Annotated in this window: 60 protein-coding genes, 1 tRNA gene and 1 pseudogene (1 of these 62 running past the window's edge); 28 read left to right on the top strand and 34 right to left on the bottom strand. The window is 35.8% G+C overall.

Annotation, left to right across the window (positions count from 1 at the left end; translation table 11 throughout):
• On the bottom strand, window positions 1–637 hold the 5' portion of the coding sequence (hemL, locus tag T368_RS0101475) for a glutamate-1-semialdehyde 2,1-aminomutase (RefSeq protein WP_004088871.1). 656 nt of this gene lie to the left of the window's left edge; 637 of the gene's 1,293 nt are visible here — the first part of the coding sequence; it begins with the start codon at window positions 635–637; its stop codon lies off the left edge, out of view.
• Window positions 638–918: 281 nt separating this feature from the next.
• On the opposite strand from hemL, the gene T368_RS0101470 reads away from it, so the two are divergent.
• Both T368_RS0101470 and T368_RS0101465 read left to right on the top strand, forming a co-directional pair.
• Window positions 919–1,923: a DMT family transporter gene (locus tag T368_RS0101470; protein WP_004088869.1), complete on the top strand. Its 1,005-nt coding sequence runs from the start codon at window positions 919–921 to the stop codon at window positions 1,921–1,923.
• Between the two features lie 99 nt (window positions 1,924–2,022).
• Window positions 2,023–2,658 (top strand): superoxide dismutase, encoded by a 636-nt coding sequence (locus T368_RS0101465; RefSeq protein WP_004088865.1) that lies wholly within the window; start codon window positions 2,023–2,025, stop codon window positions 2,656–2,658.
• 153 nt (window positions 2,659–2,811) lie between these two features.
• Here the strand turns inward: T368_RS0101465 and T368_RS16275 are convergent, their stop codons facing one another.
• Entirely contained in the window at window positions 2,812–4,494 is a 1,683-nt protein-coding gene (locus T368_RS16275; RefSeq protein ID WP_004088862.1) for a UDP-glucose dehydrogenase family protein, read from the bottom strand.
• 186 nt (window positions 4,495–4,680) lie between these two features.
• Between T368_RS16275 and T368_RS0101455 the strand changes: the two genes are divergently transcribed.
• Window positions 4,681–6,075, top strand: coding sequence for a PhoH family protein (locus tag T368_RS0101455; RefSeq protein WP_004088859.1), 1,395 nt, complete (start codon window positions 4,681–4,683; stop codon window positions 6,073–6,075).
• 111 nt (window positions 6,076–6,186) lie between these two features.
• On the opposite strand, the gene T368_RS0101450 is transcribed toward T368_RS0101455, so the two are convergent.
• On the bottom strand, window positions 6,187–7,191 hold the full coding sequence (locus tag T368_RS0101450; protein ID WP_004088856.1) for a hypothetical protein: 1,005 nt from the start codon (window positions 7,189–7,191) through the stop codon (window positions 6,187–6,189).
• Window positions 7,192–7,201: 10 nt separating this feature from the next.
• Complete coding sequence (locus tag T368_RS0101445; protein ID WP_027338250.1) at window positions 7,202–8,164, bottom strand: tRNA dihydrouridine synthase; 963 nt, start codon at window positions 8,162–8,164, stop codon at window positions 7,202–7,204.
• Window positions 8,165–8,435: 271 nt separating this feature from the next.
• Here T368_RS0101445 and T368_RS0101440 point away from each other — a divergent pair, with 271 nt between their 5' ends.
• The 4 genes from T368_RS0101440 to gatC all read left to right on the top strand — a co-directional run bounded on the left by T368_RS0101440 (window position 8,436) and on the right by gatC (window position 11,008).
• On the top strand, window positions 8,436–9,359 hold the full coding sequence (locus T368_RS0101440) for a class II fructose-bisphosphate aldolase (RefSeq protein ID WP_004088849.1): 924 nt from the start codon (window positions 8,436–8,438) through the stop codon (window positions 9,357–9,359).
• A 32-nt stretch (window positions 9,360–9,391) separates the two neighbouring features.
• Window positions 9,392–9,589 carry a hypothetical protein gene (locus T368_RS0101435; RefSeq protein WP_027338249.1) on the top strand — a complete coding sequence of 66 codons (198 nt, stop codon included), beginning with the start codon at window positions 9,392–9,394 and terminating at the stop codon, window positions 9,587–9,589.
• A gap of 113 nt (window positions 9,590–9,702) precedes the next feature.
• Entirely contained in the window at window positions 9,703–10,659 is a 957-nt protein-coding gene (locus tag T368_RS14395) for a glycosyltransferase (protein WP_027338248.1), read from the top strand.
• Between the two features lie 70 nt (window positions 10,660–10,729).
• Window positions 10,730–11,008 (top strand): Asp-tRNA(Asn)/Glu-tRNA(Gln) amidotransferase subunit GatC, encoded by a 279-nt coding sequence (gene gatC, locus T368_RS0101425; protein ID WP_004088843.1) that lies wholly within the window; start codon window positions 10,730–10,732, stop codon window positions 11,006–11,008.
• Between the two features lie 713 nt (window positions 11,009–11,721).
• Here the strand turns inward: gatC and T368_RS0101420 are convergent.
• From T368_RS0101420 to leuB, 10 genes are all read right to left on the bottom strand, one after another.
• Window positions 11,722–13,146 (bottom strand): anaerobic C4-dicarboxylate transporter, encoded by a 1,425-nt coding sequence (locus T368_RS0101420; protein WP_004088841.1) that lies wholly within the window; start codon window positions 13,144–13,146, stop codon window positions 11,722–11,724.
• A 199-nt stretch (window positions 13,147–13,345) separates the two neighbouring features.
• Window positions 13,346–14,260, bottom strand: a complete 915-nt coding sequence (locus T368_RS15240; RefSeq protein ID WP_004088838.1) for a VWA domain-containing protein — start codon at window positions 14,258–14,260, stop codon at window positions 13,346–13,348.
• A gap of 166 nt (window positions 14,261–14,426) precedes the next feature.
• On the bottom strand, window positions 14,427–14,651 hold the full coding sequence (locus tag T368_RS15235; protein ID WP_027338246.1) for a hypothetical protein: 225 nt from the start codon (window positions 14,649–14,651) through the stop codon (window positions 14,427–14,429).
• Window positions 14,636–14,791, bottom strand: coding sequence for a hypothetical protein (locus T368_RS15230; protein WP_004088835.1), 156 nt, complete (start codon window positions 14,789–14,791; stop codon window positions 14,636–14,638). Before T368_RS15230 ends, T368_RS15235 begins: the two co-directional genes overlap by 16 nt.
• Before the next feature lie 8 nt (window positions 14,792–14,799).
• Complete coding sequence (locus T368_RS16270; RefSeq protein ID WP_201798962.1) at window positions 14,800–15,072, bottom strand: BspA family leucine-rich repeat surface protein; 273 nt, start codon at window positions 15,070–15,072, stop codon at window positions 14,800–14,802.
• On the bottom strand, window positions 15,057–16,490 hold the full coding sequence (locus T368_RS16265; RefSeq protein WP_201798961.1) for an AAA family ATPase: 1,434 nt from the start codon (window positions 16,488–16,490) through the stop codon (window positions 15,057–15,059). The genes T368_RS16270 and T368_RS16265 overlap by 16 nt, the downstream gene beginning before the upstream one ends.
• A complete protein-coding gene (locus tag T368_RS16470) occupies window positions 16,399–17,214 on the bottom strand; it encodes a hypothetical protein (protein ID WP_004088825.1) in 816 nt (271 codons plus the stop codon). Before T368_RS16470 ends, T368_RS16265 begins: the two co-directional genes overlap by 92 nt.
• A 225-nt stretch (window positions 17,215–17,439) precedes the next feature.
• The gene (locus tag T368_RS12950) at window positions 17,440–17,808 is read right to left on the bottom strand and encodes a BspA family leucine-rich repeat surface protein (RefSeq protein WP_004088819.1); all 369 of its coding nucleotides are present in this window, start codon (window positions 17,806–17,808) and stop codon (window positions 17,440–17,442) included.
• 149 nt (window positions 17,809–17,957) lie between these two features.
• Window positions 17,958–18,086, bottom strand: a complete 129-nt coding sequence (locus T368_RS17025; RefSeq protein ID WP_268902594.1) for a hypothetical protein — start codon at window positions 18,084–18,086, stop codon at window positions 17,958–17,960.
• 7 nt (window positions 18,087–18,093) lie between these two features.
• Window positions 18,094–19,167 (bottom strand): 3-isopropylmalate dehydrogenase, encoded by a 1,074-nt coding sequence (gene leuB / locus T368_RS0101375; protein WP_004088815.1) that lies wholly within the window; start codon window positions 19,165–19,167, stop codon window positions 18,094–18,096.
• Window positions 19,168–19,658: 491 nt separating this feature from the next.
• Between leuB and T368_RS0101365 the strand changes: the two genes are divergently transcribed.
• Entirely contained in the window at window positions 19,659–20,951 is a 1,293-nt protein-coding gene (locus T368_RS0101365; protein WP_004088812.1) for a M16 family metallopeptidase, read from the top strand.
• 343 nt (window positions 20,952–21,294) lie between these two features.
• On the opposite strand, the gene T368_RS0101360 is transcribed toward T368_RS0101365, so the two are convergent.
• The gene (locus T368_RS0101360; RefSeq protein WP_004088810.1) at window positions 21,295–22,983 is read right to left on the bottom strand and encodes a 2-isopropylmalate synthase; all 1,689 of its coding nucleotides are present in this window, start codon (window positions 22,981–22,983) and stop codon (window positions 21,295–21,297) included.
• A gap of 517 nt (window positions 22,984–23,500) precedes the next feature.
• On the opposite strand from T368_RS0101360, the gene T368_RS0101350 reads away from it, so the two are divergent.
• Window positions 23,501–24,208 carry an outer membrane beta-barrel protein gene (locus T368_RS0101350; RefSeq protein ID WP_004088808.1) on the top strand — a complete coding sequence of 236 codons (708 nt, stop codon included), beginning with the start codon at window positions 23,501–23,503 and terminating at the stop codon, window positions 24,206–24,208.
• Between the two features lie 521 nt (window positions 24,209–24,729).
• Here the strand turns inward: T368_RS0101350 and flhB are convergent.
• The 4 genes from flhB to era all read right to left on the bottom strand — a co-directional run bounded on the left by flhB (window position 24,730) and on the right by era (window position 28,689).
• Window positions 24,730–25,848 (bottom strand): flagellar biosynthesis protein FlhB, encoded by a 1,119-nt coding sequence (flhB, locus tag T368_RS0101345; protein WP_004088806.1) that lies wholly within the window; start codon window positions 25,846–25,848, stop codon window positions 24,730–24,732.
• A 68-nt stretch (window positions 25,849–25,916) separates the two neighbouring features.
• Window positions 25,917–26,762, bottom strand: coding sequence for a hypothetical protein (locus T368_RS0101340; protein WP_004088800.1), 846 nt, complete (start codon window positions 26,760–26,762; stop codon window positions 25,917–25,919).
• A 274-nt stretch (window positions 26,763–27,036) separates the two neighbouring features.
• Entirely contained in the window at window positions 27,037–27,693 is a 657-nt protein-coding gene (locus T368_RS0101335; protein ID WP_004088798.1) for a tetratricopeptide repeat protein, read from the bottom strand.
• A gap of 78 nt (window positions 27,694–27,771) precedes the next feature.
• Window positions 27,772–28,689 (bottom strand): GTPase Era, encoded by a 918-nt coding sequence (gene era, locus T368_RS0101330; protein ID WP_004088796.1) that lies wholly within the window; start codon window positions 28,687–28,689, stop codon window positions 27,772–27,774.
• Window positions 28,690–28,825: 136 nt separating this feature from the next.
• Here era and T368_RS17020 point away from each other — a divergent pair, with 136 nt between their 5' ends.
• Complete coding sequence (locus T368_RS17020; RefSeq protein WP_004088793.1) at window positions 28,826–30,889, top strand: methyl-accepting chemotaxis protein; 2,064 nt, start codon at window positions 28,826–28,828, stop codon at window positions 30,887–30,889.
• A gap of 553 nt (window positions 30,890–31,442) precedes the next feature.
• On the opposite strand, the gene T368_RS0101315 is transcribed toward T368_RS17020, so the two are convergent.
• Entirely contained in the window at window positions 31,443–33,602 is a 2,160-nt protein-coding gene (locus T368_RS0101315) for a carbon starvation CstA family protein (RefSeq protein ID WP_027338243.1), read from the bottom strand.
• Window positions 33,603–33,926: 324 nt separating this feature from the next.
• Here T368_RS0101315 and T368_RS0101305 point away from each other — a divergent pair, with 324 nt between their 5' ends.
• From T368_RS0101305 to T368_RS16460, 4 genes are all read left to right on the top strand, one after another.
• Window positions 33,927–34,268 (top strand): Spx/MgsR family RNA polymerase-binding regulatory protein, encoded by a 342-nt coding sequence (locus T368_RS0101305; RefSeq protein WP_004088787.1) that lies wholly within the window; start codon window positions 33,927–33,929, stop codon window positions 34,266–34,268.
• Entirely contained in the window at window positions 34,265–35,755 is a 1,491-nt protein-coding gene (locus tag T368_RS0101300) for an SH3 domain-containing protein (protein ID WP_004088784.1), read from the top strand. The genes T368_RS0101305 and T368_RS0101300 overlap by 4 nt, the downstream gene beginning before the upstream one ends.
• Window positions 35,756–35,825: 70 nt before the next feature.
• Window positions 35,826–35,913, top strand: a tRNA-Ser gene (locus T368_RS0101295).
• Window positions 35,914–36,338: 425 nt separating this feature from the next.
• Window positions 36,339–36,749: a tyrosine-type recombinase/integrase gene (locus T368_RS16460; protein ID WP_230455675.1), complete on the top strand. Its 411-nt coding sequence runs from the start codon at window positions 36,339–36,341 to the stop codon at window positions 36,747–36,749.
• A 378-nt stretch (window positions 36,750–37,127) separates the two neighbouring features.
• On the opposite strand, the gene T368_RS0101275 is transcribed toward T368_RS16460, so the two are convergent.
• Complete coding sequence (locus tag T368_RS0101275) at window positions 37,128–37,796, bottom strand: helix-turn-helix domain-containing protein (RefSeq protein WP_004088773.1); 669 nt, start codon at window positions 37,794–37,796, stop codon at window positions 37,128–37,130.
• A gap of 129 nt (window positions 37,797–37,925) precedes the next feature.
• Here T368_RS0101275 and T368_RS15205 point away from each other — a divergent pair, with 129 nt between their 5' ends.
• The 9 genes from T368_RS15205 (at window position 37,926) to T368_RS0101235 (ending at window position 41,663) form a co-directional block, all read left to right on the top strand.
• Window positions 37,926–38,087, top strand: coding sequence for a hypothetical protein (locus tag T368_RS15205; RefSeq protein ID WP_004088770.1), 162 nt, complete (start codon window positions 37,926–37,928; stop codon window positions 38,085–38,087).
• A 53-nt stretch (window positions 38,088–38,140) separates the two neighbouring features.
• The gene (locus tag T368_RS0101265; RefSeq protein ID WP_004088766.1) at window positions 38,141–38,398 is read left to right on the top strand and encodes a hypothetical protein; all 258 of its coding nucleotides are present in this window, start codon (window positions 38,141–38,143) and stop codon (window positions 38,396–38,398) included.
• Window positions 38,379–39,113 carry a nucleotide-binding protein gene (locus tag T368_RS0101260; protein WP_004088762.1) on the top strand — a complete coding sequence of 245 codons (735 nt, stop codon included), beginning with the start codon at window positions 38,379–38,381 and terminating at the stop codon, window positions 39,111–39,113. Before T368_RS0101265 ends, T368_RS0101260 begins: the two co-directional genes overlap by 20 nt.
• Window positions 39,114–39,187: 74 nt before the next feature.
• Entirely contained in the window at window positions 39,188–39,481 is a 294-nt protein-coding gene (locus tag T368_RS0101255; RefSeq protein WP_004088760.1) for a hypothetical protein, read from the top strand.
• 84 nt (window positions 39,482–39,565) lie between these two features.
• Entirely contained in the window at window positions 39,566–39,904 is a 339-nt protein-coding gene (rhuM, locus tag T368_RS17015; RefSeq protein ID WP_004088759.1) for a RhuM family protein, read from the top strand.
• Between the two features lie 5 nt (window positions 39,905–39,909).
• The gene (rhuM, locus tag T368_RS17010; RefSeq protein WP_080628886.1) at window positions 39,910–40,269 is read left to right on the top strand and encodes a RhuM family protein; all 360 of its coding nucleotides are present in this window, start codon (window positions 39,910–39,912) and stop codon (window positions 40,267–40,269) included.
• Window positions 40,266–40,583 (top strand): virulence RhuM family protein, encoded by a 318-nt coding sequence (locus tag T368_RS16255; protein WP_004088755.1) that lies wholly within the window; start codon window positions 40,266–40,268, stop codon window positions 40,581–40,583. The genes rhuM (T368_RS17010) and T368_RS16255 overlap by 4 nt, the downstream gene beginning before the upstream one ends.
• Before the next feature lie 118 nt (window positions 40,584–40,701).
• On the top strand, window positions 40,702–41,211 hold the full coding sequence (locus T368_RS0101240) for an ImmA/IrrE family metallo-endopeptidase (RefSeq protein WP_004088752.1): 510 nt from the start codon (window positions 40,702–40,704) through the stop codon (window positions 41,209–41,211).
• Complete coding sequence (locus T368_RS0101235; RefSeq protein ID WP_004088749.1) at window positions 41,211–41,663, top strand: hypothetical protein; 453 nt, start codon at window positions 41,211–41,213, stop codon at window positions 41,661–41,663. The genes T368_RS0101240 and T368_RS0101235 overlap by 1 nt, the downstream gene beginning before the upstream one ends.
• A gap of 59 nt (window positions 41,664–41,722) precedes the next feature.
• Here T368_RS0101235 and T368_RS14385 read toward each other — a convergent pair whose 3' ends face one another.
• From T368_RS14385 to T368_RS15195, 4 genes are all read right to left on the bottom strand, one after another.
• Window positions 41,723–42,463, bottom strand: coding sequence for a hypothetical protein (locus tag T368_RS14385; RefSeq protein ID WP_004088746.1), 741 nt, complete (start codon window positions 42,461–42,463; stop codon window positions 41,723–41,725).
• 95 nt (window positions 42,464–42,558) lie between these two features.
• Entirely contained in the window at window positions 42,559–43,311 is a 753-nt protein-coding gene (locus tag T368_RS12935; protein ID WP_004088743.1) for a relaxase/mobilization nuclease domain-containing protein, read from the bottom strand.
• Window positions 43,308–43,547 carry a plasmid mobilization relaxosome protein MobC gene (mobC, locus tag T368_RS12930; protein WP_004088740.1) on the bottom strand — a complete coding sequence of 80 codons (240 nt, stop codon included), beginning with the start codon at window positions 43,545–43,547 and terminating at the stop codon, window positions 43,308–43,310. The genes T368_RS12935 and mobC overlap by 4 nt, the downstream gene beginning before the upstream one ends.
• A 131-nt stretch (window positions 43,548–43,678) precedes the next feature.
• The gene (locus tag T368_RS15195) at window positions 43,679–43,846 is read right to left on the bottom strand and encodes a hypothetical protein (protein ID WP_004088737.1); all 168 of its coding nucleotides are present in this window, start codon (window positions 43,844–43,846) and stop codon (window positions 43,679–43,681) included.
• Between the two features lie 404 nt (window positions 43,847–44,250).
• On the opposite strand from T368_RS15195, the gene T368_RS0101215 reads away from it, so the two are divergent.
• Entirely contained in the window at window positions 44,251–44,514 is a 264-nt protein-coding gene (locus tag T368_RS0101215) for a hypothetical protein (protein WP_004088735.1), read from the top strand.
• The gene (locus tag T368_RS0101210; protein WP_004088732.1) at window positions 44,511–45,245 is read left to right on the top strand and encodes a hypothetical protein; all 735 of its coding nucleotides are present in this window, start codon (window positions 44,511–44,513) and stop codon (window positions 45,243–45,245) included. The genes T368_RS0101215 and T368_RS0101210 overlap by 4 nt, the downstream gene beginning before the upstream one ends.
• Before the next feature lie 401 nt (window positions 45,246–45,646).
• On the opposite strand, the gene T368_RS14380 is transcribed toward T368_RS0101210, so the two are convergent.
• The gene (locus tag T368_RS14380; protein ID WP_004088730.1) at window positions 45,647–46,810 is read right to left on the bottom strand and encodes a restriction endonuclease subunit S; all 1,164 of its coding nucleotides are present in this window, start codon (window positions 46,808–46,810) and stop codon (window positions 45,647–45,649) included.
• Window positions 46,811–46,946: 136 nt separating this feature from the next.
• Window positions 46,947–47,186, bottom strand: coding sequence for a hypothetical protein (locus tag T368_RS0101195; RefSeq protein ID WP_004088728.1), 240 nt, complete (start codon window positions 47,184–47,186; stop codon window positions 46,947–46,949).
• A gap of 266 nt (window positions 47,187–47,452) precedes the next feature.
• Between T368_RS0101195 and T368_RS0101190 the strand changes: the two genes are divergently transcribed.
• Window positions 47,453–48,715, top strand: coding sequence for a glucose-6-phosphate isomerase (locus T368_RS0101190; RefSeq protein ID WP_004088727.1), 1,263 nt, complete (start codon window positions 47,453–47,455; stop codon window positions 48,713–48,715).
• A gap of 246 nt (window positions 48,716–48,961) precedes the next feature.
• On the opposite strand, the gene T368_RS0101185 is transcribed toward T368_RS0101190, so the two are convergent.
• From T368_RS0101185 to T368_RS0101160, 7 genes are all read right to left on the bottom strand, one after another.
• A complete protein-coding gene (locus T368_RS0101185; protein WP_004088725.1) occupies window positions 48,962–49,861 on the bottom strand; it encodes an NAD(+)/NADH kinase in 900 nt (299 codons plus the stop codon).
• Window positions 49,862–49,880: 19 nt separating this feature from the next.
• Window positions 49,881–50,660 (bottom strand): J domain-containing protein, encoded by a 780-nt coding sequence (locus tag T368_RS0101180; RefSeq protein ID WP_004088723.1) that lies wholly within the window; start codon window positions 50,658–50,660, stop codon window positions 49,881–49,883.
• Between the two features lie 249 nt (window positions 50,661–50,909).
• Window positions 50,910–51,056 carry a hypothetical protein gene (locus T368_RS15190; RefSeq protein WP_155116663.1) on the bottom strand — a complete coding sequence of 49 codons (147 nt, stop codon included), beginning with the start codon at window positions 51,054–51,056 and terminating at the stop codon, window positions 50,910–50,912.
• A complete protein-coding gene (locus T368_RS0101175; RefSeq protein WP_004088722.1) occupies window positions 51,025–52,203 on the bottom strand; it encodes a glycosyltransferase family 9 protein in 1,179 nt (392 codons plus the stop codon). The genes T368_RS15190 and T368_RS0101175 overlap by 32 nt, the downstream gene beginning before the upstream one ends.
• A gap of 198 nt (window positions 52,204–52,401) precedes the next feature.
• Window positions 52,402–53,529, bottom strand: a complete 1,128-nt coding sequence (locus T368_RS0101170; protein WP_004088721.1) for a cytochrome-c peroxidase — start codon at window positions 53,527–53,529, stop codon at window positions 52,402–52,404.
• 195 nt (window positions 53,530–53,724) lie between these two features.
• A complete protein-coding gene (lptE, locus tag T368_RS0101165; RefSeq protein WP_004088720.1) occupies window positions 53,725–54,228 on the bottom strand; it encodes an LPS assembly lipoprotein LptE in 504 nt (167 codons plus the stop codon).
• Between the two features lie 133 nt (window positions 54,229–54,361).
• On the bottom strand, window positions 54,362–55,393 hold the full coding sequence (locus T368_RS0101160; protein WP_004088719.1) for a hypothetical protein: 1,032 nt from the start codon (window positions 55,391–55,393) through the stop codon (window positions 54,362–54,364).
• Between the two features lie 156 nt (window positions 55,394–55,549).
• Between T368_RS0101160 and T368_RS0101155 the strand changes: the two genes are divergently transcribed.
• A complete protein-coding gene (locus tag T368_RS0101155) occupies window positions 55,550–56,512 on the top strand; it encodes an HTH domain-containing protein (protein ID WP_004088718.1) in 963 nt (320 codons plus the stop codon).
• A 219-nt stretch (window positions 56,513–56,731) separates the two neighbouring features.
• Window positions 56,732–57,207: pseudogene (gene msrA / locus T368_RS12920) on the top strand (peptide-methionine (S)-S-oxide reductase MsrA).
• Window positions 57,208–57,671 lie beyond the last annotated feature (464 nt).

Below are 57,671 nucleotides of genomic sequence, written 5' to 3'. Positions count from 1 at the left end.
CCATATTACCAGCAATAGGCTCTATAATAATACAGCCCACATTGCCACTTAGCTTTATGCACTCTTTTACAGAATCTAAATCATTATATTTTGCTACAAGCGTATGTTTTGCAATATCTTGTATAACGCCTTTTGAGCTAGTCTTACCAAAGGTTGCAAGCCCACTCCCACTTTTTACCAACAGACTATCACTATGCCCATGATAGCAGCCCTCAAACTTGATAATATCATCTCTCCCGCTAAATGCCCTAGCAAGTCGCAAGGCACTCATAGTAGCCTCTGTCCCGCTATTTACAAAGCGGATTTTCTCCACACCCTCACATACACTTATGATTTCTTTCGCTAGATTTGTCTCTAGCTCCGTTGGTGCGCCATAGCTTAAGCCCTTTGCTACCGCTTCTTGCACGGCTTTTACTACGAAACTATCACTATGTCCTAAGATAAGCGGTCCATAGCTTTGCACAAAGTCAATATAGCGGTTATTATCCTCGTCAATGATATATGCCCCTTTTCCTTCCTTAATAAATCGCGGTGTGCCACCCACACTGCCAAACGCACGCACAGGGGAATTCACCCCACCGGGTATAACCTGCTTTGCCTCATTAAACGCATTGATACTATGTAAAATCGTTTGCATATCTTTATCCTTATATTATCTTACCACTTGTGTGAATCTTGTTTATTGAGAACGCCCATCTTAAATCAGCCTTTAATCCAAACACATCACACATATAAAAGTGTGATTATAACAAAAATCTAATATTTTATAGAATCTTTCAAGCTATTTAGAGATTCTAACTTTTAACGCATTAAAGCTTAGATTCTAAAAAACTAAAACAACATAATTAAACATTTAAAGACTACATATCCTATATTTTTTCCTATAATTCTAGAATCTAAACCTCTAGGACTTCATCTATGACAAATAATCAAGTCTCTATTACAATAGATTCTAAAAAGCATACTAAAGATTCTATAAATAAAAGTCAAGTTTTAAATAATATAGAATCTAGCCCAATAGATTCTATCTCTAAAAAAAAGTTATTTAAACTCCCAAAGATTCCTAGAAATTCTAGCTTTTTTATTCTCCTTGCAATCCTTGCAGAAAGTTTCATAATCTATGCTAGTGTGCTTGTAAAGCTTACAGACATGTCGCCTATAAACTTAGGATTCTATCGCATAGTCTTGGCGTTGCCCATTTTCTGGCTTATGGCAAATACGCGTAGAAATGTCTTTAAAATTCCATTCAAAGATATTGCTTTTATGATGCTTGCGGGAATCTTTTTTGCCTTTGATTTATTGTTTTTTAATATCGCATTGCGGCATACAAGTGTGGCAAATGTGAATCTTTTTGGCTCTCTTGCATGTTTTATTCTCATTCCTATTGGCATTTTCTTCTTCAAGGAAAAGTTTAGAAAAAGCCTTTTAATCGGGGCAATTGTGGCATTTTGTGGCATTGTTGTCTTGATTGGTGGCAAGGGCGAATTAAGCGTGGCGACGCCCTTTGGAGACTTCATGGCGTTTTTAAGCGTGCTATGTTATAGCTCATTTTTAGCTGTGATTTACTCACTAAGAAAACGATATGGGACTTTAGAGATTATGTTTTTTGCTTGCATTGGCTCAAGTCTCACACTTTTAGTCCTTGCCTTAATTTTTGAGGGCCTTGAAGTCCCAAAAGACATGAAAGACTTTGGTATAATCGCCCTTATTTCTTTATGTGGACAGGTGATTGGGCAGGGTTTTTTTAACTATATCATGGGTAAAGTCAATACACAAACTTCATCTCTTGTGTTACTTTTTTCTCCTATAATTGCGGCGTTAATGGGCTTTTTTATACTTGGTGAGAAACTTGGTATATTTGAGATATGTGGCATTTGCATTATACTTATTGGTGTGTATTTTGCAAAGAAAGAAAGTTGTTAGGGTTTAGATAAGGCATTGTTATAATTTAACTTTCAACCACACAAATATTAAGCAAAGTATATTATAATATAGCTTCATTTTAATTTTTCAGGAGATAATATGTTTGAATTAAGAAAATTACCCTATGAGACTAATGCGTTTGGAGACTTCCTTACCCTTACGACTTTTGAATATCACTATGGTAAGCACCATCAAACTTATGTAACAAATCTAAACAACCTTATCAAAGGTGGTGAGTTTGAAAATGCGGAATTGTATGATATTATCAAAAAGTCAAATGGTGGTCTTTTTAATAATGCCGCTCAAGTATATAACCACGACTTCTACTGGGATTGCATCTCACCAAGTAAAACAGATATGAGTGCCGATTTGAGTGCAGCGATTAATGCAGAGTTTGGTTCGCTTGAAGGCTTTAAAGAGAAGTTTATACAAGCTGCGACAACTCTATTTGGTGCTGGTTGGTGCTGGCTTGTGTATAACTTGACCACAAAAAAGTTAGAAATCGTGCAAACAAGCAATGCAGCAACACCTATCACAGATGATAAAGTGCCTTTGCTTGTGGTTGATGTGTGGGAACATGCTTACTATATCGATCATAAAAACGCGCGTCCTGCGTATTTAGAGAAGTTTTTCTCACATATCCACTGGGCGTTTGTGTCAAGTGCGTATGAATGGGCAAAAAAGAATGGTGTAGAATCTATTAAATTCTATATTAATGGCATTCATAAAAAATAACTTGCAATGTTAAGCATATAGACATTAAATAGAGATTTTATAATCTCTATAAACCCAACAACCAAGCTTTTAAAAGTTTGGTTAACATATTCCGCAAAGATTCTCAATCTTTTTGTATTGAGATCCCAAATCTTAATATACTTAATTTAGTTTTTATGATTCTATATTTCCAACCCCTATTTGATAATACTTAAAGCCCTTAGATTCTAAGCCACAATGCTGGTAAATATTTCGCCCATCAAAGATAATAGGCTCTTTTAACAGCTTTGCTATTTCGCCAAAATCAGGACTTCTAAACTCCCGCCATTCAGTCAGCAGCACTAACGCTACACAGCCCTGCAACGCACTATATTTACTCTCCATAAATGTAATAGAATCTAGCCTATCTTTGAGATAGAATCTCGCTTGTTCGTATGCCTTTGGGTCATAGGCTTGTATCCTTGCCCCACGCTTAGTTAGCTCATTTATCAGCACCAAAGAGCTTGCCTCACGCATATCATCAGTCTCTGGCTTAAAGCTAAGCCCCCATACACAAAAGCTAAGCCCTTGCAGATTCTCCCCAAAATGCCTAACAATCTTTTCTACCAACAGCATTTTTTGCTTTTCATTAACTTCCTGCACTGCCTGCAAAATCTTTGCCGTGTAGCCCACATCTTTTGCACTTTTTTCCAATGCTCTTACATCTTTAGGGAAGCAGCTCCCCCCATACCCACAGCCCGGATAAATAAAGCTATATCCAATACGCGAGTCGCTGCCTATGCCCTGCCGCACATCATTGATATTTGCCCCCACACGCTCACAGATTTGGCTCATCTCATTGATAAAGCTAATCTTTGTAGCAAGCATCGCATTTGCCGCATATTTTGTCATCTCCGCAGATTCTATCCCCATAGCAATGAGCCTATCACTTTTCAATAAAAATGGCGCATACAAGGCTTTCATCACTTCTAATGCCCTTGTAGAATCTGTGCCGATAACCACTCTATCTGGACTCATAAAGTCTTTAATCGCAACGCCTTCCTTAAGAAACTCAGGGTTGCTTACGACATCAAAGGTTATGTGTTGGGTTGTATCTTTGTTATTTGGCAATTCAGCTTGTGGCGATAAATGTGGGAGCTGTGAAAAATCCCTGCGGTCATTACCGCTTAGGTAACTCCCTTGTGATTTTTCTGGCAACCCACATTTTTCACTCACAATCTTAGAATTGCTAGAATCTAAGTTGGCAGATTCTCCAAAATCCCGCAAAGATACTTCCGCATTAGAATCTGTGTCGCTAGAATCTTGGCATTCTAAGATTGTGGATGAATTTTTGGGGTTATGCAAGGCAAGCGAATGAGGCGTATTAGACATACGCCGCAATGAAGTGGGCGCAGCATTCCCTAAAAAGTCGCCACAAGCTGAATGCCTCCCCCTTTTTGCTAAAGCAGATTCTATAATCTTTCTCACCTCCCTAGCCGTCCCCACCGGCACCGTGCTTTTATCCACCACCACGACATATTCTCGCTCTATATGACTGCCAATGTCCTGCGCCACAGCTTTAACAAAGCTTAAATCCGCACTGCCATCTTCACCCATCGGTGTGCCAACAGCGATAAAAATCACTTCCGCATTTGAGATAGCCTCCTTTTTATCCGTGCTAAAACGCAAAGTTTTAAGCCTTGCATTCTCACGCACCATTTCTTCTAAGCCCGGCTCATAGATAGGGATTCTGCCTTGCTTTAAAGATTCTATCTTTTTAGAATCCACATCAAGGCAAATCACTTCATTTCCCATTTGGGCAAAACACGCCCCAGCCACAAGCCCTACATACCCACTGCCAATAATCGTAACCTGCATTTGTATCCTTTATATGCTATCAACTCGATATATTTTAATAAAAGTTAAATTATAACAAACCTTATACAATATCCTTTACATTTAGATTCCAAAACAATACGGCTAAAACTAAGTCTAATATTTATCTCATCTCTTTCACCGCATTTTATGCTAAAATTATCACTATATTTTAGCATAAGGGGCGTAATGCAGCAGGTATTGCTTGATACTTCAATTATCCTTGATAATACACAGAATCTCATTGATTTACACAACAAAAATATGGAACTTTTTATTACAGATATTGTCTTAGAAGAGCTTGATAGGAAAAAGGATCAGCAAAGTGAGAGTGGCTATTTTGCGCGTGAGTTTTTCCGCCGCATTCACAATGTTTCAAAAGAGAGTATGACAAGCATCACACCACAGCTTTCAACAGACTATATTACTTGTATTGTATTTCAGGCACAAGATATTTGTGTGCCACTTTTTGTGATTACACGCACAAAATATCGCACGGCACATAGCGATTATGGCTTTAATGATGCGCGCATTAGAGAGGTTGCAAAGGATTATAAGCTATTGTTGCTTACAAATGACATTGCTTTGCGTGTGCGATTCATGATAGAAAATATAGAATCTTCCTCACTTAATCAAGCTGCAATCACTAGTCCAAAAGAGATTAGTTTTATCCATAAGGTAGCACTATTGCGAGATGGTAGCGATACAGAAGAGTTTAGTCAAAGCGATACTTTTAAAAAGTTTAGTAATTGGCATATTTTTGAGATTGATGAAGTGGATATGACTGATAGTATGCGGTATGAAACGGGGAGAAAGCACTTTGGCATTAAGCAAAATGACACACTTGAAATACTTGATTTAGATTCTATTATTGCCACACAAAAGCCCTATATATTGCCGCTAAATGTCGAGCAAAAACTCGCCTATGCGATCCTTTTACATGCGAATAATTATGTAAGCATTATCACAGGTAGCACAGGGAGTGGCAAGACTTTGACAGCACTTCAAGCGGGTATTGCACTGCAAAAAATGGGCGTTGTCGATGGTATCGTGTATTTGCGAAACACCATTACAGCAAATGATAAGGAAGCAGAGCTTGGTTTTAGAAAAGGTGATGAAGACCAGAAATTACATTATTTTATGTATCCTTTATTTAGTAGCATAAATTTTATTATCGAGCGTTTAAAGGAGCATTCCCTTGCAAAGCGTATCGAATATAAAGGTGAGACCAAAGGCTTTGATAAAGAGCATGCAACGCAATATTTTCTTGATAAACACCGCATTGAAGTTATGGATATAGCGCATGCTAGAGGTATCACGCTGCATAATAAATTTGTGATTTTCGATGAGGTGCAAAATGCTTCTGATGCGACTATTAAGCTTATAGGCACGCGTATGGGCGAGAAAAGTCGCATTGTATTTCTTGGTGATTACAATCAGATTGACCACCCCTATCTTAGTCGCTTACGTAATGGGGCTTTAAGTCTATTATTAAAAGCACAAAAAGATGATTTTATATTCGGCTTACAATTAAAACATACTATACGCAGTGAAATCGCCAGCTGGTTTGATTCTAATTTTTAGTTGCTTTTAACGCGTGGGTATTGTGACATTCTAATAATATTTTTAAATCTACTTAATTAGATCAATGAAAATCTAAAAACATCTGCAAACAATTAAAATCAATTACAGAATCTAAAACAAAACATTAACTGCGAATTGCCAATACATGCCAAGTGTTGTGCTGTGTTCTTGTCGTAAGAGCTGTTGAGCGAAAACTTTATCCACACTAGGTGGTAAGGTTTCTGTAGAATCCATTTGATACCACCTTTGACTTTTAGCACTTGGATCACCTGCGATTTGTATAGGCATTTTCACACCAATGTCAAATCGTATGTTGTTATAAGCATAAAGACTTGCACCAAATCGCATAAATGCACCAGCCCCAGCTAGATAGAGTGTATCACCTGCTTTTAGCGTTACGCTGTCTTTGGTTGTGTTATTATAAGTCCTACTATCATAATGCCCTAAACTATAAGTGATAAACTCATAGCCAATACCACCATAAGCACCAATGCGTAATGGAATCATCTTTTTATAACTACTCAAAGTCCCTACTAAAATATGTATAGGTATGTTTGCACCAAAGTCAAAGCCAACAGAGTAGCTTAGCATAAAGGCATTGTTTGAGATATTTCTTGCAAAGTTTGGATTTTTATTAAACTTAATTTCTTGATATTGTCCGCCATTACCGGGTGCAGCTACATAGAATCCATCACGATAGCAAATATTTGTAAGACCGGGCATTTCATCTGCACCGCATTTACGCAGATTCCCATCACGCACATTTGATATAGAGCCAAGATCTACTTTATTAGAATAACTCGCACTGATATAACCACGCAGGGTAAAAATCCCCATTTTATCAAAGGTTACTTCCGTGCCAATATAACCGCTTGTAATATCTTTCACGCTGCCATTATACTCGCCAAGTTGCGTTTGTGAGTAGTAATAGCCGCCTTTTTCATTTACACTTGAAGTGTTTTTTGTCATTTGATTTGTAGAGTTTGTATGAAGTGATCCTTCCCCTATGCTTTGCCCTATCCCAAGAAAAAACTGATAGCGAACCGCCCATGCAGACTCTATACAGCAAAAAATCCCCACAATGATAACAAAAACCCCTCTTTTTAAACCACTCATTTTACTCCCCTTATACACTCTTTTTATTAAAAATAGGACAAATATCACTTGACTCTAGCTTTGTGGTGTCAAAAAAGTCCTTTATAGATTCTCTAATTAAATGATAATCCTTTTCATTATTGACAAACTCCCTGTATTTGCTAGAATCTTTCTGCCCTTTCGCATAGGCATGTAGATTTTTTCTAAACATAATAACCCCCCTTTCGCCATAAAACTCAAACATAGAATCTAAATGCTTTAATACTAAATCTCTCTTCAAAGCAAGTGGAAAGTCATTTGTTTTAGCCTGTATCTGCCAGAAAATCCAAGGAGATTTCAACGCAGCCCGACCAATCATCGCCCCATCTGCATTTGTGATTTGCATGACTTTTTGAAAAGATTCTAAACCATCTATCTCGCCATTTGCAATCATGGGGATTTTCAAGTTTTCTTTCATCAAAGCAAGGCTATCATAATCGATTTTATCCTTTTTATACGCGTCCATTTTTGTCCTAGCATGCACCACGCAGTAATCCACACTGCTTTCATTAATCGCTTCTGCTAAATCTAGCGGTATCTTTTTATCAAAGCCTAGTCTAACCTTTACGCTATATACCTGCTTATTGCCATATTTGCGAATGATTTGTAGTAGTGATACGAATTTATCTAAATCTTTTAAAAGCGCACTGCCATTGCCATGATTTGCCACCTTTGGAGCGGGACAACCGCAGTTAAAGTCAATAATATCTACCCAAGAGAGTTCATTAATCTTTTCAACTGCCCTTTTTAGAATCTCTTCTTTACTCCCTGAAATCTGCAGGGAAAAGGGCGTCTCATTCGGGCTTTTTAATGCCATTTTTAGCGTTTTCTCATTCTCATAAGCAAGGGCATGGGAGCTTATCATCTCACTCACGGTAATATCTACACCAAAATCTTTCACTACCTTTCTAAAAGGCACATCGCTAAAACCAGCAAGTGGGGCAAGTATAAGCAGGGGAGCTGGAAGCTTTTTTGTTTGTTTAAAAGTGTCTAGGTGGTGCTTTAGAGATTCTATATTGCTGTAATGTGTTGTGTATTGCACTTATTTCCTTTTTCTCTTGCTTTAAGATTCTATAAAATTATTAAGTCTTTGGGATTTACAAAGCACACATTATAGCATAAAATATATATGTTCTTTCATGTTTAACTATAAGGCATTGTAACTTAAACTCACACACTTTTGATACAATGACGGATAGATAATAATTATTTTTTAAGGAGCAAATATGCTAGTTTTTGGACAAGAGATTCTAAACAAAGCGAATAAAGAGGGCTATGGAGTAGGTGCATTTAACTTTGTGAATTTTGAAATGCTAAATGCTATTTTTGTAGCGGCAAATAAGGCAAACTCACCCATTTTTGTGCAAGCAAGTGAAGGGGCGATAAAATACATGGGTATTGATATGGCAGTAGGCATGGTAAAAACTATGGCAAAGCGTTATCCACATATCCCTGTGGCATTACACCTTGATCATGGCACTAGCTTTTCTTCATGTAAGAGTGCGGTGGAGGCGGGATTTACTTCTGTGATGATTGATGCTTCACATCACCCTTTTAATGAGAATCTAGAAGAGAGCGCAAAAGTCGTAGAAATGGCACATAAAGAGGGTGTCGGCGTAGAGGCAGAGCTTGGCAGACTTATGGGGATTGAGGATAATATATCGGTTGATGAAAAAGATGCTGTGCTTGTGAATCCAAAGGAAGCAGAGCAGTTTGTAAGAGAGACAAAGATAGATTATCTAGCCCCAGCCATTGGCACAAGTCATGGAGCATTTAAGTTTAAAGGTGAGCCAAAGCTTGATTTTGAGCGATTAAAGCTTGTAAAAGAGCTGACAAAAATCCCGCTTGTATTACATGGGGCGAGTGCTATACCAGATTATGTAAGGGCGAGTTTTAGCGAGAGTGGTGGGGATATTGGCAGTAGTAAAGGTGTGCCTTTCTCATTCTTACAAGAGGCAGTAAAAGGAGGCATAAATAAGGTAAATACGGATACAGATTTACGCATTGCCTTTATCGCCGAGGTGAGAAAACTCGCAAATAAAGATAAATCGCAATTTGACTTACGCAAGTTTTTTGCACCAGCTATGGAAGCTATGAGTAATGTCATCGCAGAGAGAATGGAAGTCTTAGGCAGTGCAAATAGAATCTAGAATACTTTTATCTTAATGTTAAGGATTTGAGAATGTTTTATATTGTATTTAATGCTGATCAAAATTACATGAAATATGTAGCAGTGCTGATAACAAACATCATACATTACACAGATACAAGTAAAAAATTTGCAGACTTCGCCTTTCATAGCACAGAATCTAAAAATAAAACCCCAGATTCCAACATATCTATGCAAATAAATGGGGGGGGGGGGGGCAAAGCCCCATAACTTGGGGAGAAAGTCTCGCAAATAGAGAAAACCCTATAAATGCGGAGCAAAGCCCCATTAATTTAGAGGGCTATCACTTTCATATTATAACAGATTCTATTACAAAGAAAACTTTGGAGCAATTTCATATATTGCAAACCACCTTGCAAGATGTTTATCCGTGTCAAATAGAAGCCCACATCATTAATGATGAAGACTTCAAGGATTTACCAAAGTGGGGCTATGAAGAAGCACAACAATATGCCGCTTATTATCGTATTAAACTTGTGGATTTTTTACCAAAAAATGTAGATAAATGTTTGTATCTAGATACAGATATGCTTGTATTAACAGACTTGCGAGAGCTTTTTGCACTCAATTTAGATGGCTATATTGCTGCTTCATCATTTGGTTATCCAAATGATGAAATGATTTGCCGTGGAATCTACAGAAAGAAAAAGGGCGGTAAAAAAGCAGTAAAATCGTTTGAAACAAGTTTTTATTTTTGCAGTGGGCTTATGCTTATTAATACAAAAGAGTGGATAAAACAAAATGTAGATATTGAGGCAATGCGTTTTTTGAGAGAGTATGAAACAGAGTTTGCAGACCAAGATGCCCTAAACTTTGCTATGCGTGATAGGGTGTATAATTTGGGTGAACAATGGGGAATATATGCTTATCAATCACTTGAAGCAGCTTGTTCTGCTAATACAGATTTTTCAAAGCGATATGAAAAAGCAATGATAAATGCCAAGATTCTCCACTGCAATGGTCCAGCAAAAGCATGGTTTGGGGCTTATAATAAACTTACGATAGATTTTATGCCAAATATATATCCGCATAAAGATGTATGGTGTAAAATGGCAAGGTTATGCAGTGGATTTGAAAATGAATTGAACGCACAAGTAGAAAATATAGAAAATGAAGGTTTGCCTGAATATGCCATAGCACTTGCAAGACAATTAAGGGAATTTCAAGGACATTATAACTTTCCTGCAATGAAGAGACGGCTTGAGCGTATAAGCAAACCACACAAAGCCATTATGATGGCTTTGAAAAATCTAATACATCGCTTTAAAAAGCATGTATGAATATATTATTTAGTAAAACCGCGATATATTTTGCTAAAATACACGCTATTTTGTATGGAAAGGTTTATTTATGTTTGTAGATGATAAATTACTTGATAAGCTTGAAAAATTAGCAATGATACATATCGCACAAGAAAAGCGTGAAGATTTTAAAGAAGAATTAAGCGAAATTATCGCCAAAATGGATAGTCTGCAGGAAGTCGATACAGATAGCATTACATTGCAAAAAGATGATAAAACCCCCATGCGACCAGATTTACCAGAAGATTCCGCAATACGAGACCAAATCCTAAAACAAGCCCCAAAAGCAAAAGATGGCTATTTCATTGTACCAAAAGTGATAGGGTAGGTTTTCTCCTGCTTTATATTTGTGAGAGTGTTGCGAGATTATTGGGGTTATTTAGTCTTAATGCAGAGTGAGAGATTATAGATTCTATTTTTTGAGCTCTATCTCCATATATAAAGTTGCAAATAGAAGACATGGAGTTTTAACATTATTCAACATAATTGACACTAAGTAGCTTTTAGATTCTCTACCATTTGTGTAGGTGGAATTTTAACAAGTATCGGATCTAAAATTATGTCGTTTAAACTTAATACGAGTGAATTATGATTTTTAAATTAACACTTGATACAAAATCGCTTTTAAAGTGTTGCAAACTTATTAATACTTTGATGCAAATTCAAACATGTGGAAGCAAAAACATTGCATTTTGCCGTTACTTATCCAGCATTTAAAAAATAAATATGTAGTTTTATACGCCTTATCAGCATATAAGACATACTTTAATATGTAAAAAATGGACAGCCTTTTTAAGATTATGTAGAATCATAAAAAAATGAATTGCTTTGAGTAGAACTTCGGGTAACTTGTTTTTGTTTAGCAACGCAAGATCATATACACATTAAGCAAATTATGAAGAGGCTTTTATGTGTTAATGTAGGTTTAATTAGTTTTTTTTGTTAGTGAGCCAAATTTAAATATTACGCAAGGATACACAACTACCTTAAACCTTAAGCTATACATAGAAAAAATAGAAATATTTAAGCCAAACATCAAAATCACAAATACCCAGCCACTAAAGCTAGAAAATATCCAGCTACACAAGAGCTAAAAACACCAATTAAGCCCGGTAAAATAAAGCTATGATTGATAACAAATCGTCCAATATGCGTTGTGCCGCTTCTATCAAACTGAATTGTTGCCAAGTCGCTTGGATAAGTTGGTAAAATATAATAGCCATAGCATGCAGCTGCAAAGGCTACGATGATTCCGGGTTCAACCCCGATATTTAAGGCTAATGGCACAAATGCTGCGATTGCTGCTGCTTGAGAATTAACAAACTTTGAGATTAAAAGCAGCATAATGGCATAAGTCCAAACATGCGTCGTTACAATGCCTCCAAGTGCATCTTTCATCATCGGTGTATGCACGGCAAACATTGTATCTGCCATCCATGAGATTCCAAACACGGCTACAAGTGCAATCATGCCAGATTTAAAAATCTCATTGCTACCGATTTTTTTCACATCAGTATTTGTAAAAATAATGATAAGTGAGCCAGCAAGTAGCATAAACATCTGAATCACAGCTACCATTGAGAGTGAATCTATTTTAGGATTCCCCAACGCATCAACTTGTGCTACACCATCTTTCATGATTTGCCCCCAATTTGGTCGTAAAGAATCAAAGATTCCAAGCAAAGCCACACAAGCAATTGCAGCTAAGAATATCCACATAGCAATCCAGCTACTCTTTGGTAAATCAACGCCTAGCAAAGTTTTGCTATCGCCATAGACATATTTTTTAAATTCGGGGTCTTTGAGTTTAGCTTGAAATTCAGAATCTTTATCCAAATCTTTACCCCTAAACCATGAAAAGATTCCAATACACAATACACCAAAAAGTGTGCTAGGGATAGTGATTTGAAGCAGATTGATATAGCCATCAAATCCTGCAAGTTTATGCTCAGAGTTTAAAAGCAGGGCAGTAAGGCTTACAACCGCAACAGACACAGGCGAGGCAATAATCCCCATTTGTGAAGCAATAGAAGCAGCAGCCATAGGACGCTCTGGGCGAATATTATTTTTAATCGCAATATCATAAATAATTGGCATAATCGTATAAACCACATGCCCAGTCCCACATAAAATGGTAAGAAAGCAGGTAACAAAAGGCGCTAGAATCGTTAAGAGTTTTGGATTTTTTCTTAGCACTTTTTCTGCGATTTGCAGCATAACATCTAGCCCACCACTTGCCTGAAGTGTAGCACTCGCCACGACAACTGCTAAGATGGTAAGCATAACATCAATTGCTGGCTTTCCGGGCTTAATATGAAAGAAAAATACAAGCATTAAGATTCCAATACCGCCTAAAAGCCCTAGCGCAATACCGCCTTTTCTTGCACCATAAAACAGACATATAAGCACGACTAAAAGCTGAATGCCAAACTGCCAACCTTCACTAAGATTTGTGAGAAAATCCATACAACGCTCCTAAAATAAAATATGCGAAGTATAGCAAAAAAGCCCTTAAGCTTCATAATAATGCTATGTGGTTTTATGTTATTAAATTGTCATTATTGTTTGTGGTGATGGGTAGATATAACCCAACTCTTGCCATATTAAGCTGTAATCTAAATCTATTTTTTACACTCATTCACATCTAAGCATATAGTTTTAAACTCTATCTCATCGTATATAAGATTGTAGCCTCTTGTGTGTTTGTATCATATACCCAATGTGTGTCAAAAAATGTTTTCTTATCCCCATAGCCTTCTATGTCTAAAAGATAGAATCTATTGCCCTTATGCCCTTGGTCTTGCATTTGTTGTTGCAGATTCTGTGAAATATCATCAAAATAACCATCAGAAATAACGATTAAATCAGATTGTTTAAAGCTATCTTCTTGCATTTTTTTAAGCCCCTCTTTTAAGGCTGGGGCTACATCTGTCCCACCATTAAAGCTCATTACTAAAAAGTTTATAAGATTTATAGCATTATCTTTGCTACTTAGCTCCATAGTTTCTATATTTGTTGAATAATTGATGAGATAACAAGCCCTATTTTGCATACTTGCCTTTGTAGCTAGAAAAAGCGTTATAGCCTTTGCTAGATACTCTCTATTTCCGCTCATACTACTGCTTGTATCTACACAGATTATCATCGCTCCTTCATTTTTTGCCATTTTATAATGCTCTTTTTGCATTGTTTCATAGCCTTGTTTTTCAAAGCAAAAAAGGCGGTTTTGAATGTATTTGAGATTAAAGAGCAATTCTAGATTCTCATCTTTTAGCATAGCTAATTCCTGTGGTAAAAGATTTGCTAAATCTCTGCCTAAGGTTACCCCACTCATCTCTTCTTTGTGATTATGCGTTTTTATGCTTTGGTCTATACTGCTATACTCTATTTTCTTATTTCCATTTTTCTCTTCTCTGCCAAGTAATGCAGCGATTTTACGCAAATCTTTGCTATTTTGTATATGCTTTATAAAGGCATTGATTTCTTTAAAGTTAATAAATCTTTTATGCCCTTTGCTATAATCATAGCCATTTGTCCCTGTGTCGCTTTCTTTATAGGTGTTTGGATAGAGTTGCTTCATATCAAAGCTTTGCTTTGCTTCATTTAATATTTGTGCTAGAGCTAAATCATTATTATGCTTTTTTAGTCCGCATAAGCCATAAACTCTTAGTAAAGATTCTAAAATGGATAAAAGATAGTCTAAAAAGTTTTTAATGCTTGAATGTATTCTTCTTGTAGCCTTTTTCTCATAGATGTAGCCATTTTTGCTTTTTATCTCGCAGCAAATTATCCCAATATGCTAGAGTATATCTTCTTGTATATTCTATATCTGTTTGTTGCTTAAGTATTGAATCTAGTATAGCTTTATGCGTAGCATTAAAGTTTTCAAATGCTTGTAAATCTTGTTGGACTTCAATATCATCGCAAGATTCTATATTTTTGCGTTGATTTAGGGCTAACTCTTCTTGCAAAAAGGGTTAAAGTTATCATAGTAATCTTGCTCTTTGCAATAGCCTATATAGGCTTTTTGCAATATGTTATCTACCTGCTTATCTTGCAGTATTTTTGTGTAGCGTGGATTAGCTGCTATGCTTTGTGGTATATGTTTCATTGTCTGCCTTAAGATCTTTTAGGATATGAGTGCTTATAGCCACTATTATCAAACATATTAGATGTATATGCGTATCTTTTGAGACACCAAGATTCTAAAGAGTGATTAAAGCTAGTAGCCTTTTCAAACATAGAATGCATATCTTCTACGCTACTCACATTCCAAAAATCTAGCGGTTGATTAAACTTCTTTGCTCCATAAAACATACACTTCATATCTTCTACTTTACTCACATCCCATAATACTAATGACTGATTAAAGTTAGTCATTTCAAAAAACATAAATCTACTACGCTGCTTACATCCCAATATTCTATCCCACTAAAGTCTGTGCGATTTGAGTCTCTAAATAGCCCACTCATATCTGTAATAGCACTTGTATCAATATCGCCTAGATACACACTTTTATCATCTATAAGATTGAGTAGCTCTTCTTTTGTCTTTGGGTGATAGATAATTTTAGTTTTATCTATATGTTTTAATGGCATAGGCTCTATTTGTCGTGCGATAATATGCTTTAGCTGGTCTAGGGCTAGATAGAGAAGCTCTAGCTGTGTTTGCTTCTCTGTAATATCTTGTAATGCTATGTCATAATCTCTGTCGTTAAGAAATACATTATATAAGCTACTCTTTTGTGTATTATAGATTTGTGTTAATCTCTCTTGTAAAGACATTAGAGATTCTAAGAGAGTATCACAGATTTTTGTGTATTCATCTTTTTTCTTTTGAGAGACTTTCTTTGCCTTATTTCTAGTGTAAAATTCTGTTTTCACTAGCTCATATTGAGCCTCATACTCATCTTGTAAATGCGATATATCAAAGTCATCTAGGTTTATATGTATAGTGTTTTCTAGGGCTTTTGCTAAAAGATTTTGGATAATGTCTTTATGAGATTCACTACTCCATAAACAATGCTTTAAAAGCATAATATCTATTGGCAGCACTTCATCTCTATCACTTAAAACTACCGCTACTCTTAAAAGCTCTGCCATAGCTACCCATCTTCTATCTGAAATATAGATTTTCTCAATCTCTTGTGTAGAATCTAGGCTAAAATCTAGGGTTTCTGTATCTTTATCTAGGGTTTTATTATGAGATTCTATAAGGGATTTTAGACTATGAAGTGCTTTTAAGCTTTGCGTAGAAAAAGTAATGCTTTTAGCCTTTTGTGCTATATCGTGTAATTCTTGTAAATTAAAGGGCTTTGTGATAGTAAGCTTTGCTTCATCTATGCCTTTAAGCAAGGCTTCAAAGCTAGTCTTTTTCTCCACAGGCAAAACCTTTAATCGCACAATAAGTCTATCATACAAGGCTTCTAGCCCTTGATTTGGCGTAGGGAATTCATTACTCGCACATACTAGCCCTTGTAGTGGGACTTTTATATCGGTATTTCCATCGCGATAAATCTTTTCGTTGATAATGGTTAAAAGCGTGTTTAGAATGGCTGGAGAGCTTTTCCATATCTCATCTAAAAATGCAAAATGTGCGGTAGGCAAATAGCCTTGTGTGCTTCTTGTAAGTCTATTTTGCTTGAGTTCTGCTATATCTATTGGTCCAAAGATTTCTTCTGGGGTGCTAAAGCGATTCATTAAGTAGGCAAAGAAGGTGTTAGTTGTAGGCGTTGGCTTTTCTAAAGAAACATGCTTCGCTTCGCTTGTTTTGCGTGCTTTTGCGGGAATCTGCGGCGATGGCTCGGTCATTACCGCTTAGGTAAATCCCTTCGCCATCGCCTTGATAACCCACAAAATCATCGCAAAACGCAGTTTCTTTAGAAAATCCTGCCGCCTGTGGTGTGGCTGTATTTTCAGCATTTTGATAAATCTTAGAATTGCTGTGGCTTGTTATAGAATCTTTTTTGTTGCTGTCATTGCGAGAAGTCGGCACAACTTCGTGGGAATCCATAGATTCTATGCTATCAAAAAGCGTATTACCAGAATCTGTTTTATTGTTTGTCATGTTGAGCGATAGCGAAATATCTTTGCTAGATTCTAGGGTTTGTGCGTTGCTTGGTGTTGCTTTTTGAGTTTGTTTTTCTTCATCACGGATTCTAGGATTTTGCAAGTATGGACTAGTGCTACGCACGAGTGCGGTATTGCTAGTGGGGCTTTTTGTGGATTTTGGGGCAGAGCTAGACATAAGGTCTGCGTTTGCAATCGTGTCGCTCACCCTAAAATCCACAAAATCGCCGCTATGATTACCCAAAGCCAAATCCTCCACAGAATCTGCTTTTTTATTATCACTCATATCAAACGCTAATGCCACCCTCCTTGCCACAAGACTTTTAGCAGTCCCGGGCGGTCCATACAAAAAGGCAGATTTGCTACTTAGAAATGAAAGCAACACAAGCTTTAAAGCCTCATCTTTTTCATACACGCCACAATTTAATTCTTTGAGTATAGATTCTATGCGATTTTTATAACTCATTATCGCTCCTTTAAAGTTAATCACAATGTTTTAGCAAAATTGCTTTTCATTGTTTAAATAAGCGAAATTATAACAAGGAGTTTTGACAGCGTTATGACAAAGGGGTTGAAATGTATGCAGAATTGCAAGAGATTTTGCGTATTTGTGGGATTTACACACACCTAGAAGTAATCACTAAGTTTGACAAAGATAAGAGCCTAAACCCTAAGTCTTTCAACCTTTATTCTAAAAATCATCGTGTTTTTCAAAATACTTTTTGAGCTTTTCAACGCTCAAGTTCCAAGAATCTAGCATCTGGCTAAAACTCTCCGCTCCATAAAACATAGAATCCATATTTTCCACCTTGCTAATATCCCACGATTCTAGCGGCTGGTTGAAGCTCGTTGCCCAAGAAAACATACGACTCATATTTTTCACATTGCTGACATTCCATTTACTAATGTCTGTGTTAAAAAATTCCGCCCTAAAAAACATAGATGACACATCAGTTACTTGGCTTGCATCCCACGATTCTATCCCGCTAAAATCTGTGCGTTTAGAGCGTTCAAACAATTCACCCATATCTGTAACAGCACTTACATCAATATCACCCAAGTGGATACTCTCATCATTGGCAAGCTTTTTAGCTCTTCTTTGGTTTGTGGTTTGTAGATTTTCTTACTCATAGTGTTCCTTTCATTTTAAAATTAGAATGATAATATACTTGATACCGTAAAGATCAAGCCTAAAGAGATAAAGTCCCTTTACCTTGAAGCCCTTAGGCCTATTAACTCTTGCAATACCTCGACAATCTCTACCATAGCAGGTGTATTAAACTTGCAGAATCTTAAATCCCAAAAAGGAAGATTCTTGCCTTTAAGATTCTCTATCAAGTTTCATTTAGCCTACAAACCCGCTGATAATATCTCCCATTTTTTCACAGCCTATCAGCTTTGAATCTTTATCCATCATATCGCCTGTGCGATAGCCTTCTTTCAAGGCAAGATTCACCGCATTTCGCACCGCTTGTGCTTCTTGCTTTAGCCCAAATGAAAGCTCTAACATCATCGCCACGGATAAAATCGTGCCAATAGGATTTGCTTTGTCTTGTCCGGCAATATCCGGTGCGCTGCCGTGGATTGGCTCATATAGCCCTAAAGTGCCTTGAGAGAGTGAGGCAGAGGGGATTACGCCAATAGTGCCTGTGATGACACTTGCTTCATCGCTCAAAATATCCCCAAACATATTTTCCGTTAAAATCACATCAAAAGCACTAGGGACGCGGCAAATCTGCATTGCCGCATTATCCACATACATATGGCTTAGACTTACATCGGGATAATCTTTTGCCACATTTTCCACCACTTCACGCCATAAACGCGATGAGGCTAACACATTTGCCTTATCCACGGACACAAGGTTTTTCTTTCTTTTTTGTGCGATTTCAAAGCCTACTTTTGCGATAGATTCAATTTGAGATTGTGTATAGCTCATCTCATCGGTAGCGACTTTTTCGCCATTTCTCTCCTCACACAAATGCCTACCAAAATACGCTCCACCCACAAGCTCACGCACGATAACAAAATCAATGCCTTTTTGTAAAATCTCGCTTTTTAGCGGACTAGCATTTTTTAGCTCCGGCAGAAGTGTGGCTGGGCGGATATTAGCAAATACACCTAGCTCCTTTCTAAGTCGTAAAAGGGCGGATTCTGGGCGGTTATGGCTTGGCTCTTTATCCCATTTTGGACCGCCAACCGCCCCTAGCAAAACGCTATCACTACTCTTACAAACTTCCAAGCTTTCCTTAGGCAAACACTCCCCACAAGCATCAATCGCACAGCCACCCGCTAAGACTTCCTTATACACAAACTCGTGCTTATATGCTTTTTTTATAGAATCTAACACCTTTAGGGCTTGTGTGATGACTTCTCTGCCGATACCATCGCCCTGTATTACTGCTATTTGTTTTTTCATTCTCTCTCCTTTGTTGCTGCGTTGTCTCTTTGTTCTACAAAATGGCTTAATCATACCTTTTACTTTTCCCTATTTCCATAAAATAAACAAAAATGTCGATAATTATAGCAAAAATAAGACTTTTAAGATAACTTTCCATATTGCTTCTTAACGCAATAGAATCTACAAAGCTTAGTGTGCCACCGCCAACAAAAATGCCTAAATATTTTCTATACTACAATGTTTCAATGTGTGTTTTGTGTCTTTGTGCCAAAAATACACCCAAAATCACTGCTGCAACATACCTCATTATTGCTCCCTGTTTTGTTAGATTTAAGAGTGAATATTCTACTTTGCATTTGTGAAGTGTTGACGAAACTCTGCGATGTCTTTCGGAATTTAGAATCTCTAGCATGCATTTTAATATATGTCTTTATAATATTAAGATTTGACAAAGTTTGTGTATAATCTCTAGCATTTTTCAAACAAGATTCAATATGCAAGGTTTTAGCATGATAAAAAACATTGTAATGTTATTTTTTCTTATTCTAGGAGCACAAACAATGCAGGCAAATACACTTTCTCATCTCACAATCAATAATATCAAGATTCCAGTCATTAGCGAACAATCAAGTGTTATACCGACTGGGCATGTAGAAGTGATTTTCATTGGTGGTGGAAATATGTTTAATCCACCAAAAAAGCCTTTAGCAAGAGTAGCAAGTGCTGTGTTAAATCGTGGCACAAAAACGCTTGGCAATGTAAAGTTTGCAGAACTGCTTGAAAGCAAGGCTCTTGATTTAGACATTGGCGTAGGTCAGGCGACTTTGACTTTTACGCTTGATTTTTTAAAAGAATATGAAGACTTTGCCTATACACAATTAGAAAATCTTATAAAAGACCCAAACTTAACAAAAAGCACATTGCAAGATGTGCAAACAAAGCTTCACGCAGCCCTTATGAGTAAAAGTAGTGATTTTGACTATCAGGCTACTTTGTTGCTTCAAAAAGGTATTTTTGCAAAGACGCCTTTAGCCTATCCAGCCCTTGGCAACACAACACAAGAAATAGATTCTGTAAGTCTAAGCGATATTAGAAACTACCTTGATAAAACGCTCACACTTGAAAATATGGTGATTGTGATTGGTGGCGATTTAGACATAAAAAATAGCCTTGCAAAACTTCAAAAAGTGTTCTCACATTTACCGCAAGGAAAAAAGGTTAGCATACCGCAATATAAAATTAAAACTATCGCTATGAAAACCGCCAAAAAAGACACACAACAAGCCTATATTTACTTCGCAAGCCCTCTAAATATCCAAAGTATAAAAGATGATGGCTATAAGGCACAAGTCGCTGGATTTATACTCGGTAGCTCTGGCTTTGGCAGTCGTTTAATGGAAGAAATCAGGGTAAAAAGAGGACTTGCATACTCTGCTTACATGCGTCCAAACATTACGCGAACTAGCACTTATTTTGCAGGTTATATGCAAACAGCACTTGATAAACAAGATGAAGCGATTGCTCTAACGCAGCAAATCCTAAAAGATTTTGTCGCAAAAGGGGTTACACAAAAAGAGCTAGATTCTGCAAAGCAGTTTATACTCGGCAATAAACCATTGCAGGAAGAAACGCTAGGGCAGAGACTAAATGCAAAATTTATGAATTATTATAATGGTTTGCCCCTAGATTATAGAGAAGAATTTTTACAGAAAATCGCCTCACTTGATTTAGAGACACTGAATGAATTTATCCGCACACATGCAGAGATTGCAAACCTAAGCTTTGCCGTAATTACAAAATAGGATAAAATTACTCTGTTTTTTTAAGATTTCGGCTTGTTTGTGTGTTTTCAATTTTCTTTTTACACTATATAAAATACCAAATCTTCATCATATTCTTTTTGCAAAAATAAAAGATCTCATTACTGGGGTGCGTAATTTTATCAACACTTATACACAAGGTTTATCTCTTTTGTAAAAAACAATCTACACCTACTTATCTTTTCTTTTTCAAGCATAAATTTAATGCAATAATAATCATTAGGATAAGTGCTGGCTCTTTTTTATCTTTATAGTCATGGCACACCTTGCAATATGAATATTTAATAATTTTCTAGTATTTCATGCAAAATATTAGAAAACTTTTTTAGAATCTAGTTATAACTTTCGCATACGCACGATTTAACGCACTGACTAACGCATACACTGAAGCTTTGATAATATCATTATCAATCCCCGCTCCAAAGTATTTTTTGCCATTAGATTCAATCTGCACATAGGCTATCGCCTTAGCATTTGAGCCATTTTTCAAAGCGTGTTCGCTATAATCTAGTATATCAAAGCTTAGGTTTAAATGCTCTCTTAACGCATTTGCTATGCTATCAAGTCGCCCATTCCCTTTAGAATCTATGCTCTTTTTTTGCGGTTTTATTAGCTCTATACGCACTTCACATTCATTTTCGTGCGTATCAAAGCTAAACTCGCCTATCTCTAAAAACTCCGCAACATTCACAAAATCCTTTTCAAAAATCGCACATATCTCACTTGGGCTAAGCTCCTTATGTGCTTTATCCGAAATATCCTTAATATAGTAGGAAAACTCCTCTCTAAAAAGTGGCGGCAAGTTCGCCCCATAATGCTCGTGCAAAATGTAGGCAATACCGCCCTTGCCACTCTGTGAGTTTATGCGTATCACATCGCTTTCATACACTCGCCCCACATCTTGCGGGTCAAGCGGGAGATAAGGCACACTCCAAGTGCTAAGGTTTTTCTCTTTGTGATACGCCATACCCTTAGCAATAGCGTCTTGATGAGAGCCAGAAAAGGCAGCAAAGACAAGCTTTCCAGCATAGGGTTGCCGCTCATACACTTGCATTTTTGTTACAGATTCATACACATCGCAAATTTTGGGGAGATTGCTAAAATCAAGTTTAGAATCTACGCCGTGTGTGGTGAGATTTAACGCTAGGGTGATAATATCCACATTCCCTGTGCGTTCGCCATTGCCAAAAAGTGTGCCTTCAATCCTATCCGCCCCTGCTAAGATTCCAAGCTCCGCACTCGCTACCGCACAGCCCCTGTCATTATGCGGGTGCAAGGATATAAGCACATTTTCCCTATGCAAAAGATTCTTACTCATAAATTCCACTTGTTGCGCGTAGATATGGGGCAGGCTCATCTCAACGGTGGCAGGGAGATTCAAAATAAACTTTTTATCCTGTGTGGGCTTAAAAATATCAATCACCGCATTGCTGACTTCAAGGGCGTAGTCCATCTCCGTGCCGCTAAAACTTTCTGGCGAGTATTCAAAAGAGAAATTGCCCTGTGTCTCTTGTGCGATTTGCTTCACGCACAACGCCCCATCAATAGCGATTTTTTTTACTTCATCTTTTGACTTTCTAAAGACTTGCTCCCTTTGTGCGTAGGAAGTTGAGTTATAAAAATGCACCACCGCATTAGGACAGCCTTGTAATGCTTCAAAAGTCCGCCTGATGATATGCTCTCTTGCTTGGGTAAGCACCTGCAAACGCACATCTTTTGGGATTAGATTCTGCTCTATTAAAGTGCGTAAAAAGCGGTATTCGGTTTCACTTGCCGCGGGGAATCCAACCTCAATATCTTTAAAGCCAATTTGCAGCAGGAGTTTAAAAAACGTGATTTTTTCTTCCAAGCTCATAGGGGTGATTAGAGCTTGATTCCCATCGCGTAAATCCACGCTACACCATAAAGGTGCGGACTCTATATACTCTTTTTTGCTCCATTCTAAATATGATTTAGAATCTTTACTCGCATTTGGCGGCATAAAATAGCCGCGTTTGTATTTTGTATGATTCATAAAAACTCCTTGTAAAAATTACTGCAAAAGCTTAAAAAGCCCTTTGATTGTAGCAATAAAAAATACAAAAATAATAAAAATTTTCTACAAAATCAACAAGAATCATAAAAGAGAGAAGTTTTGGAATCTTTGCTAGGCGTTTTATGCTCATACATTAAGCACATATCCTTAGTCAAAAGAAATGGGATTTTATACTTTTATATCTTAAAATAAAAGTCAAATAGTTAGCAGCTAAATTTTCATATATTTTCAAGATTAGTTGCAATATCTTTAAGTATTTTTCATAATTTTATAACTTCACATTTGAAGTAGAAATCAAAAATTTATCGTTAATATGCTTAAGTTTATATTAAAAAATTACTAAAAACTAACAAAAAGTAACAATAAAATACAAAAATATCAAATTTTTGCGTATTTTTTGTAAAAATCCGTTTTTTTTTTTTTTGAAAAGTCGCTAGACTTGCAAGAACCTAACTTGAATTTTTAGGGAATTTTTAATAATTGTAAGGAGTTCTTTATGAACAAACATTTTAAGAAAATAGCATGTGTAGCAGCATTATCTCTTATGCCTATGATGGCTTTTGCTGATGATGGAGTTGGTGGTGATAGTGGGAATGGCAGCGGGTTGTTTATAGGGCTTGATACTGGATATACTTTTGGTTTTGAAAAATTTCAACAAAAAAATTCAACAACAATAACCTCGACAACAATTTTATCTGGTGCAAATATTGGGGTAAAAGCTGGATATAATTTCCACTTTGCACAAATGCTTGGTGTGCGTGGATATTTGGATTATACTTTTGTTTTTAACCCTATGAGTGCAAGTAGTGTTACAAACAGTATGAGTGATACAAGGAATATTTTTAGTTCTGCATATGTAATCACACTAAATGCCGACTTGCTTGTGAATCTTATACAAACAGATTCTGTCAGCTTTGGTGCATTTGTAGGTATTGGTCTTGGATATGGTGTGTTTGGTGAAACAGGTAATTTCACTAACAACACGACAACAACAAGAAGAAAGGGGAATGGCTTTATCTTACCTATTAATGCTGGTTTAAGTCTTACAGCAAATAATCATCATAGATTTGAGCTTGGCTTTAAAATCCCAACTTTAGGCATGAGTGTTACTGAAACAAGCAGTGGCAAAATTCCCGCAAATCTTTATGAAACAAATAGCGTGAGATTATCTACAACTTCAGTAGGTTATAGCTATATTTTCTAATCTACTTTGTATAGTAAATCCATTCAATCTCTTATGTGTTTAACAACAAAACATGAAAGATAAAGGGCAGGTTTAGAGAGTTTAAATCTTTCTATCTTGCTTACATAAATATTCAGTCTTGTTGTTTATATGCTTTTACTTTTAATTTCTTGTAAATCTTTTAACCTATTTTTATACCTATGTGTTTCATTTATATTTTTGCAATTTTAGTTTTAAAGACCATTGAGATTCTACATTTTAACACTGCATGGATTAAAAATATACAAGACTTTGTTTAATTAATAAGCCATCTAAATTACTTTTAGGCTTAAATATAAATGGTCTTTGTGTAATTTTATGATTTTTAACCTTTTATATAAAATATTTTAGATTCTAAATTTATAAGCCCCATATCTCTATAATAGTATTGTAAAAACACCTACGCAAACATAGAATCTATGGTTAATGTAAAAGCAAAGACTAGACTAGATCTTATAACCCGCCTTATGTTTTTATAACTTTAATTTATTGCCCTTATGTTTTTACTCTTTGCGTTGTATCACCTTTTGCTTTTTATCCTCCGCGCGTTTCATAAAGTCTGGAACTCTGCCTCTTTCTGCTTCTAGTTTTGCTACTTGCTGGAATAGCTCTACAACTGCTTCAAACATTTCTCCGGGGATCATTCTATCCACATCGACAAGTCTGTAAAGCTCCCTTGCTAAAGGTGGATTCTCAATGATTAGAATCTCATGTTCCCTTGCAATGCCTTTAATCCTTACTGCAAGATGGTCTATCCCCTTTGCCACGACAACTGGGGCAGATTCTGTCTCACTATTAAAACGCAAAGCCACTGCGTAATGCGTGGGGTTTGTTACCACCACATTGGCACTAGGGATTGCACTCATCATTTTATTCATAGCATTTTTCATCATGATTTGACGGATTTTTGCTTTTACTTCTTGATTCCCCTCTTGTTGTTTAAACTCATCTTTTAGTTCCTGCTTACTCATACGCAAACTTTTGATATATTGATACCGCTTGATTAAAAAGTCAAGTATCCCCATAACTAAGAATAAAAATAGCAATGCGCCAATGAGAATGAGAGCCTTTTGATAAAACCATGTTAGCTGCTCTTTTAGCGGACTCATAGAGATATTTGCCACTTCATCTAAGAAGCCTACAAATATGAAAAATCCCACTGCAAATGCGATAAATACTTTTAATGTAATAATGAATCCATCAAGCAATTTTTTGAGTGAGAAGAGATTCTTAGCGCCTTTTATGGGGTTTATTTTATCGACCTTTGGTTTTATGATTTTAAAGCTTAATAAAAAGCCAAATTGTGCGACATTGCCGATGATACCAGCGACCATGAGAGCAAAGAAAAAGGGCATAGCACATAATGCGGCGACTTTTAGTATAGTAAGCGTGATGGCAAAAATTGTGTGCATATTAAAATCCACTAAGAAAAGCTTCGTGCATTCGACATACAATCCTTTAAAGATTTTCACCCAAAATGGAAAGATGATAAAAAGTAGCATTAATCCTACGACTAAGCCTACAAGCCCGACTAAATCAGGGCTTTTTGCGACACTGCCCTCTTCTCTTGCCTTTTGTATTTTGCGTTGGGAGGGGGCGTGGGTTTTCTCTTCTTCTGCCATTTTTTATCCTATGTGTTATGCTTTGTGTGAATCTTTAAGTATCTAAGGCGAAATTATAGCAAAGTTTATTAATAGGGCGATTTACGCGTAAAGTCCTTGCTACTCATAGGCGGTATGCCAAAACTCACACCAAACTCTAAAGTAAGCATGAGATTATTACTCGCATTATAATGCAGTGGAGTATTATTTATATGTATCGTGTTTGATGGCTCTAGCATGTAATAAATGCCTTTCAAAGACGCATAAAAGTCTGCTTTGTCTTTGTTGGTAAAGCTAGATTCTGCATTCTCTCTTTTATAGAGTAGATTAAGGTTAAAAAGTAAGCGATGACCGCCCTTTAGTGTAGCAATATTCGCATAAGAATCTATGCGATAGCGACCACTTACACAATAGCTATATCCTAGCTGATAGGAAAGCATGAAGCGTTCTGTAAGCTTTGTGTTAGAATAGAGATTAAAGCCTAGAAAAATAGCTTCATTTGATAGTCTCTGCTTTACATTCCAGCCGAGATTATACATATTTACAGGCAGAGATAGCGTGAGTAAAATGGGCTTGTCTAAAGAGCCGAGATTAAACCCTGCATTAAGGTCCATAAGCACAAAGCCACCCATGCGATCTTGTGAATTTGTATTATTTAAGCCTTGTATATAGCCGCTTTGTGCTACATTAAATAAGCCAACTTGCAAGTCATAGCTAAATGCTAAACGCTTTGAATAGTAGTTTGCAAAAGCGGATAGATAGCCACCAATATTATTAAAATCAGGCATACCACCCGCTTTGAAATTCGCATAAGCCACCCCAGAGCCTATACCAAAATGAGCGCAATAACTCTCATAGCATTTATACGCAAAAGCTATATTAAAAGATAGTATCACGCAAAATATATATCTAAAAAGCATAACTTTAAATCGCATTTACTCCCCTTTTTTGCTATTAATCATGAGATACATTATAGCTTGTTTTGTAAATTTACATACTTTAAAACATAGATTCTATATTTTTGATAGCAGGAAAGTTTGGGATATGGAATAAATCTTAGATCTTCATACAGCTTTTCGCTCATTGTATGCAGCGAAAGCAACCATTTAAATTTATATAAGCTGATCTTTCACTATACACACAATAAAAAAAACATATAACAAAATCTAAAGCAACAACAAGGTGAAATTGCAAAAAGATTCCAAAAATCTACTTACACATTGCTTTAATACCTAAGGCACAAGCCTTTTTGTGTGCGTCAAGCACTTCCCCATGTGTATCGCCGTTAATGCCGATGAAAATACAAGAGCCAGCATATTTCATATCACATGCTTTATGTGCGTATTCCTTTGATTTTGCCCTATCTCTCTCAAACTCGCCATGCCCCTCAAAATAAAGCAAGGCTAAAACATGGCAATCTAGTGCATAATTTGCATTACAGCCTTTCAGTGCAAGATCGTGTGCCTTTTTGAAAAATGTCTCACTCTCGCCTACCGGATAATCTGACTGATCTGCAAGAGATGACAGCTTTAGACAACTTTTGCTATCATTGAGAGAACAACTTTTTACAAGCATTTGTATAGCTTTTTGCCTATCTCCCCTAGAACCATAACCATAGAATCTATCATGATAAATTTCAGCTAAGACAGAGCAGTCTCTCTCTTTTGAATCTTGGCATATCTTTTTTGCTGTTTCTTTCCACTCATCTACACGCCATACACCCTCTTTTAGATTATCAAGCTTATTGTAGGATTCTATTCTCTTTATATCTTTTGCTTCAGGTGGTGGTGCTTTTATTACTTCTTTTTTAGCACAACCCATAATAAAACATGAAAACATTATACATAAAAACGCTACTATACGCATTCTAACCCCTTTACCTTTAGAAACTTTGCCTTAAGTGTAGCATAAATTTATGCAAACACGACTCTATAAGTCTAGATTCTATTCCATAAAATCATAACCTATTTGTTTAAGCGTGTCTTTGCTTGTATTCCAGCCTTTTATGGTTTTTACAATGAGTTCTAAAAATATTTTTTGTTCGGCAAGGTATTCGCATTTTTTTCTTGCAATACTGCCTAGTGACTTAATAGTTTCGCCATTTTTACCTATAATCATTGCTTTTTGAGAATCTTTTGCGACAATAATTTGTGCTTTTATGCATAAGATTGTAGGCTTTTGGGTAATTTTTAGAATCTTTACATCACTTTCATAGGGAATCTCATCGCTAAATCTCTCAAATACGGCTTCTCTTATCGCTTCCTTGTAAATATCACGCATGATAGTTGTGCTTATCATGTCATTATCATAAAAATGTGGGTGAATAGGCAAATTTTTTGCTAGTAGCGATAGGATTGAATGTATTGTTTGAGAGTCAAGATCCCTTGCTTTTATAGGGATAATGCCTAGATTTTTGTTTTGATATTGCTTGTAAGATTCTAGACATTCTAAGAGTTCATTTTTATTTAAAGTATCTATTTTATTGAGTAAAACAATATGCTTTTTATCATGTTGGTCTAAAAAGTTTTTATAATGTAAAATCTCGCTTTTTTTGGGACTAGCAACAGCAACAAACACACTTAAATCAGAATCTCCAACTGCCTTTTTTGCTTCTTGTAGCATGTATTCATTCAGTAGCTTTTTACTTTCGTGTAAGCCGGGGGTATCAATAAAGATTAATTGTGAGTTATAATCGCTATCCTCAAAAGGCACAATAATATCCATTCGTTTGCGAGTAGCATTTATCTTTTTTGATACTAGGGCGATGGGGCTTTTTACAAGATTATTGAGTAGTGTTGATTTACCAGCATTTGTGCGACCGATAACACTGATAAAGCCACTTGTCATAATTTTTTCTTTCATTTCTACATAACTCCCTTTTCAAAACATTACACATTTAAGTCATACGCATATAAAAATAACAATAAAGTTAAAAACAACACATAATTTTTGTATAATATTAACCTTTTTTAACAAATGGTAAAGGAGTTCTAAAAATATGCGTAAAGGTATGTCTCTTAGCTCAAAATTGCGATATGTTATCGCAACGACCACAATCATCACGATAACTGCTTTATGTTATGCAGTTTTGATTCAAATGAAACACAGAGAAATTGAGAATGCTCAAAATGGCATGTTGCTTTCCGCAAAATACAACTCGGGCAAGATTCTAAGTGAGCTTAATTCAAACTTACATTCATTCAGCATATATGGCAGCACATTAACGCACAATCTTGCAAATAACCCACTCTCTTCATATCAAACGATAGTAAAACAAATTGTCGATTTAACACAAGAAAATAAAAATACAATGTATGGTTTTTTATACCTAAAAGATAAAGACTATTCGGCACTGCCCGCACAATTTCGTGTTGGTAAAGATATGATGGTGATAGCAGATAGCAATGGCAAAGCGTTACAGGCAAATAAGGCTATCCTTGATTTACCAGCGATACAAGAGGCATTGAATACAAAGACAAGTAAATTCAGCACACTAAGGACAATCTCTGTTGATAATAAGGAAGTAAGGACTACAATCTTTGTATTTCCCGTGTTAAATTATGAGGGGGATCTTGTAGGTGTGCTTGGAGGCATGATTGATATTAGTTTAATTTCTTCTGATTTATTAGCTACAAAAAATAGCGTATATCCAAACGAAGCAAAAGTGTTTGCTATACACGATGGCACAATCATTGCCGCAAATAACACAAAGATTGTTGGGGCAAAATTGCAGGATTTAGCTAAAATGCAACCGCATTTAGCACCACTTGTAACGCGTGTAATGCAGAATGAGGAACTAACAGTAGCAATGGTTGATACAAGCGGACAAGAGACTTTTGCAGCACATGCTGATGTCGATGTGTCATTATTCAAAGATGTGCATTGGCATGTTGTTACACTCACACCTCGCAGTGATGTCTTAGCGGATTATTACGCATTGCGGACACAAACTATTATCCTTTCAGTCGTTGTGCAAGTCATTCTCTTAGTTGTGCTAAGTCTTTTCGCAAAATTTCAAATTGTTGATAGATTGCGTAGTCTAAATGAATACCTTGAAGACTTTTTTAAATATATTAATCACGAGGGCAAACAGCCAAGAGCGCTTGTTGTAAAGGCACATGATGAGATTGGTAGCATGGCAAAAGTCTTTACAGAAAATGTGAAGCGAACTCAATTGGGGTTGGATAAGGATTCACTGCTTGTAAGAGAAGCTGTGCAAACTGCCAAGGAAATAGAGCGAGGGCATTTTACTGCTAGAATCACTGAAGATTCTCATAATCCACAATTACAAGAGCTTAAAAATGTGCTAAATCAAATGCTTTCCGTCCTTGAAGAAAAGATAGGAAAGGATATGAATGAGATTCAGAGAGTCTTTGATTCTTATACTAATTTAGACTTTACTACTGAAATAGCAAATGCAAGCGGCACTGTGGAAAAAGCGGCAAATACGCTTGGAGCAGAGATTAAGGAAATGCTTGCCACTTCTGCTGGATTTGCAAGAAATCTTACAAATGAGTGTAAAACACTTGAAGATTCTGTATTAAAACTTACAGAATCTTCTAATTTGCAGGCAACAAGCCTTGAGCAAACCGCCACCGCAGTAGAAGAGATCACCTCATCTATGCAAAATGTAAGCGGTAAAACAGGTGAAGTCATATCTCAAAGTGAAGACATTAAAAATGTAGCAGAAATTATCCGCGACATCGCAGACCAAATCAATCTTTTAGCGTTGAATGCAGCTATTGAAGCAGCAAGAGCCGGAGAGCATGGCAGGGGCTTTGCAGTCGTAGCCGATGAGGTGCGAAAACTAGCAGAAAGGACACAAAAAAGCTTAGGTGAGATTGAAGCAAATACAAACATTTTGGTGCAGTCAATCAATGACGTGGTAGAATCTATAAGGGAGCAAACTTCGGGTATCGCACAAATCAACACAACGCTTTCACAACTTGAAGCAACAACGCACAATAATGTAAGCATAGCCCAACAAGCCGAAACAATCAGTGTAAATGTCAATGAAATCGCAAACGATATATTAAAAGATGTGAATACGAAGAAATTCTAAGACATTTTATGTGCAAAGCTAATTTCTGTAACACAGAATCTTTAGTGTGTTATGGAATCCTGTTTAGATTCAATAATGGTTTGCTGTAAAACATAAGCCAAAAAGAAAAACATTGCAGAATAAAATCACCCAACTTCTAAAACTTGTTTAATAGACTGCCTTTAAGATCTATAATCTTGTCAATCACTTTATCTTTCGACAAATAGTTTTATTTATATCATGCAAAAAATATTAGACTAAATTATTTATGTGCTGCCCACATATAGTCGTATTTGTATAGACTTGGTGTTTTAAAACTTTAATTTAGTTGTGGACAATATTGGGATTTGCAAAAATATTTAATTATGAATATTGGTTGTGGAATTCAAGAGTTTATTTTATGTTTTGTTGCATTAATGGCTACATTATGAGATCTATCATTTTTTGGAAACTTTATGGCAAAAATACCATATACCTTTCCACATGAAAATATGCAAGAAATAGCACAAACCATATCTTGCATATTAGAATCTACTTAGATTCTAATACCGCAACAATTAAGTTATAAGAATATCTACTTCATCGCTACATAAGGTTCTTCTCGTAATGGATAGCTAAGCTGTCCGCCACTAGATTGCCTTGCGATCCGTAGGGCTTGGATAAGCACAAGCAAGGTTACAAACATGAAGAATATACAAAGTATCGCATTAATAGAGTTATTAATCACGCCTTGCTTCATACCTGCTATATCTTGCTCATTCTTTGCTATTTCCATTTCACGCAATTCTTGCAGACTTTTGCCTTCCATTGTAAGTGTAGGATTAGCCTTTCCATCTTTTAAGTCTTTATTTGTTTGCTCTAGGGCGGCTATCTTTGCATTTGTATTCTGCACAAAGGCTACATGGCTTACTGCATCATGTATCTTTTCGCCATTTGCAGGAAGCACTTTTTGCACTCCAGCATAGAGTGTAGCAATAAGCACAAATGTTACAGGCATAGCTACAACCCAAGCATATCTGCCTCTTCCCATTTTGAAAAGGATTGCCATTACAAGTAGTAATGCCATAGCAGCTAACATTTGATTACTTACACCAAAGAGCGGCCACAGCGTATAAATGCCACCTTTTGGATCAATTGCCCCTTGATAAAGGAAATATCCCCAGCCAGCTACACAAAGTCCAGTAGCAATCAAACCAGCAGGAATAGATTCTAGATTCCCTAAAGGCTTATATACATTACCTAAAATATCCTGCACCATAAAGCGACATGTGCGTGTCCCAGCATCAACAGCGGTAAGAATAAAGAGTGCTTCAAACAAAATGGCAAAGTGATACCAAAACGACATGGAAGCCGCTGAAAAAAGTGGCACTTGAGAAATGATAGTAGCAAGTCCTATTGCAAAGGTTGGCGCACCGCCTGTGCGGCTTAATATAGTATTTTCACCGATATTTTTTGCAAGCTCTGTAATGTCTTGTGGATTCACTACAAAGCCCCAGCTAGATATAGTCCGTGCTACACTTACTGCATCTGTGCCAATAGCAATAGCAGGGGAATTGATAGCAAAATATAAGCCCGGCTGCAAGATACACGCAGCAATTAGAGCCATAATCGCAACAGCAGATTCCATAAGCATAGAGCCATAGCCAACCATTCTAGCATGTGTTTCATTCTCAAGCATTTTTGGCGTAGTCCCAGAGCTGATTAAAGCATGGAATCCACTTATAGCACCACATGCAATAGTAATAAATAAGAATGGGAAAAGCTTACCAGCAAACACATGACCAGTGCCATCAGTGTATTGTGTGAATTTTGGCATTTGCAAATCAGGGGCAACAATAAGGATAGCTACCGCCATAATTACGATAACCCCAATCTTTAAAAATGTACTTAAATAATCTCTTGGTGCAAGCAGTAGCCATACAGGTAAAACTGCCGCAACAAAGCCATATCCCATAATGATTAAGGCAAGTGTTGTTTCTTTAAAATGAAAATAGCTTGATAAAACTGGATCTTGTGCGACAACTTGTCCATAATAAAGTGCAAACATAAGCAACACAAAGCCAATAATACTAGCTTCACCAACACAGCCCGGTCGTAAAAATCTCATATATATACCCATAAACATAGCAATAGGTATAGTCATAGCAATGGTAAATGTCCCCCATGGAGAATCTGCTAAGGCTTTTACTACAACCATCGCAAGAATGGCGATAATAATAAGCATGATTCCAAAAATAGCAAGCATAGCAAAGCTACCAATGGTGCTACCCATCTCTTCTTTTATCATTTCACCTAGTGATCTACCATTGCGGCGAGATGAGATAAATAGCACGACAAAATCATGCACCGCTCCAGCCAAACAGCCACCTACTAAAATCCATATCATAGATGGTAAATAGCCCATTTGTGCCGCAAGGATAGGTCCTACAAGCGGTCCAGCCCCAGCAATAGCGGCAAAATGATGTCCAAATAACACGACTTTATGCGTTGGCACAAAGTTTTGCCCATCATTATTTAAAACTGCGGGTGTAGCCCTTTTACTATCAAGTCCTAACACTTTATTTGCTATAAAAGCACTATAAAAGCGATATGCGATAGAATAGATACAAATCGCAGCGACAACAAGATAGAGTGCGGAAATCTTTTCGCCATTATGCAATGCTAACACACCAAAGCAGCATGCTCCAATGACTGCTATGGCTATCCATAGAATCTTACTCATACCATTCATCATTACCCTTTAATGTTTAATGTAAAATATCCTGCCTTAGCGAATTCATTTTGACATTCTGTAAATCAAGTTGCCAAGCACACGAGTTAGCTATATAATATATAAAAAAGCATTTTTTCTGTAAAAATGAAATACTTTTTTACTCAAAATTATAAGCATGTGTAAAAAAGTATCATTTGTGTTTTATATTGTAGTTTATTGATACAAACAGAAATAAACACAGCGATGATGGAAAATAAAAATGCTTTTTATACTTTTGCATAGAATTAATATGACAAATGGTAAGCTTTTTGCTTTATATAGCCAATTTCGCATACAAGGGATACAATGGAGTTAATAGTATATGGCATTAAAAATTGCAATAGCATGAAAAAAGCATTTACCTTTTTAGATGAAAATGATATAGCATACAGATTTCATGATTTTAAAAAAGAGAGGTTAGACTTAGAATCTTTAAAGGCTATACTTGAATGTATAAGCTTAGAGAAACTCATAAACACTAAAGGCACGACTTACAAAAAGCTAAAAGAGCAAGGCATAAAGGATATAACGCCTGAAGTTGTGTTGCAGAATCTAAGCGTGATAAAGCGACCACTTATTGTAAGCTATGATAATGGTGTGATACAAAAAGCTACTACTGGATTACAACATTTAGAAGAGTTGCTATGAAAACTTTTGTCAAGATTCTTATTGTAATATATGTATGTTTGTCAAGCCTGCAAGCACAAGAAGGCATTAATGTTAATATACTTTCTGGCACAGATAATTCGCAAAAATTTAATCCAACAGAATCTATGCCATTTCAAATACAAAATCTTAATGTAGCAAACAAAGAAGAATATCTAGCAAAGTTTTATGCTGTGTGGGATATAAATAAAATCAGTAGCAATAAAGATTCTGTATTTTATATCGTGCCATCACTGCAAAATGCCCTAAATTATCATAAAGAGCTAGAAGAGCTAAAGAAAAAGCCGCCAAAGAAAAATGCGAAAAATTACGCGAAGCTAGAGAGAGAATATAAAGCAAAGATGGCTTCACTCGAGCAAAGGATAAAAACATTGCTTGGCGTTGGTGAGAATCTTCTGCCTAATACACTTGATGAGTTTGAAGAGATTCTAAGCAATATGAATTTAGGCGAATTTTTACGCAAACCACAAGCTGGAATAATCGTCCAAGCTACTTCTGTGAGAGCCGTGCCAACGCATAAGCCGCGTTATAAAAACAAAGATGATTTTCCATTTGATAGATGGCAAAATAGCTTTATATTTGAAGGCACACCTGTAATGATTTCTCACTTTAGTAGTGATGGGCGATATGCACATATACAGGGACCTTTTGTATATGGCTGGATTGATACGCGTAGTGTTGGACTAGTGAGTGATAGTATGCGTAAAAGAATCCTTAGCTTTGAATCCTATAAGATTCCAAATAAGGATTTTATCCCCTTGTCTTATCAGAATCAATGGGTGCTTGATGCGCGTGTAGGACAGATTTTCCCCTACAATAAACGACATGACACACTCATAACCTTTTACAAAGATATAGATAATTACGCACAAATTCGTGAAGTAGAGTTTGACCCTAATCTATTTTCAGATTTTCCCATGCCTTTTAGTGAAGAAAAAATGTCATCACTCATTCATACTATGCTAGGGCAGAAGTATGGTTGGGGCGGCTTGCTTGGCAATAGGGATTGCAGTGCTTTTACGCGTGATAGCTTTGCATCATTTGGAATCTTTTTACCACGCAATTCTGCCGCACAAGCACAATTTAAAGGGCAATTTGTGAATCTATCTAAAATGACAGAGAGTGAAAAAGAAGAGTATATTATCGCAAATGCAAAGCCCTTTGCAAGTATCATTTGGCTAAAGGGGCATATTATGCTTTATCTAGGGCATGTCAATATCAAAGGCTCACAAAGGGCTATTGTAGCCCATAGTGCATGGGGAGTTAGACCTGTTATAAACAATAAGCAGGAAGATATTAGACTAGGTGGGGTGCGTATTACAACGCTTCATATAGGTGGGGCATTTAGCTCAAATGTAGCAATGAAAAATACCTTGCTTTCAAGGATAGAGGGCGTTACAAATATCTATAATACGGAAGTAAGCCCTAGGGCGTTAGATTTATTATCAGGTATTAATATCTCACATTAAATGTAAGCGTAGTTTGCAAAAAAGTAATTTTTTGCTATAATTGCGTGTTTTGTAAAATCTTTTAATTTATAGAGGGGTGTCCGAGTGGTTGAAGGAGCACGCCTGGAACGCGTGTAAAGTGCAAACTTTCGAGGGTTCGAATCCCTTCCCCTCTGCCATGATTACCTTTCTTTCATTTGTTTTCAAATAACTACCAAATACCGCTATTTAAGGCTCTTATCTTTTCATTTGACTATCATTTGTTTTTGTTTATTTTCTTTTGGTTTGGGAACTTTTAAGGGGACTTGTTATACTTTCATAAAATCTTACAATAAAGGCTAAATAATGAGTCGCATAGCCACAAAGATTCTATTTGACAAAGACACAAGAGGGTTGGAGCCGAAAAACAAAAGGTATCGTGTTGTGCTAGGTAATCCTAGTGAGCTTATCTTGTTTGTGAATCCAAGTGACGTTAAAAGCTTTGCACTTAGGATTTGCAACAATGGTCGAGAAAAGCATATACCATTAAATCGCTTTAGACAAGGTATTTATATCGTGGCTGAAGCTAGAAAAGAAGCGTGCGAGAAGTTAAAGATTGTTCAAAGTGGTGGAGAGCTTAATACGCAAAAGTATCTCTTTAAGAATCTTAGAATTGCAAAAAGCAGACTTTGGTATATTAGAAAGCCCTTTTGTATTCCCCACTATCAGTAAAGATGGACATATTCATAGGGATACATTAAGCAAAGCTCTAAGGCGATTGAATAAAGGCAAATGGAATGGCAAAGTAACTACACACGGATTTAGGGCGACATTTAGGACAATATGTTCTATCAATGAAGTGGAGTTGTTGAAGCTTGGTGTTGGAAATAATGCCATTGAATCTGCCCTTGCCCATAAAACAAACAACGCTATACAATATGCCTATGAGCGAGAGAAAAGCACACTCAAACAGCAAGAAGTGCTAATGCAGTGGTATGGGGATTATTTGAATAATTTGTGTGATTTTAAAATCTAGTTTCTTTTTTTAAATTCTTTATGCCTAAAATACGCCATTTGAAGCAATATTTTATCAAAATCAAAAGTTGTAAAACTTGCACATATAATGATATTTGCCAAACATCAATCAGCACACTTTTTACTCAAAATGTATGTGTAGAGAGCAAATTTATATCTTAAAGCACTTGTGCAACGCATTTCAAGTGTGTTAAAATGCTGAAATTTAATGGATTTTTTTAAGCACAATATAAAGTGTAAATCTCGCTTTTTTCTTTTCCAAGCACCTATTTTGTGATATTTTAGCACTTTTTAATGCTTAAGCCTTATGGATTATTTTTTTATATCTAAAAGCAATAAAAAAATACAAGATTGCTGTATGTATGGATTCTTGCACTTTTTATATTGAAGTAGAAATTTTTTGCTTAATAATGCCCAATATCTCTATCTGTTCTCTTTCATTGCCTTTCAATTTGATTTCTATATTATTGCTCCCCTTAAAAAGTGCTTCATCAATCCCAACAACAAAATATTGAAAAATGATATAACTTTCTTGGAATTTTGCAACAATAAAATCTCCATTAACCGCTCTACCCTGCCTTTCTACAATAAGAATATCTCCGTTTTTTGCAAAAGGCTCATTTGTGGAGTTATTAAGCTTTATAAAGTGATAATTTCCATCTGTATTTGCCGCAAACAATAAGGAAAGAAATTGAATTTTTAAATTTGCCTTAACTAAAGGATTCCTGTCTGCATAATCTTCTAAACTCTCATATACGCAACAAACCATATCATCAAATGGATTTATCTTGAGTATGTCAGCAGGGTTAATACTATATTTTTCAAATGCTTCTTGTGGTGTCATTTCAGATTCAAAATATTCATTTTTAATACCAAAAATTTCACTCACTCGCAATAACACATTATTTGAAATGGGATTTTTCTCAGTCTCATAAGCAGCAATCAGAGATCTTGTAAGCCCTAATTTTTCGGCAAATTTCTTTTGAGAGAGACCTAAAGAGAGTCGCAGATTCCGTAATTTTTCATTTTTTTTATGCTCTGATTTCATAAAAAACCTTTTTAGTGCGTATTGATAGGCAAATTGTAACAAAATAGAACAAATTTAAAACTCTCATTTACTCTCTTACTATAATATGTTAATTATTGTTAATAACAATAAAACACAAAAGGATACAAAATGAATACACAAATGTCTGAGTTTATCTCACCAAAACAGCTAGAAGAGTGGATTGGTCTTAGCGTAGTTCAGCAAGAGCGTATAAGAAGACATATAGGTTACAAAAAAAGTCCAAGAATCAAATCCGTTACCCTATTACAGAATCGCTGGTGCAGGTATTAGATACAAGCGAAGCGAAATTATAGAATGGGTAGAAAGACAAAGGGTAACACGCAATGCGTAAAATAGAGCCAAGCAACCCAAATGTGCTAAGCCCAAAACAACTAGAGGCAGAGTTCGGCGTTAGTATCAGTAAGCAACAAAAACTTAGAATGCGAAAAAACAAAGAAAACGATCATATTTCAATCACTATTAGAAAGCCTAGCCGCACAATATTTGTGATGAGTGATTTTTCTAAACAGGGGCTTTTTAGTGAGATAGAGCCAAGCACATACACACTTGGTCAAAAAGACAATGAGCTACTTAATTTATGAAAATCACGAGTATGAAAGCTTTATTAGCAGAGTTGTAAGCTATGGTAAGAATGTCATCATCTGTGGTGAAACAGGTAGTGGGAAAACGACAATAGCAGTAAATCTTGCTTGCTATCTTGCTAAAGAGGGCGATAGAGTAACACTGATTGATGCAGATCCACAGCGAAGCAGTGAGATTTTCAGTAACAATAGGAGCGATAGTGAATTAAAGCCACTCTTTTCAAATGTAAGCAAGATTGGTAGCTCACTTAAAGATGAAATCACTTTACAAGAAAACAAGAATGATTGTGTGATTATTGATACTTCTGGGGCTGATAGCAAGGAAATGCGTATTGCAATGAATAAGGCAGATCTGCTTATTATCCCCACGATTCCTAGCCAATATGATGTAGTCGTGCTAGATAGAATGTTGGAAGTATTTAATCTAGCAAAGGAAAATAACCCGAAGTTGCATTGCTTGATTCTACTTAATAAAATTAGCCCCAATCCTTTTTTAAGTAGAGAAATAGCGGAGCTAAAAGAATTTGTAGAATCTGCTATCAAGGAAAAACAGCTAGAAGATGTGGCTGTGCTAGAAACTCTCATTTATGAGCGTAGAGCATACAAGAGGGCGGTAATTGATGGTAAAAGTCTAGATGAGTTTGATGACACAAAGGCAAGAGATGAATTTAATACCTTGTGTGCGGAAATTGTCGCGTTTGGGAAAACATTATAAATACTTTTAAAATATTGTAAATAATTTTATTGTAAAATACTTACAATATTTTGATTTTTAAATAAGGATTAACAATGGGTAGATTTAAAAAACAAGCAACACAACCACTGCTGAGTAAAGCAATAAGTGAGAGTGAATTTGAGAATGGTGGCAGAGCTACAAAGATAGATTCTGTTCCAAAGTTAAAACGCAAAGCAGAATCCAAAAATAAGGATAATAAAGTCTTTAGTGTTTTATTGCCAATAGAGTTGATAGAGCGATTAAAACGATATCAAAATAGCGAAAACGCCAAAAGAATTGAGACACAGACTTATATTTTCACTCAAGCACTCAATGCGTGGCTAGATGCAAAAGGGTTTGAAAAATGAATGAAAACGAAAATAAGGGCAGATCATTGTCTATAACAATGGAGATAAACCGAGTGTAAAAGTAACTCTGCAAGATGAGACCATTTGGCTTACACAAAGGCAAATGGCAGAACTTTTGACTGCTCTACCGATAACATACCTTTGCATTTAAAGAATATTTTTGAGAGTGGAGAGTTAGATAAGGATTCAGTTACCGAGAAATTCTCGGTAACTGCCAATGATGGCAAAAATTATCTAACACAGACATATAACCTAGACGCCATCATAGCTGTTGGCTGTCGTGTCAATTCTAAACTTGCCACAGCATTTCGTCAATGGGCTACAAAAAACCTTAGAGAATACATTGTTAAAGGCTTTGTGCTTGATGATGAACAACTTAAAATAGCGGTAACTCTCACAAAAGCTACTTCAAAGAGCTACTAGAACGCATTAAAGATATTCGCTCAAGTGAAAAAGTTCTATATAGGCAAGTGCTTGATTTATATGCTACAAGCATAGATTATGACCCTAAGAGCGAGACTTCTATGCAGTTTTTTAAAGTCGTGCAAAACAAACTTCACTTTGCTGCTCAAGGACATACTGCCGCAGAAATCATATACGACAGGGCAGATAGCGAAAAAGATTTTATGGGGTTGCAAACCTTTAAGGGTGATTTTCCTACTTTGACAGATACTACAATTGCTAAAAACTGTCTAGATAGTAAAGAATTAAAGACACTAAATAATCTTGTCAGTGCATATTTTGATTTAGCAGAATTAAAGGCAGAATCTAATGAAAAAAGACTATGAAAGACCACATAGAGCATTTAGACAGCATACTTCGTGGTGCTGGGAGAGAGGTGCTAGAGAATGCTGGGGTCATCTCTACACAGCGTGCTAGAGAAAAGGCGGAGATTGAATATAGAAATTTTCAAGCTAAAACACCAAGTCCTGTGGAAAAAGAGTATTTAGAAAGTATTAAAGCACTAGAAATAACTGCCAAAAAAGCAAACAGGACTATTGAATCTCAAACTAAACGAGAGAGCCAAGAAAAAAGACAAATATTTGGAGCGTTAAGATTCTGTCTTGTCTTTCAAATAATCAAGAAATTTACAATATTTTAATTTTAAATACTTTTAAAGTATATATATATAGGGCAATTTTTGCGGTTTTTATGGTAGGATTGCCGTTACAGTCCACAACAGCTAAACTATAAGCAACTTCAATTAAGGACAGGGAGTGATGTCAGAGGCACGATATACTAGGGAGCAAATATCTAATCTTGCGGCGGATGTGCTAGAATTTTATAGTAACAGGCAGTATCCTGTAAAAGTGCTCAGTATTACTCACAATCTCGATTTGCAAGTATTTAAAACGACTTTCAGCAGAGATGGTGTATCAGGTATGCTTAAGGCTCAAGAAGCAAAGATTTACGTAGCCGAAAGCGATGGGATAAGGAGGCAAAGATTTTCTATTGCGCACGAGATTGGACATTATATATTGCACTACAAGGGGAATATATTTGCAGAAAAAGAAGAAAAGAAACATATCTCATATAGAAATAATTTATCATCTATGGGTTTTAGTATTAAAGAGATAGAAGCTATTTTTTTTGCCGCCAATCTCTTAATGCCACAAGATAGGGTAAAGGAACTTTATGAACAAAGATTTTCTCTGTATGAAATAGCAGATTTCTTTCAAGTATCTTATACAGCTATGGCGCATAGATTTGATTTCTTGGGATATGATTGATGGAACAAGAGAACAAAGCGGAAAGTCTTCGCAAGAATGCAGCTCAAGATAGTATACCTATTTATGATGCAAGTGAAGGAAAAGAAAAAGAATTTTTATCAACAGAAGAGAATCTTTTTACTACCAAGCTTAAAGAGGAATGTGATGATGCGGATCACTCTTTAAAAAATACAAAGAGATTAAATAAAATTTATTCACAACTAATGGGTTTGTTTTTTGGTGGTTTGTGGTTTTATCTTTGGGTTTTGTTGCTATTGTTTCTATTCGTGGCGACTGATGATGAATATAGTCAAGTTATTTCACTTGTTCATTTGATTTATAAAAAACTTTTTTATGCTCTAGGAATTATATTTGTAGCACTCTTGACATTCCCTACTGCCAAGGGATTACGCAGACTTTTTGAAGCTATCGTGGAAATTATCAAGCATAAAATTAAGTTGCCCAAACAATAAAAGCCCAAGGCGCAGCCACAGCAGAAACTATTCAACGAATATATAATGATTAAGTTTGATTACTCTCTACTAATTCCTGTATCGCTACCAATTGTCCATCGCAATTCTCTATTATCGTTTCGCTCTTTGGATTCTGTCCTTGTATTTGTGGAGCTTGATAAACTATGCTGTGCATTACTTGGCAAAAGCACCTTATTGTCCTTTCTTCCATATTCTTGGCTAAGTGCCACATTGCTTTGGGACATTCCGCACATATCGGCATAGGATTTAGGTGGATTTCTAAGAGCAGGAGCGTTGGAGATGTGTATAGTGGCATTTCTTGTTGGGTGGAGTTTTGCTTTAGAGTCTCCACGCCCTGCGTTGTATCTTGCCCACTGCTCTCTTGTATATGTTCTTGGTTCATTGATGTTCCTTTGTGTTGATTTAGCTTTCTTGTTTGCATAGTAAGCAGCCCATTCTTGTTTGGTGTAGCGTTTTGTGCTTTTTGTGCTGCTTATAGAATCTACTTCTTTTGGCTTCATAGTTGTTGTTATTTTTACTTTTGGGAGCTTAGTAAAGGCTTTTTCTGCACGATTCATTATAGAAATATCCCATTTGGCAACTTTACGAGCTGTGCTAATGGTATAAATTTTTCCCTTAATTGTTTTGTCAAATTGATAAGGGCGTAACTCATAACCAACTTTAGAAATTCTTGCATACTCACCCTTTTGCAATTTAGATTCTTCTACTATTTGGCGTAGATTCTGTCCCCAAATTGTTACATTGCCCTTGCGTGTATAATAACGCGCAAAATAGCTCATATCATTGAGATTGTCATCATTGTATGGAGCTTCACCAAAATCTAATATCTTGTAATAATGTGGTTTAGCATTATATTCGTGTAATGTCTTTGGTTCTAAGGTTTCTGTGATATTGTTGGCAAGTTGTCTCCACGAATGCTATCTTGTTTTCTAGTGGCAAGTGCATAGACTCCTCGTTTATTAAGATTCTCCGCAAAGGTTTTGCGGATTGTGGTGCAGTCAGCCTTTTTAATATCAATGCGACTTCCATCATTATTTGTAGCCTTAAGACAAATATGGCGATGTGGATTGTCCGTATCATTATGAAAAGCAAGAACAAAGTGAGCATTGGGGTAAAGGTTTTTAATTGTTTCAAAAGCGGCATTTTTAAGAGAAACTGCATCGCAATCATCATAATCACGCATTGAAAAGACCATATTATAAGTTTCTCTTCGCTCTTTTTTGTTTTCATTTGGAATCACATATCCATTTTGATAATTTTCAAGGCAGTCTGTCAATTGAGAATTGTCAGTATATAAGTTTAAATCAGAATCTAATAACTCTAAAATCCCCTGCCTTGAAATATAATTAAGATGTGCGGATAACTGCTTAGTGTTTTTTGCACTTGAAGTGATTTTAAATATCACTTCATAGCCATTATTTGCCAATTTTTCTTTTCTTAGAAGTTTTGCTTTTGCTGGATTGTTACCAGCAATTTGCTTATGAGAGATGAGCGGTTTTGATTTGGCTCTTGCCTTGTTAATTTGATTAATTCTTGCGTGTTCAATACGCACATTTTTGATTTTTTTAGCTTTCCACTCTAACCCATCATCATCAAAATGTTTGTAAAAATGTGGAGTGCTATTCATTTCAATAATCCTTGTGAGGTATGACAAATCATTTTAATATCGTTTCTAAGAAGCGTGAGTGCCTCTTGGAGATTTTCCAAAATCTTAAGCAATCTCGTATCTATTTTTGCTTCTTTTTGAGTATTAAGAGTTCTCGCAATTTGATTAATATTGACACCAATCTTATTAAGTTCTGTGCGAGTAAGTGCTAGAGCTTCTAATTCTTTGCTATTTAGAATTTTCGAATCATAAATCATATTAAGTGTGTGGAGCTTAATAAGCTTTGGCACGGAGTTAGTAATAAAATTTCGTGCGGTGGATTTGAGTGTATCATATTGATTCTTGGTAAGCGTAACCTTAATTGTTTTATATGAATGAACATTATCATCTAAGAGAAACTTGAGCTTCTTTTGATGTTTTGTATTTTGTAAATGATTATCAAGTAATCATTGACTATACTTGATTTGGAGATATGCAATTCTTTGGCAAGGTTGGTAAGCGTATCTGCATTCTGTGCTGAAAGCCTAAAGGACATCATTGTATTTTTATCTGCCATTGCTTACTTCCTTTGATTTTTTTCCTTTGGTGTGTCTAATTTTTTTGTTGATAAACGCCAAAAGCGTTCAGCAACAAAACTTCTCGCCCATCTTGGATTACTCCAAAAGAGATTGAGCGACTTTCTAATAGAACCCTTGCATAAATTTGCTAGGACTTTTTTCAATTCTCGCAAAGCGAAATTGAAACTTAAGAGCCTCGCTAGACGCAGGACAAATTGTTAAATTTGCGGAAAAAATGTGCGAAAGTTAATAACTTTTGCACATTTTTTCCTATCCTGCATTCTCTTAAAAACCGAATTATCACAAAAAATACCAAATCAGTCAAGTATTTTATGTTATATATTGTTATTTATATGATATTATTTGATATATTTTTGATAAAACACCAAATGAAAGGTTAAAAATGGAAACACCATACATTAAAAATTTAAAAGAAAAATACGCCGCTTCTATCAAAAAAGCTATCACCAAAGAAAATGCAAAACTCAACAATATTTATAAAGAGTTTTCGCTCAGCATCTTTGAAGAAACACAAAACAACGAGGTTTTAAAAGAAATGCTCTTATCGCATACAAAAATCAATGAAAGCTTTCAAAAATTATTGACTGCATTCAAACAATCCAATCAGGCACAAAATTTAGAATCTAATACAAAGGATGAAAAATGACAATTAAAACTGATGATAATTTTTTTGAAATTAGCTTTAAGGATAGCGAAACAAATAGGCTCTTAAATTTATATACCGAGCATAAAGATACTTATGGGCAGAATGAAAATAAAGAAGAGATTGATGAAGTTTTATCTCATTTAGTTGCGTTAGATGCCGCACGGAAAGAAAAAATCAAAAGTGATGGCAATATAGATACGCCGAATATAGATTTTACAATTTCTTACGGATTAAATGGCAAAAGAGTAGAAGAGTCTATGTCTGTCCCATTGGGTATGGGGCATTTTGGAAAAGGCATAAATCATTTGCGTGAAAATTTTGGAGCAAATTTAGAATCCGACATTGATTCTAAACAAGAAAAAGATAATACAAGTAATCGTTTAGATAAAATCTGCTCTGCTCTTAAAATGCCTCCAAAATTAGCGCTAGATGAATTAGATGAAAAAGGCTGGGATACTATAGGCAAAATGGCAGATTTGGCAAAAGGATTGTCTAGTCCTGAGTTAGCAGGTTTTTTAGCTGGATTTCAAGGAACAATTAGAGAAGCTCACCACAAAACACCAAGTAGTCAAGCTGAAATGGACAATAACAAGTTCGCACAACTTGTGTCAAAAAAAATTATCGGTGTAATAAAAACACGAAGTGAGAAAGAAAATGGGGAAGAAGACTATACCTATTTTATCCTAAAAACTGCCGATAAGGCTTATAACAGCCCACAAGACAAGTTTTGAAGTGTGTATTTGAAATTTTTGTAAGTGGTATTTGTGAAGCTTTAAAAAGCTTATCTGCTGGGTTATTGTTTTTTTTACAATATCCCCCTTTTATGCTTGTATATGCAATAAAGCATAAGTGGAAAGATATTAAGGCTTTGTATTTGTATCTCAAGTATAAAAGAGATAAAAGCCTTCTTGGAATCTAAACAGAAAAGAAGTGTGAGAAATGAAAAAACTAATCTTTGCCGTGTTGCTTGGCACATTTGTATATTGTGATTTCCAGCACTTAGGATATGAAAAAATCAATCACATAAAACATCCCCCCCCCCCTTTTTTTGTCATACTGAGCGTAGCGAAGTATCTATTCACAGCCCACCTACAACATCATATAAGAAGTATTCCTTAGCCCACAACAACACCTAAGCAAAAATTGCCTTTAATAACATATCCCGCATTGCTTGGAGATTTTGAATCTGTTTTGCGTTATGAGAAATTTTATTTGTTATCAACAGCATTTGCTTATCAAAACTTTCTAAAGTCTTAGAATCTGGTTTGTAAATTTGTTTTTCTACAAAATGTGTTATCTTGATACTAGGCTGCACAGAACCTATATCAAACTCTTTAATCTCTTGTTGCATATATTTTAACCATTCATAAAGATAGAATGGAGAAATATCTCTAGCCCTAAAACCAATTACATTTTGAGCTATACACCCCTTATTGTCTAGCAACATTGCCACTTCACCTATACTGCCAACGGTTGACAACAATATATCATATTGCTTGATATGTTCTCTAAACCAATTTTGATAAGTTTCTTTAATCACATATTTTCTTACAACATCATAATTAATCAACATAGAATCATCACTTAAAGCATTTACTTCAATTAAAGGATATGGTGTTATATCTGTTGTAAATGGGGGAGTTTTACCACGATTATCTATAATCTTTACATAATCGCCAAGTTTGCCTAGCTCCCATTCATTGCGGTTTGGATTGTCTATAAAATAATGGCGAAAAAGGGTAAGGGCTAGAGATTCTAAAGTTTTGTTTTGTCTATGGAGTAAATCTATCTTATCATCAAAGCTACTTAGAATCTCTGCTATTTTTTGTTGTGTGGTAATGTCTTTTGGTATTTCAACTTGCAAGGTATTTAATAAATTTTGAGTTAAAAGTGGATGGCTTGAACCAAGTGCATAATCATTTAGATTCATTGATTTTAATACATAATACAAAAATTTAATGTTATTTTCACTTTTGGCTTTAACAATGATGGCATTATCAGATACCCAAATTGGCTGTTTTTCATAATATACGCAACCGCAATATGCACCCACTCTCCCCACTATTATGGTTTCACTATCGCAATTATATTGATTTCCATATCCAAGAATACCATTGCCTCCATAAATTGGATAGTCTCCATAATTTTTTGGACGAGCTTTTCCATTATTCATTTCCGCAACTTCCCCAAGCCTTACTTCCTGCCATTGCTCTTTATGGAGAGATTGTAGAAAGGGTTGTAAAGAGAGAGATTCTAAAGGTAAATCCAAGCTAGATTCTGTATTACAAGATTCCATTATTACACTCCGTTGTAAAGTTTTAGATACTTCGCCTAAAGGCCCAGTATGACAAGTGTAAGATTCTAAAGATTTCATTACTCACCCCGCTGTGCTTGTGGATAAAAGATTTCATTATTATACTTCATTATGTTTGTTATTTGATACTATTTTCTTTGTCATTTTGAGCGATAGCGAAAAATCTAGATTCCATTGTAGATACTTCGCTACGCTCAGTATGACAAGTGGGGGCATTGTCATTTTGAGTAACCCTTTCCTTGTCATTTTGAGCCGTAGGCGAAAAATCTCTTTTAGAATCTATAACTTGAGATACTTCGCTACGCTCAGCATGACAAGAATAATCAGTATGACAAGTGGAAGATTCAAAAGATTGCATTATTATACTTCATTATGTTTGTTATTCTATGGCTTTTTCCCTTGTCATTTTGAACCTTTGAAAATGGCTAAATATCTTTTTAGAGTCTTTTGTGGATTCTAGGTTTTTAGATACTTTGCCTAAGGGCTTCGTCATGATAATTGGTAGGATTTAGATTCTAATCCATTATTTTAGAATCTATTTTTTATATATTGATATTTTTTTTGTAAAATAAAAGATTTATCACAACTTTTTAAATCTTAAATTTCACAAAAGCAGGAAATCTCATGGTAAAGTTTCACTTAGGTTTTAAGAATCTAGCTATAAATACAGACGAGTCTAAGAGTGAGAGAGATGAAATCTTTACAAAATTACTCAATGAAAAAAAGCAGCAAGAAAGCGGCTACTATAATCTCCCCTATGAGACAAAAGCCCTGCAAGATTCCCTTGCATATATGCAGCATAATAGTGCGGTGCTAAAGGATCTCACACATATTGTAATCATTGGCATAGGTGGAAGCTCACTTGGCTTAAAAGCCATTGATACAATGCTTTATCACTTGCCACACAGAAATAATATCGCAGTGAAGTTTTTAGAACATACAGATCCCTTAAAGATACAAAAATCACTGAAAAAAATTCGACTTCACACCACGCTTTTTATCGTGATTTCAAAGTCTGGCATGACGATTGAGACTACTTCTTTGATGAAATATTGCATTTGGCGGTATAATCTTTTGGAATCTTGTGTGAAAAATCGCCTGCTTATCATCACAGATACAAACTCGCCACTTGATACATGGGCAAAGCAAAATGGCGTGTATAGTGTTGGCATTGAAAGCAATATTGGCGGGCGATTTAGTGTGCTTAGTGCGGTTGGAATCTTACCTTTAATGTTGCTTGGCTATAAGGTAGATTCTATACTTAAAGGGGCAAGAGATTTGCAAGACTCTTTTCTTAAAAGAGAGGAAGAGCATATATTGGAAAAAGCACAATTTATGGCAAAAAATCATGATGCTTTACCGATGAATATTTTGTTTTCATATTCGAGTTCTTTTAGGGATTTTAATCTTTGGTATGTGCAGCTATGGGGGGAGAGCTTAGGCAAGATTGATATGGATTCTAAAAAGATTGGCTTAACGCCTATTAGCCTTATAGGTAGCATTGACCAGCATTCATTTTTGCAGCTTATTTTAGAGGGTAAGCAGGATAAAACCATTACTTTTTTAGGTATTAAAGAAGAGGGGTATAATGAGCTTGTAATACCTGATATAAAATTGCAAGGATTAGAGCAAACTGATTTTGTAAATACAATCTCTTTTGCTAAACTACTTGCGACACAAAAAAAGGCTACAATGCGCGTTTTGCAAGATGAGGGATTGCCTATTGACTGCATTGAGATTGATTTATTAAATGAAGAAAATATCGGCTGTCTTATCATGTATTATGAGCTACTCACTTCAGCTGTTGGCTGCATTTTTGGCATACAAACCTATAATCAACCCGCAGTTGAAAGGGGTAAAAAGCTTTTGTGCGAGATGCTTAAATAGTTGGATAATCTTTACGATAGTGCAACAAATTTTATACACCTATGCATGAAGATTAATCTTTTCTTTTTTTGCTATGACTTGAACCAGCATTTGCAATGCTAGGTAAAGTGAAATAACTTGAAGGGCGATAAAATAGACATTTTATCTATAATCTTAATACGACAAGATTCTGCAAAAATAAAAGAGTAAGATAAAATATATTGAGGTGTAGTAATATTTGCTTTTATAATTTAATTTAGATTTTAATTAAGATTCAATCTGTCCCCAGCCGAGCTTTTCTCTTAATCGCATGAAATAGAAGTTTGGTGTGAGTTCTACAAGATGTGCGTTGTGTTCTGCAGTTTTGATACAAATGACACTATCTTTTGGCATAGAGATTCTCTGTTGTCCATCGCATATAAGTGTGCCAACATTCTTAAATTTCAATTCAATAATAAAGGAATCATCAAGGATTAATGGTCTTTGTGTTAAAGAATGCGCACATATAGGCGTGAGTAATACATTACGACAATTTGGATACACAAGACTTCCACCAGCAGATACATTGTATGCACTAGAGCCAGTTGGCGTTGCTACAAGTAGCCCATCTAATCGGTAGTGATTAAACAATACACCCTCAATTGATGCTTCAATCTCCAACATACCGCTAACACCAGCCCTTGATAGCAAAAACTCATTTAGGGCGACAAATGGCTGTGGAATCTCTAGCCCCCCATTTTCTTGCATATCGCTTTTCTTTACATAGCCCTCTAGCATAAGGTGCTTATTAATACTATATTCTCCATGCTTTATGCGAGGGATAAGGTTATCTATCTCATGTGGTAATGCGATGGTTAAGTATCCAAGCCTACCAGAATTTATACCAAGTATAGGCACATTGCTGCCATAGCTTTGATTTGCAACAGATAAAAGTGTGCCATCTCCACCGATACTAAAGAGCATATCTACATGCTTACATAGATACTGCATATCATAGCTTTCAATGGATTCTAAATCTAGCATTTTCGCACTAGAAGATTCTAGCATGACCTGTATGTCTGCCTTTTCTAACTTCTTTTGTATCTCTAAGAAAATAGGCTTTATATGAGTGCTTTGGGGACGCAAGATGATGCCTACTTTTTCTACATTGCGTTCTTTTTGCTCCATGTATTATCCTTGATTCTGGCTAGTTTGTATGCAAATGCTCTGTGCGTTTAATCGTCTTATATGCTTCCGTAATCTTATGGAATTTTGTCGTATAGTCTAGAATCTCTTTTTCATTTTCACCATAAAAATTATCTGGGTGATATTCTCTTGCTAGTTTGAGATAACGCTTTTTCACAAGCTCAAAATCATCGCCAAATTGAGAATCTAAAATCGCATAACACTGCCTAAGCTCTTTTTCTTGCGAGGTCAAAAATGTGATCTCATCAGCATTAAAATCACTATATTCAAAGGATAGCACTATATTATGTATAATGCGATTGCCAATAAATCTCATAACGCTTTCCCAAAAAAACTCATTGCCTGATTGTAAATAAATTTCATTTTGACTCATGCCTATGTAGTGAGAGCCAAACATTGCCTTTATGTAGCGTTCTGCTACTCTGTTGCGTTTGCTTAAGGTGAGAATAATGCGAGAAGTGCCAATCATTTGAATCTTCACGCGAATTCTCTCTAATAGGTCAGTAGATTTTACCATCTTTATGCGTATGGGTAAATGGCTATTTGCTAAGGCAAATTCTAATTCAGTATTGTCGTTTGGGTCATAGTGATTTGCCGCATGATAGCACCAATTAATAAGATAGTTTTTCTTAACTATCTCACCATCATCGAGAATTAAAACAGAGCTTGATAATCTATAATTGCGACTAAAATGCTTTTTTGCATAAGAAAGCACCTTTGGTAGAATCTTGCTATCTTCAGCAAGCTTTATTTGCACATATTTGTCGCAACAAGAAATCATCACTTCACCCTAAAAACCCTAAAGCATATCTATCTATTGATAATAATATAATTATACAGATTCTAAAAGATTATAGCAAAATTATGCAAAGATAACCCCTACGCCTAATCTTATCAAACATAAATCACAGCCTTAGATTCTAATAAGGCTTCATGGTTATTTCTAAAAGTAGCATTTTTCATTCCAAATATCTTAAACTCACTAGTCTCTAGAATCTAGCAAAATGCAACTCCAAGGCCTTGCATCCACTCATAAAGATAGAGAATCTGAAATCTTGTCATATTGAGCGCGTAAGCACGAAATATCTTTTTTAGACTTCGTGCTAGATACTTCGCCTAAAGGCTTAGTATGACAAGCAGTTGTTTTAGAAACTAGAATCCAGCAACTTATATCCAAGTTCTAGCACCTCTTGCGGTGTGATTAGTCTCATGCAATTATGGTGTTTTAGGGGGCAGGTCTTTTGTTTGCAAGGCACACATGAAAGATCTTTTTGTATAGAAATCGTATTTTCTGTAATGTAGTATTCTCCCCGTTTTTCAGTCTCTAAAACACTCCAAGGACTACACCAAGAAAAGGGCATAGGACCAAAGATAATAATGCTAGGTAAATTTAGCGCTCTAGCGATATGTGTCGTCCCGCTGTCATTGCCGATATAAAGTCTGCATTCACTTAAAGATTGAATGAGTTCTTGTATGCTAGTTTTCCCGCTTAGATTCTCTAATCTTTCATAATCGCTTTCTTTCAAGGCTTCTTTCACACTTTTTTCTATCTGTGCGTTTCTCTCTATATCATCTTTAGCCCCATAGATTCTAACATTATAGCCTTTGTGTATGAAAGCTACAATCACTTCTATGAAATGTGAAATAAGCCACATTTTAGAATCTCCATAACTCGCACTTGTGCTAATGGCAATAATCTTTTTTTTCGACTTTTTCTCTGTAAAAGGAAGGTAGAGTTGTAAATCTTTTGCTTCATTATAAAGCATATTTTGCACACGACTTGCAAGCGGATTGTAATGCACGCTTTTAGAATCTAACTTGCAATCTTTAAAAAAACTATGCGGTAAAATCGGCAGCAATAAATGAATATAGCTTAACACCTGATGTGTGCAAAGTGGCGGACGACCGCTTGTATATTTGACTATATGAGTTAAGAGAAATTTACGCATACCAAAAGCATTTTTATCACCATAGCCAATGCGTTTTTTAACCGCTATTTTTGAGAGTAAAAAAGCGGAAAAAAAGTTATTTTGCGTAGTTATCGCACAATCAAGTGTTATATTATTTTCATGCAAATAGCCATTAATCTCTCCTGCAAGTGCAGCTGTCTCTCTAATGCGATTTATAATGCCTTTTTTTTGCTTACTCTTATCAGTAAAGATTTTTATAAAAGTTTTATTCGTGTTAAATAGACTCACACTCAAAGCATTACCAACGAGAATGATTTTTGCTTGTGGGAAAAATCGCCTTATACAAGCAATGGTTGGTGTTAGCATCATTGTATCACCAAGCCAATTTGGAAGTTTAATTAATATATATCGCATTTGATACCCTTCTGTTTGGAATCTAGAATAAAAAGATTCTATGAAATAGATTAGTTGGCAATAAATTATAAAAGCTTCTATCAGGCTTTATTTAGCTTTTTAGATTTTATATTAGATATTTCGCTTTGTTCAATATGACAATTTATAGAATCTAAAGCCCATAAATAGCCCTTAAAATTGTCTTAGAAACTCGTTCCATTAAAAACTTGCTCTAGGCAAGGTCGGTATTGTTATAGGTCGTATCTCACCACTTAAAGATTCTAAAAACTCGATAATCTTTGCTATGTCTTTATTCGAGAGATTAATGCCTATTTGTATTCTCCCCATTTCTTTAATCGCATCATCAAGGTTACTGAATCCACCATTATGAAAATATGGTGCAGTTGCAGTGATATTACGCAGCGTTGGGACTTTCAGCATTTTATTAGAATCTGTGCCAAACTTCCCTAAATCACTGAACTTATATCTGCCTATAACTTCAAAAGGCTGCATTGTCCCACCAAGATTTACGCCATTATGACATGTTACACAGCCCTTTTCAATAAACATATCAAGCCCTTCAGCTTCACTAATGCTGAGGGCTTTTAGATTCCCATTCAAAAAATCATCAAAGCGAGTAACTACATTTAAACTCATAATAAAGCCCGCTAAAGTTTGTGCGATAAGATTCTCATCAACCTTTACTTTCGTGCCATACGCCCTTATAAAATAACGCATATATTCTTTTGAGTTGGTGATACCTTGAATGATTTTTTGCATATCACCTTTCATTTCATTATCTGCCTTTAGTGCATGTAAAGTCGCCCTAGCGGTAATATTTTTTGATAAAAATTTGCTTGTGTTTGTATCTAGTTTATCATGTCTTTTTATTTGTCCTTTGTAGTAGGCGGCATCATTAAAAAGCATGTTATAGATTGTTGGGACATTGAGATGATAGGGGTTATTTTGACTTTTATCAAGTGTGCTTGTGCCTTGCATAGCGATATTATGGCAAGTATTGCATGAGCGCATACCATCATTACTTAAACGCGGATCAAAGTAGAGAATCTTACCTAACTCAAGTTGTGCCTCTGAAAAGCTAAAATCTGACTTTTTATCAAACATACCTTTTTGCAATGTAGCTAATTCAGCACCCTCACTCACAGGCTTTAATCCAGCTGAATGTGCCTTTTTGGCGATGGCTTCTATCTTTGCCCCTATGTCTTCAAAGCCATAAACAAGCTGTGTAAATACAAAAAAGCTACTGCATATAATAATGCCAAAAAGCATAACTTTTGATTGCACTTGAGATATAAGGCTAAATAGATTTTTTCTCATCTTTTTCATAACTACCCTTTTTGTAATTTTTATATAGTCGTCTTTGCATGACACACTTTTTATCACAATAAAACAAAAATTGCTATTATACATTAATGTTATGTAGAATCTTAAAGGCTTAAGCAATCATCGCATATACAATTCACACTCAATAATTCTATCCTTTAAGATTATGTTTAAACTTTGGATTCTAATATGGGGAAATTAAAAGGATGCACTATAACCAATTTGAGATATAAATCTATCAAGGCTTTGTCTTGCTGCTTCAATGATTGCATTTGATCTATTATTATAAGTGATTGTTGGGCTACCAAGTGAGGCAGCATAGTCATAATAACCTTGATTTGCAAAGTTAAAGGCTTTTCCATTGTGATTAAAGCTAAAGGAAATATTAAGAAACACACGATAAAAGGTCGCAATGCCTTGTGTATTTGTGCCAATGATTGTATCTTGTATATTTTCTACATTAACCTTAAGGATAGAATCTGCCTCACTCTTATTTGCTATCCTTGAATGAAAACGCGAAACAATCGCCTCATTTACTAAGTCTTTAATCTTTACAGATTCTTCTGGATTCTCTAGATTGACAATGAGTTCTACATAGACTTTCTCACCTAAGGCTTTATTTGCATAATATGACATGGGTTTATAGCCACAACCACTCACATATATGGCAAAAAATATAAAAAAGATTCTATAAAATAGCATGAATTTACCTAGTTATGTATTCAAAAAATGAAGTTGTATTATAGCTAAAAATTATATGTAAAATTCTTGGCAATAGAATCTAGATGACAAGATACATAAAAGACTTTTTAAGTGAGCTAGATTCTAATGCTTTTTACTTATCTTTTGGTGGATTATCATCGTGCATTTTTTCTGGCTTGCTAGGCACTATGCTCACATCATCGCCTAGCTCTTTTGGCTCTGGCATTCTGCCATTATCAAGGTGGCTTAATAATGCCTTTTTAAACGCCAAAGTAGAATCCACTTTATAGTATTTTCCGCCACTATCCTTGCTTAATTCCTGCAAAAACTCCACTTCTTCGCCCAAAGCAAAGCTATGAAACACCACTTGATTGATAACAAGTTCTGGCTTTCCTTGCGTGATATTGCGATTGAGACTTTTCATCGTGCTAAGAAGTGTTTGTGCGCGGAAGCTATCAGGAGGTGTTGGGTTACTTGCAAAAATATATAGCTCTTTTACTAGCCCATTATCCTTAGTAAAATGCTTCATACTCTCAATCATAGCGACATTAAGAAGATAGAGATACTGCGGATTTAAGCTAATCTCTTGCACCGCTTTATCAAATGATTTTGGCTCATAAAATGGTCCAAGCGTATTTGCAAGCATACTTTTATAGTCATTCACCACTGCCTTTGTGAAGAAATCAGGCTTATAAATTCGCTTTGCAATATAGGGGGCGATTTCCTTGAAAGCCTTAATATAGGGGTGCAAACTAAAAGTGTTGCAATACACAAAGCCCATTTCCTTATAAGGCTTTTCACGCAAATAGATTCCAAAATCAGCATTTTTTTGCGAGAAATTTACTAGGATAAAGCTTGTCTTTTTACACACAGAAGTGATACGCAAAAGCCCAGCCCCACTTGTCTCAAGGCTATATATAAACTGCTTATCATCGCTTATGTAGCTCCCATCTTTTTGCAAGATTCCACCATTTAGGATTCTATCTGCAAAGCAAATCCTTTTATTCGTGCTAGAAGATTGGATACTCTCTCCATCTTTAGCATAAATCACGCCTTGTTGCTCTTTATGCTGCTCTAAACTCTGCTTAGAGCAGTCCATTCCATTGATAAGATTACTTAGCTTTTCAAACACGACTTTTTCATCAATTGGGTCAAACTCTGTCATTTTCACTTCCTTTATGCGAGATTCACTTGTCCTTAATCATTGCGTATTTTTCACTAATCAAAGGCAAATATGCGTAGTAATAGCGGACTTTGTAACTCTAAAGTTACTTTTGGAATCTAATGCTATAATTTTATTTATATTATTCTAAGGATAAAAATGCAAAAGAAAATGACATATTTGGAAGTGGCAAGGGCTGTGCTAGAGAGTGCGACTGCTCCGCTTAAAGCGGGACAGGTTTGGGATATAGCAGTGGAAAAAGGGCTAGATAAGAATCTAAAAAGTATCGGCAAAACACCACAAGCAACTATGGGGGCATTGCTGTATATAGATGTAAGGGATAGGCAAGATTCTATCTTTATGAAAGCCTCTACTAAGCCTACGACCTTTTGGCTAAGGGCGAGAGAGAATGAGCTGCAAAAGGGATTAGAATCTATAATGCAAACAAACAAGACAAACTATGAAAAGCAAAAAGGCAGGGGCTTTCACGAGCGGGATTTGCACCCGTTGTTTGTGCGGTTTGCAAAAGATTATTTTGATGTGTATGCAAAGACGATAAAGCACGAAAAGAGCAAAAAGACGCAAAGTGGGCAGGATAAGTGGAACTATCCCGATATTGTAGGGGTGCATTTCCCATTTAATGATTATAGTGAGAGAGAAACGCTAGAGCTAAGCCAGAATCTAAACCGCCGTGATTTTAAGATTTACTCCTTTGAGCTAAAGGTTTCACTTGATTTTAGCAATTTGAAAGAAAGCTACTTTCAAGCGGTGAGTAACTCTAGCTTTGCAAATGAGGGGTATTTGGTCGTATTTGAAGAGCTAGATTCTGAAGTGTTTGATGAGCTAAGGCGGCTGCATAGTAGCTTTGGCATTGGGCTTATAAAGCTAGAGCTAGAGCCTACTGAATCTTCTGTGCTTTTGCCATCGTTGGTAAGAAACTTGGATTTTAAAACCATTGATATGCTAGTGAATAAAAATGCGGATTTTAGGGAGTTTATTGACACGATAAATGGCGATATACAGACAAATGATAAAAGGCGGATTGCCCTGCAGTATTATGACAGGGTGCTTGATGATGAGAGTTTGGATAGGTATTTGAGTGAGAAGGGCTTAAGGGGTTAGGTTTTTTGCAATCTTGTGGGCTAAACTCTTGTGGAGTTTGTTGCGATTATGATTCTAGTGCTTAGCGTATTGGAAGTTAAATTTTAGAATCTTAAAAGCTTTTTAAGAGATTTTATAAGTTTATAAAATAAATTTATTTCTTTGTGGCTATTTGTGTTTTATATAAACAATATAAGTAGGATTATGTCTCAAAGAAGTTTGTTGTATTAAGGGGCAAAAATGGCGGTGATTTATCTTGCTGGTGGTTGCTTTTGGGGAGTGCAGGGCTATTTTGATAGGCTTAAAGGTGTGCTAGATTCTGTTGTTGGCTATGCGAACTCTCAAATTGCAAATCCATCTTATGAACTTGTATGTAGTGGGACAAGTGGGGCGGCAGAAGCTTTAAGGCTAGAGTATGATGAATCTGTGCTTTCATTGCGTGAGATTATCAAGGCAATGATAGGGGGACGCAGTATCGCAGTGGCGTGTATTATGTAGATTTAGAGAATGAGAATGTAATAAGAGAATGCTTGAGAGCGTGGGAGCAAAGGCAGAATCGCAAGGCAGTTACAGAGATGCTGCCTTTAGCTAATTTTTATGAAGCAGAAAGTTATCATCAAAAGTATTTAGAGAAAAATCCCAATGGCTATTGCCATATTGATATAGATACTGCTTTGCGAAGTTTTAGGGATAGCAAGAAAGAAACCAAAAAGTAGTGAAATGAAAGTCTAAGATATAAAAATCACGCATTATATTACCCCAGCGTTACAAAAAACACTCCAAACGCCCAAAATACCGATGCTCTAAACACTAAGTAAAAAAGCCTTTTTACTTTTTGTGTATCCTTTTTTCATTACTACATAAAATTACAAGTAAAATAACACATATTCTAAAGATTTTAACCCTTTAAAATACCATTCCAATTATAACTAAAAATACAAGTAACTTTTATATGATTTTTGCATTAAGTTTATAAGTTACATTTTCACTTTACAAAGTGTTACAAACTAAGCAATACAAAATTACAAATTAATTAATACTTTGATACAAATTAAAATTACACACAATACAAAAACATTAAAGACTAGATACAAAGTCAATAAAACATATAAGCGTATAATTAAGTTATGCAAGTAGTATTAAAGTATGTTTTGCTTTGTTTTCAGTTTGTTAAAAGCCT

It is taken from the genome of Helicobacter bilis ATCC 51630 (genome assembly GCF_000686565.1).
GTDB lineage: Bacteria > Campylobacterota > Campylobacteria > Campylobacterales > Helicobacteraceae > Helicobacter_A > Helicobacter_A bilis.
This window is presented reverse-complemented; position numbering and strand designations above follow the sequence as displayed.

Excerpts from the sequence above, each read along its gene's own strand:
- T368_RS0101470 (WP_004088869.1), top strand. The coding sequence starts at position 919 with ATGACAAATAATCAAGTCTCTATTACAATAGATTCTAAAAAGCATACT.
- T368_RS0101465 (WP_004088865.1), top strand. The coding sequence starts at position 2,023 with ATGTTTGAATTAAGAAAATTACCCTATGAGACTAATGCGTTTGGAGAC.
- T368_RS16275 (WP_004088862.1), bottom strand. The coding sequence starts at position 4,494 with ATGCAGGTTACGATTATTGGCAGTGGGTATGTAGGGCTTGTGGCTGGG.
- T368_RS0101455 (WP_004088859.1), top strand. The coding sequence starts at position 4,681 with ATGCAGCAGGTATTGCTTGATACTTCAATTATCCTTGATAATACACAG.
- T368_RS0101450 (WP_004088856.1), bottom strand. The coding sequence starts at position 7,191 with ATGAGTGGTTTAAAAAGAGGGGTTTTTGTTATCATTGTGGGGATTTTT.
- T368_RS0101440 (WP_004088849.1), top strand. The coding sequence starts at position 8,436 with ATGCTAGTTTTTGGACAAGAGATTCTAAACAAAGCGAATAAAGAGGGC.
- T368_RS0101435 (WP_027338249.1), top strand. The coding sequence starts at position 9,392 with ATGTTTTATATTGTATTTAATGCTGATCAAAATTACATGAAATATGTA.
- gatC (WP_004088843.1), top strand. The coding sequence starts at position 10,730 with ATGTTTGTAGATGATAAATTACTTGATAAGCTTGAAAAATTAGCAATG.
- T368_RS0101420 (WP_004088841.1), bottom strand. The coding sequence starts at position 13,146 with ATGGATTTTCTCACAAATCTTAGTGAAGGTTGGCAGTTTGGCATTCAG.
- T368_RS15240 (WP_004088838.1), bottom strand. The coding sequence starts at position 14,260 with ATGAAGCAACTCTATCCAAACACCTATAAAGAAAGCGACACAGGGACA.
- T368_RS15230 (WP_004088835.1), bottom strand. The coding sequence starts at position 14,791 with ATGAAACATATACCACAAAGCATAGCAGCTAATCCACGCTACACAAAA.
- T368_RS16270 (WP_201798962.1), bottom strand. The coding sequence starts at position 15,072 with ATGTTTTTTGAAATGACTAACTTTAATCAGTCATTAGTATTATGGGAT.
- T368_RS16265 (WP_201798961.1), bottom strand. The coding sequence starts at position 16,490 with ATGACCGAGCCATCGCCGCAGATTCCCGCAAAAGCACGCAAAACAAGC.
- T368_RS16470 (WP_004088825.1), bottom strand. The coding sequence starts at position 17,214 with ATGAGTTATAAAAATCGCATAGAATCTATACTCAAAGAATTAAATTGT.
- leuB (WP_004088815.1), bottom strand. The coding sequence starts at position 19,167 with ATGAAAAAACAAATAGCAGTAATACAGGGCGATGGTATCGGCAGAGAA.
- T368_RS0101365 (WP_004088812.1), top strand. The coding sequence starts at position 19,659 with ATGATAAAAAACATTGTAATGTTATTTTTTCTTATTCTAGGAGCACAA.
- T368_RS0101360 (WP_004088810.1), bottom strand. The coding sequence starts at position 22,983 with ATGAATCATACAAAATACAAACGCGGCTATTTTATGCCGCCAAATGCG.
- T368_RS0101350 (WP_004088808.1), top strand. The coding sequence starts at position 23,501 with ATGAACAAACATTTTAAGAAAATAGCATGTGTAGCAGCATTATCTCTT.
- flhB (WP_004088806.1), bottom strand. The coding sequence starts at position 25,848 with ATGGCAGAAGAAGAGAAAACCCACGCCCCCTCCCAACGCAAAATACAA.
- T368_RS0101340 (WP_004088800.1), bottom strand. The coding sequence starts at position 26,762 with ATGCGATTTAAAGTTATGCTTTTTAGATATATATTTTGCGTGATACTA.
- T368_RS0101335 (WP_004088798.1), bottom strand. The coding sequence starts at position 27,693 with ATGCGTATAGTAGCGTTTTTATGTATAATGTTTTCATGTTTTATTATG.
- era (WP_004088796.1), bottom strand. The coding sequence starts at position 28,689 with ATGAAAGAAAAAATTATGACAAGTGGCTTTATCAGTGTTATCGGTCGC.
- T368_RS17020 (WP_004088793.1), top strand. The coding sequence starts at position 28,826 with ATGCGTAAAGGTATGTCTCTTAGCTCAAAATTGCGATATGTTATCGCA.
- T368_RS0101315 (WP_027338243.1), bottom strand. The coding sequence starts at position 33,602 with ATGATGAATGGTATGAGTAAGATTCTATGGATAGCCATAGCAGTCATT.
- T368_RS0101305 (WP_004088787.1), top strand. The coding sequence starts at position 33,927 with ATGGAGTTAATAGTATATGGCATTAAAAATTGCAATAGCATGAAAAAA.
- T368_RS0101300 (WP_004088784.1), top strand. The coding sequence starts at position 34,265 with ATGAAAACTTTTGTCAAGATTCTTATTGTAATATATGTATGTTTGTCA.
- T368_RS0101275 (WP_004088773.1), bottom strand. The coding sequence starts at position 37,796 with ATGAAATCAGAGCATAAAAAAAATGAAAAATTACGGAATCTGCGACTC.
- T368_RS15205 (WP_004088770.1), top strand. The coding sequence starts at position 37,926 with ATGAATACACAAATGTCTGAGTTTATCTCACCAAAACAGCTAGAAGAG.
- T368_RS0101265 (WP_004088766.1), top strand. The coding sequence starts at position 38,141 with ATGCGTAAAATAGAGCCAAGCAACCCAAATGTGCTAAGCCCAAAACAA.
- T368_RS0101260 (WP_004088762.1), top strand. The coding sequence starts at position 38,379 with ATGAGCTACTTAATTTATGAAAATCACGAGTATGAAAGCTTTATTAGC.
- T368_RS0101255 (WP_004088760.1), top strand. The coding sequence starts at position 39,188 with ATGGGTAGATTTAAAAAACAAGCAACACAACCACTGCTGAGTAAAGCA.
- T368_RS16255 (WP_004088755.1), top strand. The coding sequence starts at position 40,266 with ATGAAAGACCACATAGAGCATTTAGACAGCATACTTCGTGGTGCTGGG.
- T368_RS0101240 (WP_004088752.1), top strand. The coding sequence starts at position 40,702 with ATGTCAGAGGCACGATATACTAGGGAGCAAATATCTAATCTTGCGGCG.
- T368_RS0101235 (WP_004088749.1), top strand. The coding sequence starts at position 41,211 with ATGGAACAAGAGAACAAAGCGGAAAGTCTTCGCAAGAATGCAGCTCAA.
- T368_RS14385 (WP_004088746.1), bottom strand. The coding sequence starts at position 42,463 with ATGAGCTATTTTGCGCGTTATTATACACGCAAGGGCAATGTAACAATT.
- T368_RS12935 (WP_004088743.1), bottom strand. The coding sequence starts at position 43,311 with ATGAATAGCACTCCACATTTTTACAAACATTTTGATGATGATGGGTTA.
- mobC (WP_004088740.1), bottom strand. The coding sequence starts at position 43,547 with ATGATTTATGATTCGAAAATTCTAAATAGCAAAGAATTAGAAGCTCTA.
- T368_RS15195 (WP_004088737.1), bottom strand. The coding sequence starts at position 43,846 with ATGGCAGATAAAAATACAATGATGTCCTTTAGGCTTTCAGCACAGAAT.
- T368_RS0101215 (WP_004088735.1), top strand. The coding sequence starts at position 44,251 with ATGGAAACACCATACATTAAAAATTTAAAAGAAAAATACGCCGCTTCT.
- T368_RS0101210 (WP_004088732.1), top strand. The coding sequence starts at position 44,511 with ATGACAATTAAAACTGATGATAATTTTTTTGAAATTAGCTTTAAGGAT.
- T368_RS14380 (WP_004088730.1), bottom strand. The coding sequence starts at position 46,810 with ATGGAATCTTGTAATACAGAATCTAGCTTGGATTTACCTTTAGAATCT.
- T368_RS0101195 (WP_004088728.1), bottom strand. The coding sequence starts at position 47,186 with ATGCAATCTTTTGAATCTTCCACTTGTCATACTGATTATTCTTGTCAT.
- T368_RS0101190 (WP_004088727.1), top strand. The coding sequence starts at position 47,453 with ATGGTAAAGTTTCACTTAGGTTTTAAGAATCTAGCTATAAATACAGAC.
- T368_RS0101185 (WP_004088725.1), bottom strand. The coding sequence starts at position 49,861 with ATGGAGCAAAAAGAACGCAATGTAGAAAAAGTAGGCATCATCTTGCGT.
- T368_RS0101180 (WP_004088723.1), bottom strand. The coding sequence starts at position 50,660 with ATGATTTCTTGTTGCGACAAATATGTGCAAATAAAGCTTGCTGAAGAT.
- T368_RS0101175 (WP_004088722.1), bottom strand. The coding sequence starts at position 52,203 with ATGCGATATATATTAATTAAACTTCCAAATTGGCTTGGTGATACAATG.
- T368_RS0101170 (WP_004088721.1), bottom strand. The coding sequence starts at position 53,529 with ATGAAAAAGATGAGAAAAAATCTATTTAGCCTTATATCTCAAGTGCAA.
- lptE (WP_004088720.1), bottom strand. The coding sequence starts at position 54,228 with ATGCTATTTTATAGAATCTTTTTTATATTTTTTGCCATATATGTGAGT.
- T368_RS0101160 (WP_004088719.1), bottom strand. The coding sequence starts at position 55,393 with ATGACAGAGTTTGACCCAATTGATGAAAAAGTCGTGTTTGAAAAGCTA.
- T368_RS0101155 (WP_004088718.1), top strand. The coding sequence starts at position 55,550 with ATGCAAAAGAAAATGACATATTTGGAAGTGGCAAGGGCTGTGCTAGAG.